At 61.2% G+C, this 52,795-nt stretch carries 48 protein-coding genes; 33 read left to right on the top strand and 15 right to left on the bottom strand.

Translation table 11 applies throughout. The features are described 5' to 3' along the window. Positions 1-238: 238 nt before the first annotated feature. On the bottom strand, positions 239-688 hold the full coding sequence (locus tag PseuLF5_RS27860) for a hypothetical protein (protein WP_340135098.1): 450 nt from the start codon (positions 686-688) through the stop codon (positions 239-241). 126 nt (positions 689-814) lie between these two features. On the opposite strand from PseuLF5_RS27860, the gene PseuLF5_RS27855 reads away from it, so the two are divergent. Then, positions 815-1,207, top strand: coding sequence for a hypothetical protein (locus PseuLF5_RS27855; RefSeq protein ID WP_340135097.1), 393 nt, complete (start codon positions 815-817; stop codon positions 1,205-1,207). Between the two features lie 331 nt (positions 1,208-1,538). Here PseuLF5_RS27855 and PseuLF5_RS27850 read toward each other — a convergent pair whose 3' ends face one another. Continuing rightward, a complete protein-coding gene (locus tag PseuLF5_RS27850) occupies positions 1,539-1,808 on the bottom strand; it encodes a hypothetical protein (protein WP_340135096.1) in 270 nt (89 codons plus the stop codon). Positions 1,809-2,091: 283 nt separating this feature from the next. Continuing rightward, the gene (locus PseuLF5_RS27845; protein WP_222833264.1) at positions 2,092-2,364 is read right to left on the bottom strand and encodes a hypothetical protein; all 273 of its coding nucleotides are present in this window, start codon (positions 2,362-2,364) and stop codon (positions 2,092-2,094) included. A gap of 288 nt (positions 2,365-2,652) precedes the next feature. Between PseuLF5_RS27845 and PseuLF5_RS27840 the strand changes: the two genes are divergently transcribed. Both PseuLF5_RS27840 and PseuLF5_RS27835 read left to right on the top strand, forming a co-directional pair. After that, positions 2,653-5,799 (top strand): DEAD/DEAH box helicase, encoded by a 3,147-nt coding sequence (locus PseuLF5_RS27840; protein WP_340135095.1) that lies wholly within the window; start codon positions 2,653-2,655, stop codon positions 5,797-5,799. 148 nt (positions 5,800-5,947) lie between these two features. Next, a complete protein-coding gene (locus PseuLF5_RS27835; protein WP_123463306.1) occupies positions 5,948-6,277 on the top strand; it encodes a hypothetical protein in 330 nt (109 codons plus the stop codon). Between the two features lie 57 nt (positions 6,278-6,334). Here the strand turns inward: PseuLF5_RS27835 and PseuLF5_RS27830 are convergent, their stop codons facing one another. The 4 genes from PseuLF5_RS27830 to PseuLF5_RS27815 all read right to left on the bottom strand — a co-directional run bounded on the left by PseuLF5_RS27830 (position 6,335) and on the right by PseuLF5_RS27815 (position 10,214). Continuing rightward, positions 6,335-6,748, bottom strand: coding sequence for a VOC family protein (locus PseuLF5_RS27830; RefSeq protein WP_186747794.1), 414 nt, complete (start codon positions 6,746-6,748; stop codon positions 6,335-6,337). A gap of 146 nt (positions 6,749-6,894) precedes the next feature. Next, a complete protein-coding gene (locus PseuLF5_RS27825) occupies positions 6,895-7,839 on the bottom strand; it encodes an alpha/beta hydrolase (RefSeq protein ID WP_340135094.1) in 945 nt (314 codons plus the stop codon). Positions 7,840-7,952: 113 nt separating this feature from the next. Next, a complete protein-coding gene (locus PseuLF5_RS27820) occupies positions 7,953-8,951 on the bottom strand; it encodes an NAD(P)H-quinone oxidoreductase (protein WP_340135093.1) in 999 nt (332 codons plus the stop codon). Between the two features lie 60 nt (positions 8,952-9,011). Further along, complete coding sequence (locus tag PseuLF5_RS27815; RefSeq protein ID WP_340135092.1) at positions 9,012-10,214, bottom strand: YbfB/YjiJ family MFS transporter; 1,203 nt, start codon at positions 10,212-10,214, stop codon at positions 9,012-9,014. Between the two features lie 112 nt (positions 10,215-10,326). On the opposite strand from PseuLF5_RS27815, the gene PseuLF5_RS27810 reads away from it, so the two are divergent. After that, complete coding sequence (locus PseuLF5_RS27810) at positions 10,327-11,202, top strand: LysR family transcriptional regulator (RefSeq protein WP_222833259.1); 876 nt, start codon at positions 10,327-10,329, stop codon at positions 11,200-11,202. 183 nt (positions 11,203-11,385) lie between these two features. Continuing rightward, the gene (locus tag PseuLF5_RS27805; RefSeq protein ID WP_225931069.1) at positions 11,386-11,955 is read left to right on the top strand and encodes a hypothetical protein; all 570 of its coding nucleotides are present in this window, start codon (positions 11,386-11,388) and stop codon (positions 11,953-11,955) included. A 48-nt stretch (positions 11,956-12,003) separates the two neighbouring features. Here the strand turns inward: PseuLF5_RS27805 and PseuLF5_RS27800 are convergent, their stop codons facing one another. Beyond that, on the bottom strand, positions 12,004-12,726 hold the full coding sequence (locus tag PseuLF5_RS27800; protein ID WP_340135091.1) for a pirin family protein: 723 nt from the start codon (positions 12,724-12,726) through the stop codon (positions 12,004-12,006). Between the two features lie 224 nt (positions 12,727-12,950). On the opposite strand from PseuLF5_RS27800, the gene PseuLF5_RS27795 reads away from it, so the two are divergent. Beyond that, complete coding sequence (locus PseuLF5_RS27795) at positions 12,951-13,901, top strand: GlxA family transcriptional regulator (protein WP_123463291.1); 951 nt, start codon at positions 12,951-12,953, stop codon at positions 13,899-13,901. Positions 13,902-13,991: 90 nt separating this feature from the next. After that, positions 13,992-15,461: an ATP-binding protein gene (locus tag PseuLF5_RS27790; protein ID WP_340135090.1), complete on the top strand. Its 1,470-nt coding sequence runs from the start codon at positions 13,992-13,994 to the stop codon at positions 15,459-15,461. On the opposite strand, the gene PseuLF5_RS27785 is transcribed toward PseuLF5_RS27790, so the two are convergent. After that, positions 15,426-18,266, bottom strand: coding sequence for an ATP-binding protein (locus tag PseuLF5_RS27785; protein WP_340135089.1), 2,841 nt, complete (start codon positions 18,264-18,266; stop codon positions 15,426-15,428). The genes PseuLF5_RS27790 and PseuLF5_RS27785 overlap by 36 nt on opposite strands. A gap of 121 nt (positions 18,267-18,387) precedes the next feature. Further along, on the bottom strand, positions 18,388-18,819 hold the full coding sequence (locus tag PseuLF5_RS27780) for an AraC family transcriptional regulator (protein WP_340135088.1): 432 nt from the start codon (positions 18,817-18,819) through the stop codon (positions 18,388-18,390). Positions 18,820-19,027: 208 nt separating this feature from the next. Between PseuLF5_RS27780 and PseuLF5_RS27775 the strand changes: the two genes are divergently transcribed. From PseuLF5_RS27775 to ycaC, 5 genes are all read left to right on the top strand, one after another. Continuing rightward, positions 19,028-19,951: a LysR family transcriptional regulator gene (locus PseuLF5_RS27775; RefSeq protein WP_340135087.1), complete on the top strand. Its 924-nt coding sequence runs from the start codon at positions 19,028-19,030 to the stop codon at positions 19,949-19,951. Between the two features lie 240 nt (positions 19,952-20,191). Further along, positions 20,192-20,608: a DoxX family protein gene (locus tag PseuLF5_RS27770; protein ID WP_123463282.1), complete on the top strand. Its 417-nt coding sequence runs from the start codon at positions 20,192-20,194 to the stop codon at positions 20,606-20,608. Further along, positions 20,601-21,227 (top strand): antibiotic biosynthesis monooxygenase, encoded by a 627-nt coding sequence (locus tag PseuLF5_RS27765; RefSeq protein WP_123463280.1) that lies wholly within the window; start codon positions 20,601-20,603, stop codon positions 21,225-21,227. Before PseuLF5_RS27770 ends, PseuLF5_RS27765 begins: the two co-directional genes overlap by 8 nt. Before the next feature lie 44 nt (positions 21,228-21,271). After that, complete coding sequence (locus tag PseuLF5_RS27760; protein ID WP_340135086.1) at positions 21,272-23,110, top strand: amidohydrolase; 1,839 nt, start codon at positions 21,272-21,274, stop codon at positions 23,108-23,110. Between the two features lie 71 nt (positions 23,111-23,181). Continuing rightward, a complete protein-coding gene (gene ycaC, locus PseuLF5_RS27755) occupies positions 23,182-23,805 on the top strand; it encodes an isochorismate family cysteine hydrolase YcaC (RefSeq protein WP_123463276.1) in 624 nt (207 codons plus the stop codon). 173 nt (positions 23,806-23,978) lie between these two features. Here ycaC and PseuLF5_RS27750 read toward each other — a convergent pair whose 3' ends face one another. Next, the gene (locus tag PseuLF5_RS27750) at positions 23,979-25,406 is read right to left on the bottom strand and encodes a mechanosensitive ion channel family protein (protein ID WP_340135085.1); all 1,428 of its coding nucleotides are present in this window, start codon (positions 25,404-25,406) and stop codon (positions 23,979-23,981) included. A 191-nt stretch (positions 25,407-25,597) separates the two neighbouring features. After that, positions 25,598-26,617: an alpha/beta hydrolase gene (locus PseuLF5_RS27745; RefSeq protein WP_222833253.1), complete on the bottom strand. Its 1,020-nt coding sequence runs from the start codon at positions 26,615-26,617 to the stop codon at positions 25,598-25,600. Between the two features lie 161 nt (positions 26,618-26,778). Here PseuLF5_RS27745 and PseuLF5_RS27740 point away from each other — a divergent pair, with 161 nt between their 5' ends. Next, positions 26,779-27,678, top strand: coding sequence for a LysR family transcriptional regulator (locus tag PseuLF5_RS27740; protein WP_222833252.1), 900 nt, complete (start codon positions 26,779-26,781; stop codon positions 27,676-27,678). Between the two features lie 146 nt (positions 27,679-27,824). On the opposite strand, the gene PseuLF5_RS27735 is transcribed toward PseuLF5_RS27740, so the two are convergent. From PseuLF5_RS27735 to gspG, 3 genes are all read right to left on the bottom strand, one after another. Then, positions 27,825-28,322, bottom strand: coding sequence for a hypothetical protein (locus tag PseuLF5_RS27735; RefSeq protein WP_340135084.1), 498 nt, complete (start codon positions 28,320-28,322; stop codon positions 27,825-27,827). Between the two features lie 75 nt (positions 28,323-28,397). Next, complete coding sequence (locus PseuLF5_RS27730) at positions 28,398-29,585, bottom strand: type II secretion system F family protein (RefSeq protein WP_083368624.1); 1,188 nt, start codon at positions 29,583-29,585, stop codon at positions 28,398-28,400. A 14-nt stretch (positions 29,586-29,599) separates the two neighbouring features. Further along, a complete protein-coding gene (gene gspG / locus PseuLF5_RS27725; RefSeq protein WP_123463262.1) occupies positions 29,600-30,028 on the bottom strand; it encodes a type II secretion system major pseudopilin GspG in 429 nt (142 codons plus the stop codon). Between the two features lie 206 nt (positions 30,029-30,234). On the opposite strand from gspG, the gene PseuLF5_RS27720 reads away from it, so the two are divergent. The 20 genes from PseuLF5_RS27720 to PseuLF5_RS27625 all read left to right on the top strand — a co-directional run bounded on the left by PseuLF5_RS27720 (position 30,235) and on the right by PseuLF5_RS27625 (position 52,471). Continuing rightward, on the top strand, positions 30,235-30,843 hold the full coding sequence (locus PseuLF5_RS27720; protein WP_340135083.1) for a lytic transglycosylase domain-containing protein: 609 nt from the start codon (positions 30,235-30,237) through the stop codon (positions 30,841-30,843). 200 nt (positions 30,844-31,043) lie between these two features. Beyond that, positions 31,044-36,878, top strand: coding sequence for a manganese-oxidizing multicopper oxidase MnxG (gene mnxG / locus PseuLF5_RS27715; protein ID WP_340135082.1), 5,835 nt, complete (start codon positions 31,044-31,046; stop codon positions 36,876-36,878). Positions 36,879-37,092: 214 nt separating this feature from the next. Then, positions 37,093-39,015: a YncE family protein gene (locus PseuLF5_RS27710; RefSeq protein WP_340135081.1), complete on the top strand. Its 1,923-nt coding sequence runs from the start codon at positions 37,093-37,095 to the stop codon at positions 39,013-39,015. A gap of 14 nt (positions 39,016-39,029) precedes the next feature. After that, on the top strand, positions 39,030-39,680 hold the full coding sequence (locus PseuLF5_RS27705) for an SCO family protein (RefSeq protein ID WP_123463255.1): 651 nt from the start codon (positions 39,030-39,032) through the stop codon (positions 39,678-39,680). Continuing rightward, positions 39,677-40,297: an SCO family protein gene (locus PseuLF5_RS27700; RefSeq protein WP_123463253.1), complete on the top strand. Its 621-nt coding sequence runs from the start codon at positions 39,677-39,679 to the stop codon at positions 40,295-40,297. Before PseuLF5_RS27705 ends, PseuLF5_RS27700 begins: the two co-directional genes overlap by 4 nt. 9 nt (positions 40,298-40,306) lie before the next feature. After that, positions 40,307-41,857, top strand: a complete 1,551-nt coding sequence (locus tag PseuLF5_RS27695) for an ABC transporter substrate-binding protein (RefSeq protein WP_340135079.1) — start codon at positions 40,307-40,309, stop codon at positions 41,855-41,857. A gap of 15 nt (positions 41,858-41,872) precedes the next feature. Continuing rightward, on the top strand, positions 41,873-42,634 hold the full coding sequence (locus PseuLF5_RS27690) for a peptidylprolyl isomerase (RefSeq protein ID WP_128616011.1): 762 nt from the start codon (positions 41,873-41,875) through the stop codon (positions 42,632-42,634). Between the two features lie 219 nt (positions 42,635-42,853). Then, on the top strand, positions 42,854-43,384 hold the full coding sequence (locus tag PseuLF5_RS27685; RefSeq protein WP_128616012.1) for a response regulator: 531 nt from the start codon (positions 42,854-42,856) through the stop codon (positions 43,382-43,384). A gap of 81 nt (positions 43,385-43,465) precedes the next feature. Then, on the top strand, positions 43,466-45,172 hold the full coding sequence (locus PseuLF5_RS27680) for a GspE/PulE family protein (protein ID WP_123463244.1): 1,707 nt from the start codon (positions 43,466-43,468) through the stop codon (positions 45,170-45,172). After that, positions 45,153-45,956 (top strand): hypothetical protein, encoded by an 804-nt coding sequence (locus PseuLF5_RS27675; protein WP_123463242.1) that lies wholly within the window; start codon positions 45,153-45,155, stop codon positions 45,954-45,956. Before PseuLF5_RS27680 ends, PseuLF5_RS27675 begins: the two co-directional genes overlap by 20 nt. A gap of 1 nt (position 45,957) precedes the next feature. Continuing rightward, complete coding sequence (locus PseuLF5_RS27670) at positions 45,958-46,503, top strand: PilN domain-containing protein (protein WP_340135078.1); 546 nt, start codon at positions 45,958-45,960, stop codon at positions 46,501-46,503. Beyond that, positions 46,490-47,038 carry a GspMb/PilO family protein gene (locus PseuLF5_RS27665; RefSeq protein WP_123463238.1) on the top strand — a complete coding sequence of 183 codons (549 nt, stop codon included), beginning with the start codon at positions 46,490-46,492 and terminating at the stop codon, positions 47,036-47,038. Before PseuLF5_RS27670 ends, PseuLF5_RS27665 begins: the two co-directional genes overlap by 14 nt. Next, the gene (locus tag PseuLF5_RS27660; protein ID WP_186747837.1) at positions 47,038-47,550 is read left to right on the top strand and encodes a hypothetical protein; all 513 of its coding nucleotides are present in this window, start codon (positions 47,038-47,040) and stop codon (positions 47,548-47,550) included. The genes PseuLF5_RS27665 and PseuLF5_RS27660 overlap by 1 nt, the downstream gene beginning before the upstream one ends. Further along, positions 47,547-49,394 carry a secretin N-terminal domain-containing protein gene (locus PseuLF5_RS27655; protein WP_267803130.1) on the top strand — a complete coding sequence of 616 codons (1,848 nt, stop codon included), beginning with the start codon at positions 47,547-47,549 and terminating at the stop codon, positions 49,392-49,394. The genes PseuLF5_RS27660 and PseuLF5_RS27655 overlap by 4 nt, the downstream gene beginning before the upstream one ends. Positions 49,395-49,396: 2 nt before the next feature. Continuing rightward, a complete protein-coding gene (locus tag PseuLF5_RS27650) occupies positions 49,397-49,870 on the top strand; it encodes a type II secretion system protein (RefSeq protein ID WP_123463232.1) in 474 nt (157 codons plus the stop codon). Between the two features lie 5 nt (positions 49,871-49,875). Further along, positions 49,876-50,250: a type II secretion system protein gene (locus tag PseuLF5_RS27645; protein ID WP_064588154.1), complete on the top strand. Its 375-nt coding sequence runs from the start codon at positions 49,876-49,878 to the stop codon at positions 50,248-50,250. Then, positions 50,225-50,764: a type II secretion system protein gene (locus tag PseuLF5_RS27640; RefSeq protein WP_340135076.1), complete on the top strand. Its 540-nt coding sequence runs from the start codon at positions 50,225-50,227 to the stop codon at positions 50,762-50,764. The genes PseuLF5_RS27645 and PseuLF5_RS27640 overlap by 26 nt, the downstream gene beginning before the upstream one ends. Beyond that, positions 50,761-51,153, top strand: coding sequence for a curli production assembly/transport protein CsgE (gene csgE / locus PseuLF5_RS27635; RefSeq protein ID WP_340135075.1), 393 nt, complete (start codon positions 50,761-50,763; stop codon positions 51,151-51,153). The genes PseuLF5_RS27640 and csgE overlap by 4 nt, the downstream gene beginning before the upstream one ends. Then, positions 51,150-51,581 (top strand): curli assembly protein CsgF, encoded by a 432-nt coding sequence (locus tag PseuLF5_RS27630; protein WP_340135074.1) that lies wholly within the window; start codon positions 51,150-51,152, stop codon positions 51,579-51,581. Before csgE ends, PseuLF5_RS27630 begins: the two co-directional genes overlap by 4 nt. Positions 51,582-51,610: 29 nt before the next feature. Then, positions 51,611-52,471 carry a CsgG/HfaB family protein gene (locus PseuLF5_RS27625; protein ID WP_340135072.1) on the top strand — a complete coding sequence of 287 codons (861 nt, stop codon included), beginning with the start codon at positions 51,611-51,613 and terminating at the stop codon, positions 52,469-52,471. Positions 52,472-52,795 lie beyond the last annotated feature (324 nt).

Raw genomic sequence — 52,795 nt, 5'->3', positions numbered from 1 at the left:
TATCAGCCATTTTTTGATGCACCGGTACAACTGGATTCGACCGCACCAATTTAATGGTGGGCTGCCACCGGCTCAGGCCGAGAAAAAACTTAACGTCGTGTCCGGGATTAGTTGACCACTACAGTCCCGACCATATTATTCAATGACTTAGGCCAATGTTCACAGCATTGGCCTTTTTCATGTGCGTGAGATTTGCGTGACTCCTCGATTTTTCACGCCTGTTTCCTCTTCAAGATCGTCAGTAGCCGTATGCCTCGCCGGCGCGAATGAAGCGCGGCCGGATTGGCCCGACCCGAGCCGCGCTTCGATTTGCCCATGAGGTATTGCTCCATGCCGCGCGTGGCGGCAGAAGGTGGTTATAGATTGCGAAGTTCTTTACGCTGTTCTGGCGACTGAGCGCGATAGCCGAAGTAGAAGCGGCGCTTTCCGGTGTAGCCGCACTCACTGCATCCCGACGATGGGCCGCAACCGCACCAACCTCGTCATATGCGCGCTCGCCGAGCATTTCGATGATGTCGCCGGCATCGACGTAGACGGCGATCTTCACCGGACACTTTTCACCCTTCCACACGATGTCGCCAACGGCCAAATTGTCGTTCTCGTTAAGCAGTTCGTTCAGGCTGTCGCAGTTGAACATCTCGTCATTGGCTGACCAGGTGTCTTCATGGAAATTACTTTCTTCAGACATGACTTCGTCCTTGCCGCGATAGCGGCTGAATTTGAATGGGGAGGGAGTAGCGCGATTTAGGAACGGCTTACTCTGGCCGATACCTGTCTACGCCAAGTTAAAAGTTCATTGATTGGAGAAAGCGTTTTGAATTCGCAAAACGGAACTATGAAGTTTTTGAGGCGCTATCAGCTTTTGTTACTGCTGTTGATGTCGACGGCCTCGCTTATAAACGCATTTGCTCGATTCGCAGGAGACTGGAAGAGTTTTTGGACAGTGCTTATTTTGCAGGTGTTCTTCGGTCAGGCAGTGTTTGCATACATTCGGGGGACGACGATCCACGTTGCACCTGGCGGACGTCTCTCCAAAGACGCGGATCCCCTTGGGCGTGCAGGCGTTGCGGCGTTGTCACTGGTTATCTATTTTTTAGCCTTCTGTTACGAAACGCCAAAGCCAGAACCATCAATCTACGAAAAAAGAGCCTCTGACTGGACGATGCCTACACGTGAGGAGATTGGCAGAGCTTCCGATCAGAAATGATTGATGCAGCCACCTGCTGCTGTTCCTGCCGCAGCGCTTCCTGAACTGCCTCGACATATCAGGGTGATGGAGGCGGCAAGGCAGTTCGTACCGCCCCATGTCGTCTTTGCAGTAGTCGCAACCACGGTGTTTGCGGAGAAGGGCGGAGGCTTCGGCCCGGCACGCTGCGCGCAGCGTGAACCATCGACGCCCGCCACCACGGAGCAGGGGAATCACGGGGATCGAGTCGAGAAGTCAACACGATATTCGTTAACGCAAAGGAGGGTTGGCGTGAGGGCGCTAATCAGACTTCGGGCCCCATGAATGTAAGGACCCGAAGTTTATTACAGTGTTAGATTTTTTGGATGTGAGTGATGTGAGGCTTACCGGTGATAGGCGCGTAAATCTCTACGATCGACTGCCAGCTGTCTTGTGAGCCTGGGAGCGTAGCTTTTGTCTGGTAACGGTAGTTGGTGCCATTTACGACCTGAGTAGAAACTTCTTCAGGCGTGTAGCTAACACCTACGAAGCCCTCCAAAGCTGCTTTGAAGATCTCCTGATCCTTTGGTGTCAGTTTGTGATAAGGGGTCCATCCACCTACAAGATGTTCTTGAGCTGTCATGAATTAAATCTCCCTATTTAAAATTCCTACTCATTTGGCTTTTCGGAGTACGCCCCGTTTATTCGATGGTTTCCGGAATCCATTCCTAAAGTTTTCCACGAGCCTTATATCTGTGAGACGAGGCCCAGGAAAACACCGTTACGAGCTACTGCCGGTGCGAGAGAGTGTAGATCGACGCCAAGAAGGATCAAGTTCGAGGCGAACAAAAAATCCCCGCATTTGGCCGGGCTATTTTTTGCCTGAGAAGGCTGCAGATCACGTCAAGCTGCGAGATCCAGCAACGTTAGGGTTTAGGCGCTTTCTTGGTGTCCTGGGAATCACTCGAAGTCGCTGCATCTTTCTCTGTTTCATGGTTCTCCGCCCCTGAGTTGGAGCCAGATGACTCCTCTCCCTTCTTGTCCGCCTTGTCCGTATTGGATTCAGAGCCACCTTGGTTGATACCGGGAATACCGGAAGGCGGGGCGGCTGATCCAGCACTTTTGTCTGCGGAGAAGGCCAGTAGCGGGCAAGTAGAAAGCAGACCTGCCAAGCCGAGCGCTACGATTGTCTTGTTCATGATGATGCTCCCAGCACGAGGAATGTACTGGTTTGATGGGGGATCTCTGGTGAAGGTGCAGCGTGGCTGACGAGTGGCATTAAAGAGCGGTGTGGGGGGGCATGGTTCGAACACACAGTCTTCATGCTGCAACGCTGAGTGTGAAAAGCGGCGGCGCCGCACTTGCGTGCTGTACGGTTACTGATACCTTGTTCGCCATCTTATCGGGCTGACCTGCTTTTATCCTCGTGTGGTAACTGCGGTCGCTGTGTCTTCAGGTTGGAATTTGTAAGGGATTTTTTATTCATCATGACGATGGCCGACCACGAACGCGTGCTTGATTTTTGGCACAGCGTTGAGTTTTTCAATGCCTATGACTTGGACAAGGTCCTCGAAAAATCCAGGGCTTCACGCAGCGTCGAACGGGTCAGTGAACGGTCCCTGACAGACGGCGTGTGGGAGCAGTACCTTGATCGTCGTCGCGTTCTCTACCTGCTGCCGTTCGATGTATCCCATGCCACGCGGCTGATAGAGGAATACGTCGACGGCCCTCTGACCAGTGAAATAAATCGTGTACGGGACGGCGAAATGGCGCCGGTCGGTCTGACGTGTTACACCAGGCTGACGCTTGATCCGAACGGTAAACCCGACTTCGAAGGCCTCAGTGTTTCTGCGCTGCCCTGGGCTCTTGGCCGGTTGTGCAAGCAGGATATCGGTGCCCTGTGTGCAGTGAGTTTTGACGACAGTGTGCGAACGCTCAAACGTACGCTTGCCGATGACTGGTCGCGTCATAAAGGAGAGCTGCCGGGAGCGCAATGGGTGACGGAAGTTGCCCAGCGCGTGGTTGAATGGGCTGACTTCACCTCGCCAGAGGCGGAGCTGGCTTATCTGGATATCTGGCCGCTACCCAAGCCTGGCGATACGCCAACCGAAACCTCAACATCGGAGGCAGACGCTGACAGTACGCCGGAAGTGGCGTCAGTTGATGATTTGGCGATCCTCAACAGCTTCTATGTGCATGATCTTGCTCAGGCAAAACATTTGCTGAAAAGTGATCAGCCGCCACGGGCCTTGCAGGCTTATCTGTCGATGGTCGACCAGCAGAAAACTGATCTGGATACCGCGATTGGCCAGCAGACGATTCAAGCGACACTGCACCCGAAAAAAGGCATCACCGGCCGCTGGCCAGCGCAAAGCAGGCACATCCAATCGTTGATGCAGCAGTTTGCGCTGAACAGCATGCGCGAAATGGCCACGGGCGCAGTACTGGCAGTCAATGGACCACCGGGCACCGGCAAGACGACATTGCTACGGGACCTGATCGCACATCTGGTGGTCGAGCGGGCGGATGCCTTGGCTCGATTGGAGAAGGCTGAAGATGGTGTCAGTAAAACGTGCGTGAATGCGGTGTTCGGCAATAAGAGTTTTTCGATTCCGCTCTTGTCTGAAGCGTTGACCGGTTTTGAAATGGTGGTCGCGTCCACGAACAATGGTGCGGTGGAGAACCTGTCCCTGGAGTTGCCGCAACTCAAAGGCGTCGATGGTGCCAAGCTTGCCGACTGGGGTTACTTCAAGGAAGTGGCGACCCGCTATGCGGGTACTCGAAACAGTAAACCGTGGGTCACGCCCGAACCTGTCTGGGGTTTGGTGTCGGCGGCACTGGGCAAGAAAAGCAATCGTCGACGATTCCGCGATATTTTTGTCAACCGTGCCGCCACGCCAGCGGACAAGCCCGGCGAGCAGTTTCTGAATAAGGATAAGGTTGACTTTGCCAGTTGGGATGACGTCGGTGCGATGACCTATTGGCGCTATCGTTCCGGTAAAGGCCGAGCGGATTTCAAAAGTGCCAAGGCAAGCTACCTCAAGGCGCGCGAGGTACACGATAAGCAGCGTGATCGTTTGCTGGTGCTTGCCGAATTGTATGAGCGGTTGCAAAAGGCGTTTCCTGCCATCAAGGCGACGTGGCCGTCGGCACCGGACCTGTGCCCGCAGAATCTGACTGTACTGATTGAAGGGGTTGCGCGTCAGATCGAACGCCTGAAAAGTCAGCAGCAGGCGATCGAGCGAAAGCTGGGGCCGTCGTTCTTTCGCTGGCTGGCACAGTGGTTTCGCAAAGGGCTCTATAAACAATGGTTGGACGCCTGCACGAAACTTGATTCAGTACGGGAGTTCGAGCGTGAGTTGCTGGACCTGCCCCGATTGATCGCGGAGTGTGACGTTCATCTGTGGGACGGCACACCGCTGGACAGCAAGGCCAACCAGACTCATGCGTTCTGGCAGGGCAGCCGGTTCAACGAAGCCCGCAGCGATTTGTTTGTTGCGGCGATGACGTTGCACGAAGCATTTTTTCTGGAAGTGGCGAGCCCTAGCCTGATTTTCGCGCTGACCGCCATGCTCGAGCGCCAGCCTTTGACGCCTGCTCGCCGTGCCCTGTGGCAATGGTTCTTCATGCTGACACCCGTGGTGTCGAGCACGTTCGCCTCGATTCGCGCACAGTTTGCCGGACTGGGTGCGGAAGACCTCGGGTGGTTGATCATTGATGAAGCCGGTCAGGCTCCGCCACAAGCCGCCGTGGGAGCAATCATGCGGGCCAGGCACGTGGTGGTGGTCGGCGACCCGTTGCAGATTGAACCGGTTGTGACGCAGTCCACCCGGCTGCTGGAGCAATTGGGGACATTCTGGCTCGGCGATTCGCGCTCACGCTACGCCATTGACAGTCATTCGGTACAAACCTTTGCTGATCGGGGCTACGGGCAGGGCGTCACGCACCCGCTGGATCCCGAGAAGTACATTGGCATTCCACTGGTCATGCATCGCCGGTGTGACAATCCCATGTTCGAGATCTCCAACCGCATTGCCTACGCCAAGCGTATGCAACATGCCAAGGACTCGACCATTACCGCCCACCCGATACTGGGGGTCAGTGCCTGGTGGAATGTAAGCGGCGAATCGCAGGACGGCACCAAGTACATCCAGGCTCAGGGGCAACGGTTGCTGGCTGAGTTGATCAGACTCTACTTGTCCGTTACCAGTGAACGCGCAACCGAACTGCCGCCGGTGTTCATTATCACCCCGTTCCGCGAGGTCAAGGCCGGCCTGGTCAGTCTGCTGCAGGATAAGCAGGTATGGAGGGCGGCATTGCCGGCGGATGTGCAGGTCCCGACCAATCTCGTTTCGTGGGTCAGTACCTGTATTGGCACGGTGCACACGTTCCAGGGCAAGGAAGCCGATATCGTGTTCTTTGTGCTGGGCTGCGATTCCCGTCGTTTGGGGGCGATTGACTGGGCTGCTTCAAGTCCGAACTTGCTGAACGTCGCTGTGACGCGGGCCAAAAAACACCTGTACATCGTGGGGGATCAGGCACTTTGGGGCGATCGCCCCTATTTTGACGTCGCCCGTCAGCTGCTGGCCAGTGCTAAGGCCAGCGTACAGACGCGGGAAGCGCAGCTGTCCTGAGGCTTTTGCAGACGCGCAGTTTCGAGGATCTCTTCCAGGGATCCTTGGGCTGCGGAGCGACAGTCGTCAGCGAGGCGGCAATTTGCTGGCCCCCGAGTTGCTCGGCTCTCGTCAAACTCGCCTTTTTTCAAAAGGTTAGGTTGGCTATATGCGGACGATTGTCATAACCGTTGCAACGCTTTCCCTGGCTGTCCTCGCCTCGGGAGTCCAGGCGAAGGAATTAAGCAAGAGTCACCGTTTCGCCTGCACCTGGGGTTCTGAAATTGCCGCAGGAGCGCAGCAGTCCAAGTTGTCAGGTATTTCGTTGTATGGCGCGCGCAAGCAACTGCAGGTGCGCAAATTCCAGCAGCCGTGGATGCGCATGACCGCGATGGGGATTACCGAACAGACGTACAACAGCACTTCGAAGCTCAAGCCTGCGGCGGTCAAACAGACCTATTACGAACAATGCGTGCGGCATGAATTGGCGCAGCGCTAAACCCGAAAGCCCAACCTGAACCGGTTGGGCTTTTTTATGCCTGAAGGACCGTGGGCGTTATTTTTCGCTTTCGCAATTGACCATCCACGGCACACCAAAGCGATCGACCAACATGCCAAAGCGCACAGCCCAGAAGGTGGCTTCCAGCGGCATGTCGACGCGACCATCGCTGGCCAGTGCGTTGAACACGCGTTCGGCCTCGGCAATGCTGTCGACGTTCAGCGAGATCGAGCAACCACTCATGCCCTGGGTCGGGCGATCGGGTGTGGTGTCGGAGGCCATGATCATCTGGTCGCCAACCTTCAGGCACGTATGGATGATCAGGTGGTGGTGTTCTTTGGGGACATGCTCGGCGGCAGGGGTTTCGCCGAAGGTCATCATTGCCTCGAGTTTTCCTTGCAAGGCTTGTTCGTAGAACGTGAAGGCGGCGCGGCAGTCGCCGTTGAAGATCAGGTACGGGTTGATTCTCATGATGGGCTCCCGAATAGGCAGTAGGGCGAAGCGCGGCCGGGTGTGCCGAAGCTTGCGCCATGGAGTGACTCCATCCAGCAAAGCCCTGGAGCGCTGAATTGCCAGCCGATGCTGCAATTTTTTTGATTCAAGCGACTGATGGCAGGTCAGGAGTCGCGGGAGCCTTTCACCAGCGCCGGGCCTGCCACACGCGGTAAAGGCCGGGACTGCATCAGCGCATTGATGGCCTTGCGATAATTTTGCCCACCCAACGCCATGCTGTTGTTATGCGTGGCTCCCGGTACCAGCAACAGCCGTTTCGGTTGTTGCGCGGCGTTGAAGAGTTGCTCACTGAAGCGCGACGGCACGAACGCGTCGGCCAGGCCATGCACTACCAGCAGCGGCATATGAATGTCGGCGATCTTGTCGATGGAGTCGAACTTCTGCGACAGCAGCCAGCGCACGGGCAATGAGGTGTTGGCCACGGCGGCTGCGACATCTGCCAGCGAGGTGAAGGTGGATTCGATCACCAGTCCGCGCACTGGCAGGGGCTTTTGATGACGCGCGGCGTCCTGGCCAAGTTCGGCCGCCAGGTCGATGGCCACGGCGCCACCCAGGGAGTGGCCGTAGATCAGGCGTTTCTCCGGATCCGGTTGCAACAGTTTGAAGCGTTCCCACGCCACGCGTGCATCTTCGTAAACGCTGGTTTCCGATGGGAGGTCGCCCTTGCTCTGGCCGAAGCCACGGTAGTCGATGGCCAGCACCGAATAGCCTGCTGCGCGCAATTGCTCGATGCGAAACAGCTGGCCCGTCAGGTTCCAGCGTACGCCGTGCAAATAGAGAATGGCCGGCGCATTGGCTTTTTCCGCCGGCCACCACCAGGCATGGATGTTCTGCCCGGCCTTGAAGCGCTTGGGTTGCAGGTCCAGCTCCTGCACGCTATCGGGTAACCCGTGATACCAGCCAGCGGTGCCCGGTTCTATGCGAAACAGCAGTTTGCGCTCGGTATGTTCCAGTACGGCACAACTCGTCGGCACGCCGATAACCAACGCGGCCATGCGGGCGAACGCCAAACGGCGGCGACGCAGACGAGTCATGAACGAGAGCCACATTAAACGTTTCACCCGGGTGCAGACAAAGAACGCTTTTTACCAGATGCCTCGGCCCGTGCGGGATATTTTTCGACCACTGTCCACGGGCAACGATTACAAAATGCTGCGACGGCTCAGGTCACCCGCAGGACGATTTTGCCGATATGGTCGCCGGCTTCCATGTGTGCATGGGCCTGAGCCGCTTCGCTCAGCCAATAGACCTTGTCGATGATTGGCAAGCAGCGCCCGGCAGACAACGCCGGCCATACGTGTTCGCGCAGTTGCGCGGCAATCGCGGCTTTTTCCGCCGTGGTCCGCGGGCGCAACAGCGAGCCGGTCACCACCGCGCGTTTGCCGAGGATCGCCAGTAGATCGACGTCATTGGCCCGGGCGCCGCCGAGGAAACCGAGCATCACCAAATGGCCGTCCATCGCCAGCGCGCTGACATTATCGTTGAGGTACGAGCCGCCCATGATATCCAGAATGACATTCACCCCCTGACCTGCGGTTTTCTCGGCAATGACCGTGGCGAAATGCTCTTCGCGGTAGTTGATCGGCTGGCCGCCGAGCTCGCGGATCGCTGCGCATTTATCAGGGCTGCCAGCGGTGGCGAAGGCTTCGATGCCGAATTCGCGGCACAGCATCAATGCGGTGGTGCCGATGCCGCTGGTGCCCCCGTGAATCAGCGCGCGTTGCCCACGGCTGGCGCCGCCGAGGCCAAACAGGTTGGCCCACACAGTAAAGAAGGTTTCCGGGATCGCGGCGGCCTGGATCCAGTCGAGTCCGTCGGGGATGGGCAGCGTCTGGCCGGCCGCAACCGTGCAGTATTCGGCGTAACCGCCACCATTGGTCAGCGCACAGACTCGGTCACCCACGGCGAACGCGGTCACGCCGACTCCGAGTGCGACCACTTCACCGGCCACTTCCAGGCCGGGGATCGGGTTCATGCCCGGTCGCATCGGATATTTGCCGGCACGCTGCAGGGCATCCGGACGATTGATGCCGGCGGCATGCACGCGGATCAGCACCTCGCCCTCGGCGGCCACCGGCAACGGTACACGTTTGGGTTGCAGAACGTCGGGACCACCGGGTTCGGTGATTTCGATGCGCGTCATTTCATTGGGTAAAGACATGGTGAGACCTCTTCGCAAAGGGTGTGTAGATGGGAGGCGCCAGGGCAGCAAAGATTCCCGTCAGTCGCAGCAGGCGTGTGCCAGCGGGTGTGTGCGGCGCCCGATATGGGTCGCGAACTCCAGCAATATCGCGACGACAATCGCGCCGCCAGCGATCAGGAACAGCAATGCGTGATGACCACCGGTGGCATTGAACAGCGCCGAATAGGCAAAACCGGCCAGCGCCTGAAAGGTGGCAAACGAGACCGTGGCGCGACTCCAGGCGACCTGCTGGCGGTGATGTTCCGGCACCAGTTCATGCACCCGCGCCAGCGCCAGTGGCACGATGCCTGGCGGGAATGAGCCGATGATCACCGCCAACAACGCCAACCCCAGGAAGGACTGGGCAACGGCCAGCAATCCAAGGGCAATCGCTTGCACCACCAGCACCGCTCGAATACTCGCGCGCGCGCCAAACCGGTCGGCGAGAAAGCCGTAACTCACCGGCCCGACAATCGCGCCCAGGCCATACATCACCCACACCAGCGCACCGACATGCGCTCCGGCGCCGAGCCCACGCGCCACGTAATCAACCAGAAAGACCATCGCCGGAACCAGGCCTGCGGCCATGAATGCATATTGCGCGAACAAGACGTAAACGGCGGGAGGTGTCGACTGAGGCTCGACAACGGCGTGTGAAGCAGCCGCGTGCACAGGATTGTCAGGCCAGCCGAACCAGCTCAGCGCCGTCAGCATCAGCGCCAACGCACCCAGCCCCAGCCAGGTGTCCTGCAAACCCAGGCTCAACAGCGGCGGTACAAGGGTGCCGGAGCCGGCAATGCCCAGCCCGATACCGAGAAAGATCGCGCCGCTGGCCAGTCCCTTGCGTGACGCCGGCACATGCGGCAACACCGTGGCGGCGACCAGCACCATGATCGCGCCCCCGGCAATGCCCGACAGCAGCCGCCAGCCAAAGAACCAGCTCACGGACAGCGGAAACGCACAGGCAAAAAACGCCGCAGTCACGGCCAGCATCATAAACCGCAGCGCGGATGTGTTGCCCACATGCCGCGCCAGCGGCCGGCCGAGCAGGGCGCCCACCAGGTAGCCGACCAGATTGGCTGCGCCGAGGTACACCACGTCGTTGGCGGAAAACCAGCGAGCCTGAATCAGCTCGGGTATCAGCGGTGTGTAAGCAAAGCGTGCCAGGCCAATGCCGACGAGGCTGGCACAGAGTCCGGCGAAGATCGGCAGCCAGAAACCGGTGGGTGATGATGTACGCATGATAGCGATTCCAAGGAAGGTGTATGGCGCTCAGCATATCGGCTATCGTTGCTGCGTTAACGCAGCGATTTGGCGGCGCAATGATGCAAATATGCATCGCAAGGAGACAGCTATGAATTGGGATGACGCACGGGTGTTTCTGGCTGTTTGCCGCGAATCGACGTTGCGCGGCGCCGCACGCGTCCTGGGCGTGGATCAGGCAACAGTGGGGCGGCGCATCACCGCCCTGGAGAAGTCCCTGAGCGCGACATTGTTCCTGCGCACCCCGGACGGTTATGCCTTGACGGCAGTCGGTGAGGCGGCACTCAAAAGTGTGGAAAAAATGGAGCATTCGGCGCTTGAACTGGAGCGCCGGATCCAGGGCCTGGACGATCGTCTGACCGGCAACGTGCGCGTCAGCACCACGGATTCGCTGGCCATCGACTTCCTTATTCCCGCCATTGCCCGATTGCACGAACGGCATCCGGATGTGCGCGTGCAACTGGATGCCTCGACGCAGATTCTCAGCCTGGCCAAGCGCGAAGCCGATATCGCAGTGCGCAACACGCGGCCTGACAACCCCGACCTGATTGCCCGACGAATCGCTCGATGGCCGGTGGGCCTGTTCGCTTCACAGGCGTATATCGACGCCAACGGGGTTCCTCGGCAGGGCTCGGCGTTCGAGGGACATGATCTGGTGGTTTACCATCCGTATCTGCAAGGCAACAAGGACATGACGCTGGTCTCCGAGCCGCTGCATCGCGGGCGCATCGTTGCCAGCCTGAGTTCCAGCCTGCTGGTGCGCCGATCAATTGCCGCCGGCCTGGGGGTAGGCGAAATGCCCGTCTACATGGGCGAGCGCGACGGTCTTGTCAGGTTATGGCCGGAGCGCACGCGACCACTGCCGTATGAAGTCTGGCTGGTGACCCATGCGGATTTGCGCCACACCGCGCGGGTGCGGGCGGTGATCGAGCAGATTGTCGATGTGTTTGCGTTGGAGAATGAGTAGCTGCAGTGGCGGTATTGCCCCGGCTACATCACCTGACGAAACGGCCTACGCTCGAGTCAGAATGTGCCGGCTTGTAGGCTGTGGGAAGGAGTTCTATTGTTTCCGCAGTTCGGTGAGAGACGTCGGGCTCGCACTGAGGCAATGGGCCAGGGAAGGTCTCGGTAACCCCAAAAAGGTGTCGAATTGAAAGCCAGGGAATTCAGTCAATATCCAGTCAGTGATCCATCCAGCAAAGGTCAGAACGCTCAAGCCATGAATGCCGTAAGCCGTGACGAGTTCAACGCCAGGATCGAGACCATCGAAACAAGGATGGATGCTCGGGTCGAGGGGATACGGGCAGACTTTCGAGAGTTTCTGGCGGTTCAGGCCGAACGGGACAAGAGGCGTGATCAGGTACAAGCCGAGCGAGACAACACGCGTGATCAGGTACAGGCTGAGCGAGACCACACGCAAACCGAGCGAGAAAAAACACAAACCGAGCGAGACAAGCGTTACGACATGATTTCGCAGGAGATGCGAGAAATTGCCAAGAGGGTTGAGGACGCTGCCAGGCAGGGATCGACCGTCAAGGCCAATGTCTGGGCGGCCACCGCGGTCCAGTTACTTGGGATCGTCGCCATCGTCGTCGGCGGCTATTACGCGAATCAGGCCAATATGTATGTCGCGATGCAAACAACGCTGGCCGCCGTTCAAGCGGGCAGGGACATCAGCGTACCGACACCCTCGGCATTTCCCTCACTGACGCCGCCATAAAAACGGCCTCCATCGGGAGGCCGTTTTTTTGGGCATCAAAGCACCGCGTCATGGCATTTGCGGCAGCTCCTGCGGCCGTAAGTCAAACACCAGCACTTCGGCATCCACGCCGTTGCTCAAGGTCAACGCCTGCTCTTCGCGAATCCGCACGCCGTCACCTTCCTGCAACTGCAGGCCGTTGAGCTCAACGCTGCCGCGCGCCACATGTGCGTAAGCGTAGCGATTGGCCGGCAATTGCAGAGTGGCGCTTTCCTTGCCATCGAACAGCCCGGCGAAGACTCGTGCATCCTGACGCACTTTCAACGAGCCATCACTGCCGTCCGGCGAAATGATCAATTGCAGGCGACCGCGTTTTTTCTGTGCAGCGAAGTGCTCCTGCTGATAGCGCGGTTTGGCGCCAGCCACGTCCGGCACGATCCAGATCTGCAAGAAATGCACGGGCTTGGTGGCTGAATGGTTGTACTCGCTGTGGGCAACGCCGTTACCCGCGCTCATCAATTGCACATCGCCGGGGCGGATCACGGAACCGGTGCCCAAGGTATCTTTGTGTTCCAGCGCACCCTCAAGCACGTAGGAAAAAATTTCCATGTCGCGATGCGGGTGCTGACCAAAACCTTTGCCGGCAGCGACGCGGTCATCATTGATCACCAGCAGGTCAGAGAACCCCTGTTCACGCGGGTTGCGGTAGCTGGCGAAGGAAAAGGTGTGGAACGACTTCAACCAGCCATGATTGGCGAGGCCACGATCGGAGGCTTTGCGAAGGGTCAGCATGATGAAATCTCCTGTCAGGACGTGAATTCGTCCGAGTGAGAAGAAGGTTAATGGTTATTCTGTTGATCAATAAGTAGCTGAAAATTGTAAGACTGTCCTTTTCAAGTTGACAGTTTTTGTGATGCGGGCGCCATATTCTTTTCCAACGGTTGTCATGTATTTGGCCATAATGCACAGCCTGACCCAGGCATTTATTTCTCTTCGATTCTTGTGATGTCATCCCCATGAAAACCGTGGCAATGGTGCTGTTCCCCGACTTTCTTCTGCTCGACATGGCCGGGCCGCTGGAAGTGTTTTCAGTGGCCAACCGTTATCTGCAACCACAATCCCACTACCAGTTGACCACCCTTGGGACCGAGCACGGGCCGTTACGCGCGTCCAATGGCGTGCTGGTGCACGCTGACCGAACTATCGCGGATGCCGCCCAACACTATGACTTGCTGCTGGTACCCGGCGGGCCGGGCGCTTACAACCAGAGGTTTCCGGCTTTGTTTGCCTGGCTACCGGGAGCGGTGCAGCGCGCCGAACGCTACGGCTCCATCTGTACCGGCGCGTTTGTGCTGGGACATGCCGGATTGCTTGACGGCTATCGCGTGACCACTCACTGGAACTACGTCGAGCGTCTGGTCAAAGGTTTCCCCAAGGCTGACGTGACGACCGATCAGATCTACGTCGAAGACCGCAATCTGATTACCTCGGGCGGCGTTACGGCGGGGATTGACCTGGCCCTGGCCGTGGTCGCCCGGGATCATGGCAAGAAGCTCGCCCAGGACGTGGCCAAGGTCTTGCTGGTGGTGATGAAACGTCAGGGCGGCCAGGCCCAGTTCAGTCCATTGATGGCGGCGGTCGCTCCGCATGAAACGCCGATCACCCGCGTGCAGAATTACGTACTTGAACACATTGATGAAGCCTTCACGGTCGAGCGCATGGCAGGGCTGGCCAACATGAGCGCGAGGCATTTCGCCCGGTTGTTTGCCCGCGACGTCAACATGACACCGATGGAGTTTCTGCAAAGTGCGCGCATTGATTGTGCACGCAACTTGCTGGAAACCAGCGAACTGCCACTGAAAACCGTAGCTTACAAAAGCGGTTTTGGCAGTGTGCGGCACATGCGGTTTCTGTTCGCCGAAAGGCTCGGGCTGACCCCGGCGCAGTACCGCGAACAGTTCAGCTAGAGCCGTTCTGTCCGTCTAGGGCACCCCGATGTCCGTGTTGCGCCCCGTATCGTGCTTGTGCCGTCACGTGACGCTGCCAAGATAACTGGCATGGACAATCACAACGATTCGAACTCGGCGTCGGTGCTGCGTTTCGGCCCGTATGCGTTTCATTTGCGGCAACGTCTGATCCTTGAAGGTGATCGGCAGTTGCGCATGGGCGGGCGCGCCATGGACATTTTGCAGGTGCTGCTCGAGCGCGCCGGGCGCGTGGTCAAAAAAGAACAGTTGATTGCCATGGTCTGGCCGACTTCGGTCGTCGAAGAGATCAATCTGCGCGTGCACATCGCTGCCCTGAGACGGGCGCTGGGTGATGGTCAGAACGGCCAGCGCTACATCGTCAACGTGCCGCAATGCGGTTACAGCTTTATTGCCCCGGTGCTTTACGACAGTGTCACGCAAGTGGTCTTCGAAACCCTGCACGCGCCCCAGCACAATCTTCCCGCACGGCTGACCCCGGTCACCGGGCGTGATTCGCTGGTCGGCGGTCTGGTACGACAGCTGCCCCTGTGTCGGCTGCTGACGGTGACCGGCGCACCGGGGATCGGCAAATCCACCGTAGCGCTGCGTGTCGCCGAACTGCTGCTGCAACATTATCGCGATGGCGTGTGGCAGGTTGACCTGGCCTTGGTCGACACTGATACGGCGCTGCTTGCCTATCTGTTGCAGACCCTCGATTGCGACTTTTCCACGCTCTGTCGTCGCCATGCGCTGCTGTTGCTGGATAACTGCGACCACGTGCGCGAAGCCTGTGCCGGGCTGGTGGAAAACCTGCAGAACGCCGCGCCGCAACTGTCCATTCTCGTGACCAGTCGCGAACCCTTGCAAGTCGTTCTGGAAACCGTCCAGCACATCCCGCCGCTGGCCATTCCCAAGCGTGCGGCAGGCGAAACGGCGGACCAGTTCATGGGGTACTCGGCGGTGCAATTACTCGTCAGTCGGGCGCGGGTTCGCCAGCATGATTTCCGGTTGCGCGAGCAGGATTTGAAAACCGTGCGCGAGATATGTCTCCAGCTCGACGGCTTGCCGTTGGCCATCGAGTTGGCCGCGGCGCAGATCGACGCGCTGGCGCTGGTGGGCTTGCAGGCGCAAGTCGATAACGGGCTGCAACTGCTCAGCCTCGGCAGACGCACGGCGGTGGCGCGCCACCAGTCGATGGCGGCCGCGCTCGACTGGAGCTACCAACGCTTGAGCGAGCAGGAGCAACGGGTGCTGCAGCAGTTATCGGTGTTCAAGATCGCATTCACCCTGGAGGCCGCGCTGGCGGTAATCATGCGCCCGGCGTTGAGCAGCTCCATGCTGATCACCGTTATCGAAGGCTTGGTCCGCAAGTCGCTGCTGATGGTGGAGCGGAGCAACGGTGCGCTGCTTTATCGAATGCTCAACACCACGCGGCGATACGCCCGTGAGCAGCTTGAAGGCAGTGGTGAAAGGCTCGACGTCGAGCGGCGACACACGCGGTACATCAGGCGTATGCGCAAAGAATCAAGCGCACAACTGGCCGCGCAACTCGTTGAGTAGCAGGCGGACCTTGCGCAAGTCCGGCGTCGCATAGCCTTCCGTGAAGCGTTGGTAGACCGGATTCAGCAGATCCAGCGCGTCGTGGCAGCGGTTCTGGCGCTGCCATAACTGCGCCAGCGAGGTGGCGCTGCGCAATTCCCAGGCCAGGGCGCCTTGGGCCCGGGCGACGGACAGGGCCTGGTGCAGGATTTTTTCTGCTTCGGCGGTATTGTCGGTGTTTGCCTGTACGCCTGCGCGAGCAGGCTCGCCAGGGTGATCGACCGGACAGCACTGCTCGTCAAGCAACCGCTGCGCCCGTACCCGCAAGATCTCCGCCGTGCTCCACCCGGCATCACCGCTGCGGGCCCGTTCCAGCAGCGCGTCGTCAACGAACCGGCCGTCCAGCGTCACCATGATTTCCTTGATCAAGCCGCTGTCATCCGCCGGCAGTGGCGTCGCGCTGTCCGGTTCGATCACCTGCGCGTAGTGCCGTGCCCAGGTATGAAACAACAGCACCGAATGTTTCTGTGACTGTTCAAGCAACATCTGCAACAGCGCCTGCGCGTTCTGCCGGTCGCCGTTGTAATGGGCGATCAGGCAACTGGCCAGCGCCAGGGTGTAGCAAATCGAAGTGCCGTGATCGATTTGTACGGCGATGTTCAGGGCCTGCCGCGCCGTGTGCCAGGCCTGCACGGGGAAGCCCTGCATCCACAGGACCCGCGCGAGCACTGTCAGCGAGGCGACGCTTTGATCGTATTGCACACCAAAACCGTGGGTAAACCGATTGAGGTGACCGCTTTGCGTCATGCTCTGGATCACCTGTTCGGCATGGATGCGTGCTTGCGGCTGATCGCCGGCGTAATGCAACGCCAGCACACGCAATCGGTGCGCACTCAGTGACAACAGAGGGTCACCGTGCGGGCCCAGACGGTCGAACTGTTCGCTTTGCGCCAGAGCCGCCCGGTACTGCCCGCAACTGAGGTTGACTGCCATGTGCCCGGATACGGCGCGCAGTTGTCCGGCGACATCGCCGTGTTGCTGCGCCAGTGCGTGGGCGCTGGCAAAGGCCTCGATGGTTTCCGGGGTGCCGCCCCAGGTGTGATAACAGGCGCTGCCGAGCGCCAGTTTCAGGGCGATCTGCAGGCGCGGGCAGGGCTTGTCGGCCTGTTCCAGCAACGCCAGGGCCTGACGCACGTAGCCGCCGTACTCCTTGAGCAACGACAATTCCTGCCATATCGGTGCGGAGATCGCCGCCAGTTCAATTGCCAGAAGCGCCGGGCCGGCTCCATTCAGGCTCCAGTCCAGCGCCGCGCGCAAATCTTCCAGACCCCGGGCATAGCGTTCGATCCACACCAGCGTCGGGGTGTGTTCCCACGCGCTCTGCGCTTGTTGCATCAACACCAGACACCGTTCGGCGTGACGCTGGCGGGTTTCGTCGAGTTCTGCGACGTGATCGAGTTTTTCCAGGGCATAGCGCCGGGTCGTATCGAGCAAGCGGTAGAACACCTCTTCATCGCCGACTTCGACATTGAGCAGTGATTTGGCCACCAGTTGCGTAATCGAGCCAAATACCTCACCGGGCAAAATGTGTTGACCGCCAATCACCGCCGCAGCGGATTCCAGGGTGAAGCCGCCGCGAAATACGCTCAACCGGCGCAGGCAGGTCTGCTCGCACTGGCTGAGCAGATTGAAACTCCAGTCCAGGGTGGCACGGAGCGTTACATGGCGTTCCGGATGACCCGGCAGCAGAGGCGGTAACCGCCCCTGTAGCTGACTCAGCAAACCCCTCAGGTCCGTGCCGTCGATTTGCGCGGCGGCCAGCTCCAGTGCCAGTGGAATGCCATCAAGCCGCTGGCAGATTTCGATGGCCTGCGTCAGGTTGGCATCATTGAGTTCAAAGTGTTCATGGGCAGCCATGGCGCGCTCGGCGAACAATTGCAGCGCGGCAAAAGCCAGCGCTTGCGCATGGTCCGTCACGGCCGACAGCGGCGGACAATCGAGGGTTTCCAGGCGCTGCACATATTCGCCCTCGGCCCGCAGGCTCTCGCGGCTGGTGGCCAGGATGTGCACCTGCGGTGCGCCGCGCAAAAGGCTTTCGCTGAGCTGGGCCACGGCGTCGATCAAGTGTTCGCAGTTATCGATCACCAGCAACATCTGCCGTTCGCGCAAGCCATTGATCAGGCTGGTCAGCGGATCGTTGTCGTGCAGCAGGATGTCGAGCAGGGCGGCGAGGTGCGAATAGATCATGCGCGGGTCGCTCAACGGCGCCAGATCGAGCAAGCGGATACCGTCGCGATAGCGCCCGATCAACTGCTCGGCCACCCGCAGGGCCACAGTGGTCTTGCCGATCCCGCCGGGGCCGACGAGGGTGATGCAACGCTGGCGCGGCAACTGCTTCATCAGGCTGTCGACCAGCGTCTGGCGGCCGATCATGCGTGTGCGCCGTAGCGGCAAGTTGTGGCGGCCGACGGCGTCGCCGGCAGGGCGTTGCCGAATGGGTTCGAGCAGGATCGGCGCGACAAAACTGTAGCCGCGGTGCGCCACGGTGACGATATAGCGCTGCCCGTTCTGGCCGTCACCGAGTGCCTTGCGCAAGGCCGCCATGTGCACGCGCAGATTGATCTCTTCGACAACGTTGTCCGGCCAGACGCCGGCCATCAATTGTTGCTTGCTGACCACCTCGCCGGCCTGGGCCAGCAGGATCAGCAGAATATCCATCGCCCGCCGCCCCAGCCGCAATGGCTGGTCGCCCTCGAGCACCAGCCGTTGTTCTGGATAAATCCGATAGGGGCCGAAACCGAAGGCCTGATTCGGGGAACGATTCAACAGCTGACTCCTGCGGGGTTGCGGCGGACGGTCGGGACAGCAGCGCACAGGCTTCTATTCCGGGGTGTCCGGGCATAATCCTCAGGTTTGAGCGATCGCGCAACGGTGGGTGTTGCAACGCTCAAAATCGACCGGGTTTTGTTCGGCCGTTTTGCACGTCCCGCATCACCTGACAGCGCCATGCAAACGGATTGATCCCTTCGCTGCGGGTGAACATGTGACAGAAGTGTGCCTGGTCGCAGAAGCCGCATTCCAGGCTGATTTGCGTCAGGCTCAGATCGGTGTGCTGGATCAGCAGCTTGGCCCGGGCCAGGCGCTGGCTACGGATCCAGTCTTGTGGCGAAAACCCCGTGCTGCATTTGAAGGCGCGGGAGAAGTGGCTGCGCGACAGCGCACAAGCACGGGCCAGTTCGGCGACTTCCAGGCTTTCGCCCAGACGTTCGAGAATCAGTTGTTTGACGTGTCGTTCACGTTGCGGGCTGAGTCCGCCAATCCCGCTTTTGCGCGATTGACTGGCAGGGGCGAGGGCGACGGTAGGTTGCGAGTGAGCCATGGCCAGTGTCCGTGTCGGTGGGGAAGGCACGACGGCGTTCCCTCAAGTCAAAAAACAACGCTGCGCAGAGGCATTCATTGTTGGGCCGAGCCTTGGGGCTGACGAGTTAATCGTTGTTAATTTGCTGAACAACTTCGGGCTCAAACCACCGTTGATCGCGTAAAGTGCGCTGCACTTGCGTCTGATTGGCCATAGAAGGAAAGCGCCCATGAACCGTAATGATCTGCGCCGCGTCGACATGAACCTGTTGGTGATTTTCGAAGCGTTGATGTTCGAAAAGAACCTGACCCGCGTCGCCGAAAAACTGTTCATGGGCCAGCCCGCCGTGAGCGCGGCGCTGGGCCGCTTGCGCGATCTGTTCGATGATCCGTTGCTGTTGCGCAACGGCCGCGCGATGGAGCCGACCGCCCGCGCACTGGCGATTCTCAAGGAGTTGCAACCGGCGATGGACGTGATCTCCGGCGCGGTCAGCCGGGCCAAGGAGTTCGACCCGGCGAGCAGTTGCGACGTGTTTCGCATCGGCCTGTCGGACGACGCCGAGTTCGGTCTGTTTCCGCCCTTGCTGCGCCAGTTGCAGGAAGATGCACCGGGTATCGTCGTGGTGGTGCGCCGTGCCAATTACCTGTTGATGCCGGCGTTATTGGCCTCCGGGGAAATTTCCGTTGGCGTCAGTTACACCACCGATCTGCCGGCCAACGCCAAACGCAAAAAGCTGCGCGACATTCCCTGCAAGGTGCTGCGTGGCGATAACCGGCCCGGGCCACTGACGCTGGACGAATACTGCGAGCGGCCGCATGCGATGGTGTCGTTTTCCGGCGACCTGAGCGGCAATATCGATCTGGATCTGGCCAAACTCGGCCGCACCCGCCGGGTGGTCCTTGGTGTGCCGCAATTCAGCGGCTTGCGGGCGTTGCTCGCCGGCACCGAAATGATCGCCACCGTGCCGGATTACGCGGCGTGCGCGTTGGTTGAGGGCTGTGCCTTGCGCGCTGAAGACCCACCGTTCCCGATTGATGCCGCGCAATTGTCGATGGCCTGGAGCGGGGTGCATGACAACGATCCGGCAGAGCGTTGGTTGCGCTCGCGGATCAGCCAGTTCATGGCCGCGCCGTTGAATATTCCAGCGATTTAAATCCCCGCGCAGATCTCACTGCCACACAGCCCTCTGTGGGAGTGAGCCTGCCCCGCGAAGGCGTCAGGTCAGTCGATATTTCTGTTGAATGACACTCCGCTATCGCTGGCAAGCCAGCGCCCACAGAGTTCTTCGGCGTTGTCGGCAACCAGGTTGATCGCAGAAGAGAGCACACCTATCCAATTTCCCCCCGACCATCATTGGCATGATTCCAGCCAATGACATTTCAAGGGTCGGGTCATGAACGTTTCACAACGCGATGAACGGGCGCAGGACGTCGGTTTGCTGTTTCTGCGGGTCAGTGGCGGGTTGTTTCTGCTGTGGGTGCACGGTTTGCCCAAGCTGCTGGACTTCACGGCACAACTGCAACTGATCGAAGACCCGTTCCACCTCGGCGCCCACCTCACCCTGATGCTGGCGATCTTCGCCGAAGTGCTCTGTCCGCTACTGATCGTCGCCGGGGTGCTGGCGCGTTTGGCCTGCTTGCCTATTCTGTTTGTGCTACTGGTGGCGCTGTTGCTCGTGCACCCGCAATGGAGTGTGGCCGAGGGGCAGTTCGGCTGGTTGCTGTTGATCCTGTTTGCCACTGTGTTTATCGCCGGGCCGGGACGGCTGGCGCTCAATGTTCGCTTGCCCGGAGTACTGCGTTATGCCTGAAGTCCTTAGTCAAAAAGCACCGGGGGCAGACGAAACGGTCACCTTGATCATCAAGCATCAGGTCAAGGCCGGTTTCGAGTCGGCCTATGAAGCCTGGCTGCGCAATATCGTGCGCGTGGCGGGGCAGCGTGAAGGCCATCTGGGCGTGGACGTGGTGCGTGGCAAGCGCGGCCGTCTCGACTTCTACACCTGCGTGCTGCGTTTCAGATCCACCGAAGCGATGCAAGGGTGGCTGGAGTCGCCGCAGCGTCAGGCACTGGTGGCCGAAGCCGCGCCGATGCTCGCCGATGGCGACCAGACCGAAGTCGCGCCGATCAACGAATTCTGGTTCGCGCCACTGGCCGACGCCGCCTCGCCACCGCCGCGCTGGAAGCAGGCAGTGATCACGCTGCTGGTGATTCTGCCGCACACCTTGCTGGTGCCGCTGATCTGGGGGCCGTTGCTGGCGCTGCATCCCATTCTTTCCAACTACGTGGTCGCCACGTTCCTGATCACCCTGACCATCGTGCTGTCGGTGGTGTACGTATTCATGCCTCGCGTCACGCGATTGTTTGCGCCTTGGCTCGAAGCGAGTCAGGCCCATGAGCACCTTGATTCTCAAAAACCTCAGGCGCGCTGAAACGCCGAGGTTTCGCTCCCTTTCACTTTGTCTGAGGAACTGCGATGAACGCCGATCTGATTCTGTTCAATGGCCAATTTCATACCGTAGACCGTACCAAACCACTGGCCAGCGCCGTGGCGATCAAGGACGGCCGTTTTGTTGTCGTCGGCAACGACGCCCAGGCCATGGCCCTGCGCGGTTCGGCCACGCAAGTGATCGACATGCACGGCCGCTGCGTCATTCCCGGCCTCAATGACTCGCACCTGCACCTGATCCGTGGCGGTCTGAACTACAACCTCGAACTGCGCTGGGAAGGCGTGCCGTCGCTGGCCGATGCACTGCGCATGCTCAAGGAACAGGCCGACCGCACGCCGACCCCGCAATGGGTGCGTGTGGTCGGTGGCTGGAACGAGTTCCAGTTCGCCGAAAAACGCATGCCGACCCTCGAAGAACTCAATCAGGCGGCGCCGGACACCCCGGTGTTCGTGCTGCACCTGTACGACCGCGCGCTGCTTAACCGTGCCGCACTGCGGGTGGCCGGTTACACCCGTGACACGCCGAACCCGCCAGGTGGCGAGATCGTCCGGGATGCCAACGGCAACCCGACCGGCATGCTGGTCGCACGGCCGAACGCGATGATCCTGTACTCGACGCTGGCCAAGGGGCCGAAGCTGCCGCTGGAGTATCAGGTCAACTCGACCCGTCAGTTCATGCGCGAACTCAATCGCCTTGGTCTGACCAGCGCGATTGATGCCGGCGGAGGTTTCCAGAACTATCCGGACGACTATCAGGTGATCGAGCAACTGGCCAAGGAGGACCAGTTGACCGTACGCATCGCCTACAACCTGTTTACCCAGAAACCCAAAGAAGAACTGAGCGATTTCCAGAACTGGACCGGCAGCGTCACCCTGCATCAGGGTGATGATTACCTGCGTCACAACGGTGCCGGTGAAATGCTGGTGTTCTCGGCGGCGGACTTCGAGGACTTCCTCGAACCGCGCCCGGATTTGCCGCAGACCATGGAACAGGAACTGGAGCCGGTGGTGCGCCACCTGGTCGAACAGCGCTGGCCGTTCCGTCTGCACGCCACTTACAACGAATCGATCAGCCGCATGCTCGACGTGTTCGAGAAGGTCAATCGCGACATTCCGTTCAACGGTCTGCCGTGGTTCTTCGACCACGCCGAAACCATCACCCCGCAAAACATCGAGCGGGTGAGGGCGCTGGGCGGCGGCATTGCGATTCAGGATCGCATGGCGTTCCAGGGCGAATACTTCGTCGATCGTTACGGTAAACAGGCAGCCGAGGCCACGCCGCCGATCAAGCGCATGCTCGCCGAAGGCGTGCCGGTGGGCGCTGGCACCGATGCCACGCGGGTGTCCAGCTACAACCCGTGGACCTCGCTGTACTGGATGGTCAGCGGTCGTACCGTCGGTGGTCTGGCGCTGTACGAAGAAGGTTTGCCACGCACCACCGCGCTGGAACTGTTCACCCACGGCAGCGCCTGGTTCTCGTCCGAGCAAGGCAAGAAGGGCCAGATCAAGGTCGGGCAACTGGCGGATCTCGCGGTACTGAGCGCGGATTTCTTCCACGTCGAAGAAGAGGCGATCAAGTGGATCGAGTCGGTACTGACCGTGGTCGGCGGCAAGATCGTCTATGCCGCCGGTGACTTCGAAGACCTCGGCCCACGCTCGATTCCGGTTCTGCCGGACTGGTCGCCAGTGGTGAAAGTCCCGGGCCACTGGCGGCCGAATTCGCCGCTGCAGGCGCAAGTGCATCAGTGCGTTGGCGCCTGTGCGGTGCACTCGCACAGCCATGAAAAGGCGCGGCTGTCGAACGCGCCGGTCAGCGACTTTGCCGGTTTCTGGGGCGCCTTCGGCTGTTCCTGTTTCGCCTTTTGATCCCGACAACAAAAGCGCCGGCCACGCGGTACGGCGCTTTACGCAATATCCACCCACCCAGGAGTTTTCCCATGAGCGTTCCTTACACACGTCTGAACAAAGATGATGCGGTTGTGCTGTTGGTCGATCACCAGACCGGTCTGATCTCGCTGGTGCAGGATTTCTCGCCGAACGAATTCAAGAACAACGTCTTGGCGCTGGGCGATATCGCCAAGTTCTTCAAGCTGCCGACCATCCTCACCACCAGTTTCGATGCCGGTCCGAACGGCCCGCTCGTACCGGAATTGCGCGAGCAGTTCCCGGACGCGCCGTTCATTCAGCGTCCTGGCCAGATCAATGCCTGGGACAACGAAGATTTCGTCAAGGCGATCAAGGCCACCGGCCGCAAGCAACTGATCATCGCCGGTGTAGTGACTGACGTCTGCGTAGCGTTCCCGACCCTGTCGGCCATCGCTGAAGGTTATGAAGTGTTCGTGGTCACCGACTCGTCCGGCACCTTCAACACCACCGTACAACAAGCGGCCTGGGCGCGGATGTCGGCCGCCGGTGCCCACCTGCTGAACTGGTTCTCGGTGGCGTGCGAGCTGCAGGGCGACTGGCGCAACGACATGGAAGGCCTGGCGCATCTGCTGTCGGAACGCCTGCCGAACTACCGCAACCTGATCAACAGCTACACCAAGTTCACTGCCAAGTAAAAGCCCCTGGCCCTCTCCCAAAGGGAGAGGGCCGTGTTCGAGCTACGCCGACCTGCAATACCGAGCCGAACTCCGGTCTTGAAATGCCCGGAGATCGGCTCCCTTTCCCCCACGTCCCCTTGGGGGAGAGGGTTGGGGTGATGGGGGAGACTTTTGATCTTAAAATCCCCGCATCAGCGCTTCTGCAACCATCCCAAAAACCCACCTTTCCTCACCGCTACCGGTTTGGCCATCAACGCGAGGCGACTGTTCTGCTGCCGCACCGCCTGCAATTTATTCAAGGCCCGACTCACCTCTGTGCGCTGTTCCATGCACTGACGGGTGAGGTTCTTGTCGAGGCGATAGATGATGCTCGACGTCAACGCCGTGAACGTGGCTTGCGAAGGCGTATCGGCGAGGATGCTCTGTTCGCCCATGACCTCGCTCGGCCCCATGCGTCCGGCTTCGGTCTGGCCGGCGCCATCGGGCACGGTCGCACTGACCACGCCGGTGGCGATGACAAACAGACTGTCGGGCACTTCATCCAGCCCCAGCACCACCTGACCGGCTGCGTACTGTTGCGCGACCATCGACTCGGCGAGGCGATCGCGTTCCTCATGGCTCAACGAGCGGAAGACTTTCACTTCATCGAGCAGTGCCCGGGCGCGGGTCGAGGGCTCGATCACGCCATCGGGGTGCCGGGAAATACCTGCGGCTTCGAGATGACGGTGGGCGAGGTCGAACAGTTGATTGCGTACCTCGCTTTTCTTGCCCAACTCACTGATGAAACCGCTGGCGACGTATTCCGACATCTCTTCACCGGCTTCTTTCAACACGGCTTTGGGCGGTGGATTCAACAGCAGGCTGCTGCTGCCTTGCAGGGTGCGGTCGAGGGCGTCGAGCACGCGCCGGGGGCGAATATGGTTCGGCACCTTGATGCTGATCGAGACACCGTGCAGGTTGGTCGGGCGACTGAGATTGACGATCTTCGCCTTGGCCGCCACCGAGTTCGGCACCACGGCCAGGGTGCCGGTGCTGGTCAGCAGGTGCGTGGCGCGCCAGTCGATGTCGAGCACCTTGCCCTCGACGCCGTCGATCACCACGAAATCGTCCACCTGATAGGGTTTGGTGGTGTTGAGCACGATCCCCGAGAACACGTCGCTCAAGGTGCTTTGCAGCGCCAGGCCGACGACGATCGCCACCACCCCGGAGGTCGCCAGCAAACCTTTGACTGGCAACTCCAGCACATAACCGGCGGCCGCGACGATCGCCGCCAGGAACACCAGTGCGCCGATCACGTCCTGCAACAGCCGACCGCTGTGGCCGATGCGCCGCATCAGCACCAGACCGATCACTTCGGTCAGCACTCGCGCAGCGTACAGCCACCAGACAATCCCCAGCGCCGTCGCGCCCAGTTGCGCCACGCGATCATCGGCCAACAGCGGTGCCTGCAACGGACTCACGCCGGCGTTGATCACCAGCGCGGTAAACGTCAGAAACAGCACCAGCCGCACACCGACTCTCGGGGCGCGATGAGTGAAGGGCGAGAAGTGCCAGAGCAGCGCGTCGAGCACCAGCAGGAGGGCACTCAGAGACAGCAGGTGAGTGAGGAGGAAGGACATGGCAATCTCCGGAGCTGCACGAATTCAGTGAAGATTTTTTGGGTGTTGAAGAGGTTCTTGTGGCGAGGGGATTTATCCCCGATGGGTTGCGAAGCGACCCCGCTCTTATCCAGAAGAAGCAGGGGACTGCTGCGCAGTCCATCGGGGATAAATCCCCTCGCCACAGTTTTGGGTGTGGCGAGAGATCGGGTTCAGTTCAAATGAGTCTTCAGCTCAGCCGCCGCCTGCCGCACGGCCGCCTTCACTTCCGGAATCTGACTCAGCGGGTTGAGCAAGCCAAAGTCATGAATCATCCCGTTGTAGCGCACCGAGGTCACCGGTACACCGGCCGCATCCAGGTGCCGTGCATAGCCTTCGCCTTCATCGCGCAACACGTCGAACTCGGCGGTCTGCACCAGCGCGGCGGGCAGGCCTTTGAGTTGTTCGGCGCTGGCGTTCAGCGGCGAGGCGTGGATCTGCGCACGCTCGGCCGGGTTGGTGGTGTAGTTGTCCCAGAACCACTGCATCATGCCTTTGGTGAGGAAGTGGCCTTCGGCGAACTGCTGGTACGAGCCGTCGTCGAACTGTGCGTTGGTCACCGGCCACATCAGCAACTGGAAGCGCAACGCCGGGGTTTTCTGTTCCTTGGCCATCAAGGCCACGACCGCCGCCATGTTGCCGCCGACGCTGTTGCCGGCCACTGCCAGGCGCTTGCCGTCGACACCGATGTCCTTGCCATGCTCGGCGACCCATTTCGTCGCGGCGTAAGCCTGGTTGATCGCAGTCGGGTACTGCGCTTCCGGCGACGGCGTGTAATCGACATACACCGCCACGGCACCAGAACCCACCACCAGATCACGGATCAGGCGCTGGTGGGTCGGGAAATCGCCCAGTACCCAGCCGCCACCGTGGAAGAACATGAACACCGGCAGCTCGCCTTTGACCTTGGCCGGGCGTACCACTTTCAGGTTGATGGTCTGGCCATCGACCTTGATCGCCTTGTCGCTGACCTCAACCCCGGAGAGGTCCACCTTCACCGAAGCCTGGGCACCGGTCAGCACCGCACGGGCGTCTTTCGGGCTCAGTTGCTCCAGCGGTTTGCCACCGCCGGCGGCGAGGGCGTTGAGGAACGCTTGGGTGTTGTGTTCGACACCGCTGCTTTCGGCGGCGAATGCGTTGCCGATGGACAGGGCGAGGAGGGAAGCGGTCAGGGTTTTCTTGACGATGTTCATGCTGGAAATCCTTTTGACTATGTTTTGAGTTGTTTGCCTGGGTTGCGGGCTGCTGTGGCGCTGGGGTTCAGGCCTCAGCAACACCGTGAGCACAGATTAATGAGCTGTCGAAAAGTGAAAAAGCGGCTATAAAGCGTTTAACTGTCCACCAGGAAGTGACAATGAACCCGTTCGAAGACATGCGTATTTTTTGCCAGGTCATGGACTCCGGCAGCTTCACCGCAGCAGCCGATCAGTTGGGGCTGTCCAAGCAGTTCGTCAGCCGCCGCTTGATGCAACTGGAAGAGCGCCTCGGGGTGCGGCTGTTGAACCGCTCGACCCGGCGCCTGGACGTGACGCCACTGGGCCAGAGCTATTACGAATCGGCGCTACGGCTGTTGAGCGAAGTTGAACAAGTGGAGCAGGGCATTGCCGGGCAGACCGCCGAGCCGCGCGGAACGATTCGCCTGAGTGCGCCGCTGTCGTTTGCCGTGGCGCATTTGGGGTGCCTGCTGCCGATGTTTCTGCAACGCTATCGCGAGGTCACGGTGGAGGTGGATCTGAGCGATCGGCCAGTGGACCTGCTCGGCGAAGGCTATGACCTGGCGCTGCGCATCGGCGTGCTGGAAGACTCGACGCTGATCGCCCGCCGCATCGCCTCCATCGAGCGCGTGTATTGCGCCAGCCCGGCCTACCTTGCAGAACGCGGCACGCCGCTCAAGCCGGAAGAGCTGCACAGCCACGACTGCCTGCCTTATGGCCACGGTCGTTCGGTGCAGTGGCGCTTCAACGCAGGGCAGGGCAAACCGTTGCTGGTGAATGTCACCGGGCGTATGCGCGTGAACAACGGCGAGTTGCTGCGTGATGCGGCGGTGCAGGGGTTGGGCATTACCTATCTGCCGACGTTCATCGTGGGTGCGGCGCTGAAGGATGGCCGGTTGGTGCCGGTGCTGGATGACTTGCGCCCGGAGCCGCTGACGTTATCGGCGGTGTACCCGCAGCATCGTCAGGCTTCGCGGCCGGTGCAGGCGTTGGTCGAGTTTTTGCGTGAACGGTTGAACGAGAGCCACGTCGCCCTCTGAGCCCTGCAGTGGATTTTTCAAACACTGCAAAATCCTGTGGGAGCTGGCTTGCCAGCGATGGCGGTGTGTCAGGCAATACAGCTTTGTCTGATCGGGCCTCATCGCTGGCAAGCCAGCTCCCACAGGTTTTGTGGTGTTTCTAAAAATCAGTTGGCGCGCTTGTCATCGCCCGGCTCGCCGCCGACATGTACGCCACGATCATCGCCGACTTCGCCCGCAGCATGCACGCCACGATCATCACCGACTTCACCGGCGCGGTGGACGCCATGATCATCCCCCGCTTCGGCGTGAGTGCCGCTGCGGCCGGAAGAGGCGCTGCTGCCCGAGTGTCCTGAGCCGTGGTCGCTGCCGCTATGGCCACTGTTGCCGCCGCCACCGCTGCCGCTGTTGCCACCGCCGTGACTGCCACCGCCGCCATTGCCACCGCCGCCGCTTCCACCACCGCTACCGCCGCCGTTGCCGCCATGACCACCACCTCCACCTCCACCACTTCCGCCACCGCCGCCACTACCTCCACCACCACCGCCACCCCCATCCTTGGCATGAGCCGTGGAAACTCCCGACAAACCCTCCGGAATCAGCACCGTAGACGCTGACAGAACTGCGCCGATGGCCATTGCGAGCACGAGCTTTTTAATGTGCATATCGTTCTCCGTCTTTGTGGTCTTGTTTGGGAACGTGGTAGTGCGTGGGTACAGAGATCCGACCCGTTCCCGGAGTCAGTGAATACTCGAAGCCAGTTCGAAAATCGGGATGTACATCAGGATCACGATGACCCCGATCAGCAGGCCGATGAAGGTCATCAGCAGCGGTTCGAACAACTTCACGAACCACTCCAGCCAGCGGCTGATTTCCTCGTCGTAGAAATCGGCGCTGCGCTCCATCATCTGCCCGAGGTTGCCGGACTGTTCGCCAGCGCGCAGCAGGCGCAGGGACACCGGTGTCACCAGGTGATTGAGTTCCAGCGCGGTGGACAGCGATTGCCCCTCGCGCACCCGTTCGCAGGCCTGATCCAGGCGCACCCGCGACGCCACGGTGAGCAAACCGCGCACCATGCTCATGGCGGTCACCAGTGGAATCCCGCCCTGCAGCAGAATCCCCAGCGAACGATAAAAACGCGCCAGTTCATACATGAAAATCCGTTGATGCACGGCCGGCAGTTTCTCCACCAGCCGGTCCAGCCCGCGGCGAAACGCCGGTTGTTTTTGCAGCACGGCAAGGGCGATGACCAGCGCCGCCAGCCCGCCGAAGAACTCGGCCTGATGCGCATGCAGAAACATGCCGCTGCTCATCAGCACCTGCGACAGCCACGGCAGGTTATTCCCCAGCCCTTCAAACACCAGACTGAAACGCGGCACTACATAACCCATCAAGAACAGCACCACGCCACCGCCGACTATCAGCAACAACATCGGGTAGATCGAGGCGCTGATGATCTTCTGGCGCACCTCGTCCATGCGCTGGCGGTAACTGACGTAACGACCCAGCGCATCGCCGACCGCGCCGGTTTTCTCGCTGGACTGTACCAGCGCCACGTACAGCGGCGGGAACACCGCCGACAACTGGCCCAACGCCTGCGAGAAGGACTTGCCCTCGTACAGCAGGCGCACCAGCTCACTCAAGGTTTTGCGGGCGGCGGGGGCGGTTTCTTTTTCGGCGAGGCTTTCCAGCGCATCGATCAGCGGTAGGCCAGCATTGAGCAGGGTGGTCAGCTCCTGGCTGAACAGCACCAGGTTGAAGGTCTCGCGCTGACGCAGTTTCAGCGAGCGCCAATGCTTGTCGGCGTGCGAGCTGAGCACACGCAAACCCTGGTCCTCGGCGATCCGCCGCGCCTCGCTGTCACCCGGCGCTTCGACGCTCAACGACACCACACCCGCCTTGCCAACCGCTTTCAGATGAAATCGCATGGGCCGCGCTCCGTTCACTGCCAATTGGTCACTTCGGCGTTTTCACCTTCGCCGCCGGGCTGGCCGTCCTTGCCCATCGAGAGCAGGTCGTACTCGCTGTTTTCGCCGGGATAGCGGTAGGTGTAATTACGTCCCCACGGGTCCTGCGGCAGTTTTTTCTGCAAATACGGGCCGGTCCATTTCGCCTCGTCACTCGGTGCTGTGACCAAGGCCTGCAAGCCCTGTTCGGTGGACGGGTAGTGACCGACCTCCAGTCGATAGATATCCAGCGCTTTGCTCAGCCCTTCGATCTGCGCCTTGGCCACTTTCACTTCCGAGCGACCGAGTTGGGCGAAGTATTTCGGCGCGACGATCCCGGCCAACAGGCCGAGCACCACCAGCACCACGAGCAATTCGAGCAGGGTAAAACCGCGTTGGCCACGCGGACGATATTGCAGCTTCATGATGACCTCCCGTGAGTGGCAGCCGTGTCGCCTGAGCGGCTTATGCAATTGCCATGCTCAGCCCCCACTGAAAACCACCTGATTGGCTGAAACCCTTGTAAACCGGGCATTTAAAGAGTCGGCACAGTGCTTGCGTATGGCTCAAACGTGATCGGCCATTGGGGCATTTCCCCCAATTTATCGGGGTCGATCCGGGGAGGCCCGACATGAAATTTCTTGCCAGCGGATTGCTCGGCTGTGTGCTGCTCAGCGGCGCCGCGCAAGCCGATGTGTTCATCTCGGTGGACGCCAAGGGCAGCTACGTGCTGTCCAACGTTCACCGGCCCGGACGCACCTACGAACGGGTGATCCGCGAGGCTGACGCCGCAGTGGCCAGCCTTGATCAGCAGCCGCAAATGATCGCCAACCAGCCTTACGCGGAACTGGTGTCGGCGGCGGCCAAGGTCAATCAATTACCCGAAGCGCTGTTGCACGCGGTGATCAACGCCGAGTCTCGCTACAACCCCGGCGCCACCTCACCTAAAGGCGCCGGCGGGCTGATGCAGTTGATGCCCGACACCGCGCGGGAAATGGGCGTGACCGACGTCTACGACCCCAAGGCCAACATCCAGGGCGGGGCCAAATACCTCAAGCGTCTGATGACCCTGTTCGACAACGACATCGCCCTTGCCGTGGCGGCTTACAACGCCGGGCCGGACGCGGTGCTCAGCCGTGGCCGGGTGATTCCGCCGTTTGCCGAAACTCAGCGTTATGTGCCGAACGTATTGCGCCAGTACCGGCGTTTGCAGGGCCTGGCCATGGATGCGCCGTTGTGAGCCCAACCCGGTTTTCCCCACTTTCGGGGCAAACCGGATAGACCCGAAAAGTGGGGGAAAGCGGTGGGGAATATCCCCCGGACTCTCAAGTGGTCGCGGTAACTGATTGAACGGTAATGAGATTTTTTGTGGCACGCGGATTGCTCCAGGGCATTTGTCGAGAAGTGTTCGCGAGAGCACCCACTACGAGGTTACTGATCATGGCTGGCATTCATCACACTCCGTCTCTGTTCAACTGGCTGCTGATCCTGGCTTCGATGCTCAGCGTCGAACTGGCCGGCGCAGCCGTGCGTTGCGAGCGCAATCTGGTGGCCAACGTCGTCGCCTTCGATCAACCGCTGATGTTCAACCGCCTCGGTGCGCAGAACATCAACGGCATGATGTTCGCCCTGCGCCGCGATGTGGTCGATGAACATGAGCAGTCACTGGCTTACGGTGGCGCTGCGGTGCCGGGCAAAGTTTCGCTACGCCCGGACAAGCGTCCGCGGCCGTTGGTGCTGCGCGTGGCCGCCGGCGATTGCCTGACGATCAATCTGCAGAACCTGCTCGACTATCAGGCCAACCCGAACAAGCACTTTGAAAACGAGGGCGAAGCAGAGGGCGTCGAAAACGCTAACGGCGCCGAAGACTTCAAAGTCGACGAGCAGGTCGCCGATCGTCACGTCGGTTTCCAGGTCAACGGCCTGCAAGCGGTGAACAGCATCGATGACATTTCTTCGTTCACCGGGCGTAACGCCAACAGCCTGGTGCCACCGGGCGCGAGCCGCAGTTACACCTTGTTCGCCGAACGTGAAGGCGCGTTTGCCGTCAGCAGCCGTGGCGCGACGTTTGGCGGCGAGGGCGCGGCCGGCAACGTTGCCAACGGTCTGTTCGGCCAGGTCGTCGTGCTGCCCAAGGGCGGTCGCACTTATCGCAATACCCTCACCGAAGAAGAAATGCGCCTGGCCACGACTGGCCGCGCACCCACCGGCCAACCCATTGTCGATTACCAGGCGCGCTACCCGCAGCGCGAACCTTGGTTACGCGAAGGCAAGGCCGGCACGCCGATCATCGGCATGGTCGACGGCAATGAAATCATTTCCAGCGAAAGCGATGCGATTGTCATGGGCAGCAACGCCGATGGCAGTTTCCCGTCCAGCACCTATCCGCTGGAAACGATGGGCAAACGCAACCCGGCGATCCCCAACCGCTTGGAACCGTTCCGCGATTTTGCCTCGCAGTTCCAGGACGAAACCGCCGCGACTCAAGCGTTCCCTGCATATTGGGCCGATCCGGTGATGGCCCATGTGCTGGAGCCGACCCGCGACTCGTTCATGATCAACTACGGCTCCGGCGGCATGGGCGCCGAAGTGGTTGCCAACCGCTTGGGCGTGGGGCCGATGCACGACTGCCTGTCGTGCGCCTATGAAGAATTCTTCCTCAGCTCGCACACGGTTGGCGATGTGGCGATGCTGGTGGACGTGCCGGCCAACACCGGGCTGGAGAACATCGCCCCGGGCCAGACACCGCGCGCCGATCAGATCGGTGTGAAAGCGACCATGGCCCTGTATCCGTCGGAGCCGTCGAACGTCAACCACAGCTACATCGGTGACTTCGTCAAATTCCGCAACACCCACAATGGCCACGAGCAGCACATCTTCCACCTGCACGGCCATCAGTGGCTGTTCAACCCCAACGACGACAACTCCGATTACGTCGACGCCCAAGGCATCGGTCCGGGCGCCGGCTACACCTATGAAATCGCCAACGGTGGTTCGGGCAACCGCAACCGCGTGGCCGGCGACGCAATCTATCACTGCCATTTCTATCCGCACTTCGCCCAAGGCATGTGGGCCATGTGGCGGGTGCACGATGTGTTCGAAGAGGGCACTCGACTTGATGTTTCGCAGCAGGGCGCCGACGGCTACCACAGCGAACCGTTTGCCTTGCGCAGCGGCAAACCGGCGGCCGGCGCACGGGCTTTGCCCGATGGTGAAATCGTCGCCGGTACGCCGATTCCGGCCATTGTGCCGCTACCCGGCAAAGCCATGGCGCCGATGCCTGGCAAAGTCGTGGTGGTGCCGAAAATCGGTGAAACCCTGGTCGCCGGCCATGATGACGAGGATGACGAAGATGAGGGCGATGATGACGGTGAACACCATGGCGGCAACGCGGGTGGTCAGGCCATCGGCTCACTGGCGCTGGTCGATCGCAGCGAAGCCAACCGCAATGCCGACGGCAGCCTGAAAAACCCTGGCTACCCGTTCTGGATCGGCGGCATGGAAAGCTCGGTCGGCCAACGTCCGCCAACCCCGCCGCTGGACATGCTCGACGCCGCCACCGCGCAATCGCTCAAGGCCAGCGGCAAGGCGCTGTGGGCCAACCTCGACCCAGCGCAGTCCGGTGGTTGGGATGGCGGTTTGCAGCGGCACGCACTCGATGGCGTCGCGGCCGGTGGCGAGGCACACACCGTGACCACTTCGCTGGACTTCTCTAAGGAAGTCACCCGCGCCAAACCGATTTACCTGCCCGAAGAAGGCACCGAAGTCGAACAGGCGGCGATGGCCTTCCACGCGAAAAAAGATCACCCAAGCTACGCCCTGCTGCCCGGCAATCAAGTGGTGGCCAAGGCGTTCCGCACCAACGGTGCCTTGCCGATGGCCGGCGCGCCGTACTACGAACCGTGCATGGACGATCGGCAAAAACGCCTGACCAGCAATGCCGGCAGCGGCGAGTTCGCCAGCGGTGAGCGCATCGACGGCATGTCCTTTGTAGGCGCCTCGACCTTCACCGCCGATCGCCCACGGATCTACAAAGCCGCCAACATCCAGTTTGATGCGGTGTACAACAAAGTCGGTTATCACTTTCCGCAGGCGCGCATTCTGGCGCTGTGGGAAGACGCTTGGCCGGTGATCACCAAGCAGCGTCCGCCAGAGCCGCTGGTGATGCGCATGAACACCTTCGATTGCGTGCAATACCAGCAAACCAACCTGGTGCCGGCCACTTACGAGATGGACGATTATCAGGTGCGCACGCCGACCGACGTGATCGGCCAGCATATTCACCTGCCGAAGTGGGATTTGACCTCGGCGGACGGCTCTTCCAACGGCTGGAATTACGAGGACGGCGTGCTCTCGCCCGGCGCTGTGCAGGAGCGCATTCACGCGATCCGCGAGTTCAACCAGTGCGCCGGTACTGATCCGCGTGACGGCACTCAGGCCTGCCCGAAAGCCAGGAACCATCCGTTCTTCGGCCAGTACGGCCGCGCCGACTGGCTGGGTGCGCGCACGGCGATGCAGCGCTGGTTCGTCGATCCGGTGGTCAACGCCAAAGGCGTGGACCGCGGCCTCGGCACGATCTTCACCCACGACCACTTAGGCCCATCGACGCACCAGCAGATCGGTCTGTACGCCACCGTTCTTGCAGAGCCGGCCGGTTCGACCTGGTTCCACGCCGAAACCGGCGAGCCTCTCTATAGCGGCGCGCGGCAGGACGGCGGGCCGACGTCGTGGCAAGCGGTGATCAACACCGGCGACCTCGACGGCGATGGCAAGAACGACAGCTTCCGCGAGTTCTTCCTCGAATACAGCGACTTCCAGCACGCCTATGAGGCCGGCGTCTATGTGGGCGCCGGTCCCAACGGCGTGCCGAATGCGCAGGCGTTCCCGGCCACCGCCGACAGCTTCCGCTACGCGATCAATCCGCCAGTGCGCAACAACGCCAGCAACTTGCTTGAAGGGGTGCTGGAGGTGCAGGGCGGTCAGGTCCCGGGCTGCCCGAGCCGGCCATGCCCGCAGGCGATTTCGGTGGATGACCCGGGCATGTTCGTCGTCAACTATCGCAACGAACCGCTGGCCCTGCGCGTGTACGACCCGAACAAGGTCGGCCCGGACGGCAAGCGCGGCATGCAGGCCGACGGCCTTGGCGGTGATCTGGCGTTCGCCATGCAAAGCCGTACCGACCGGGCGATTCCGGCGATGAACCTGGCGCCGAATCTGCTCACCTCGGCGACCGGCCCCACCGGTGGCACCACGCTTTTTCCGCCGCACATCAACAAGGGCGGCGCCGAGCCGGGCGATCCGTTCACGCCAATGCTGCGTACTTACACCGGCGACAACGTGCGGCTGCGGGTGCATGCCGGTGGCCATGAGGAAGAGCACAACGTCACCTTGCACGGGGTGAAATGGCTGCAGAGCGGTTCCGGGTTCGGCAACAGCTCCAACTCCGGCTGGCGTGCGTCGCAGATGATCGGCATCTCCGAGCAGATGGGCTTCATTGCGCCGGTGTCGATGCTGTCCAGTTCGGCGGCGACCACGGGCGACTATCTGTACTCGATGGACGCTTCGATCGAAGGCTACTGGAGCGGTATCTGGGGCGTGATGCGCAACTACACCGCCAAACGCAGCGACTTGTTCGCCATCCCCAACAACCCGAATCCGGCAGGCATGCGTAACACCGTCGCGTTCGAGGGCAGTTGCCCGCGCTATGGCGCCAACCCTAACGGTATTGGCACCCGGCCAACGGTGCAGCGCAACTATGAGGTGGTCGCGGCGCTGGCCAATGACATCCTCGGCAATACGCTGGGCCTGACCATCGGCGATCCCGAAGGGCTCGGCCAGCATGTCGGCGGGCCGCTCAATCCCGCGGGCGGCACCCTGGTGCTGAACTCGCGCACGGTGAGCATTCCACAAGTTACCGTGACCGATCCCGAGGATGGCGAAACCATCACCATCGGCGGACAGAGCGGGCCGCTGCATGATCCGACCGCGATTCTGTACGTGCGCAAATCCGATCTGGATCCGGTGAGCGGCAAGCTCAAACCCGGCATCCCGGTCGAACCGCTGGTGCTGCGCGCAGCGGCGGGGGATTGCATCAACATCACCCTGGAAAACCGTCTGCCGAGCGTGATGCCCGACCTGACCCAGACTGCGGTGATGCAAGGCATGGTCAAGCGTGATCGCAACAGTGGTCTGGGCTCGACCACCTTCAGCAACAACCTGATGCGGCCGTCCAGCCACGTCGGTCTGCACGCGCAGTTGCTGGCCTACGACATCACCAAATCCGACGGCGCCAACGTCGGCGCCAATCCGATCCAGACCGTGCCACCGCGTGTCGGCAACAGCGGCGCGTACCCGACCCGGACCTATCAGTACTACGCCGGGCATCTGGAGCGTGAAGGCAAACCGGTGACGCAACTGGGCCGCAGCGTCGACAACATCAACGCCACAGCGGTGGAGTTCGGTGGCTTGAACATCACCCCGGCGGACGTGATCAAGCAGCCGCAAAAAGGCCTTGGTGGAGCGATGAGTATCCTGCCGATTGGCGCAACCTGGGTCGACGATGCGCGCAAGGTCAACGCCACGGTCACGGCGCCTGGGCAAACCAGCTACCGCGATTTTGCGATGGTCTGGCACAAGGCGTTGAACACCCGTTGGGCCAATGGCCGGCCGGTGGAAGGGATTGCCGCTGAGGGCTTCGGCGTGCCGACCGATCCGCAGGACAACTCGAGCATGGCGATCAACTACAAGACCGAGCCGCTGTGGTATCGCTTCGGCCTCGCTCCGGACGCACCGTTCGGGCATGCCGATGGCGCGGGTTACGGCGACATGAGCAATGCGCACATGGCTTACAGCAATGCGCTGATCGGTGGCGATCCGCAGACGCCGGTGCTGTATGCCAAACCCGGACAGCCATTCCGTACGCACATTCTGATGCCAAGCGGTGGCAGTCGCGGCACCACGTTCCAGCTCGACGGGCATGTCTGGTCGGTGAACCCGTTCCTGGCCGAGAAGAGCGACACCGGGGGGTATCCGATGGGCTCGCCGGGCGTGGGCTCGGTGCGCTTCGGCTACAACCCGATGTCGATGTACATCGGCGCCCACGAGAGCATCCTGCCGGCCGCGCACTTCAGCTTCATGATTCCGAGCGCTGGTGGCAGCAATGCGATACCGGGGGATTACCTGTTCCGCGACTACGCCGCTTACGGCAACACCTCCGGGTTGTGGGGCTTGCTGCGGGTGACCAACGAACCGGAACCGGCGCCGCAGGGGCAGTAGAAGCAGGTGCAACGACAACATGCCTGTGGATGCAAATCCTTGTGGGCAGTGGTGGCAGTGAGGAAGCGGGATGACTGCAAATCCCTTGTGGGAGCGAGCTTGCTCGCGAATGGGAGCAACCCGGATTCAAGGGTGCAGCGGAAGACGCCTTCGCGAGCAAGCTCGCTCCCACAGGTACCGCGTCGTTTGGACTGAATGTGTAGGGGAGTGCTGGATGAACAGGATCATCAACATCATCGGTATTTGCACGCTGGCCATGGCCGGGGCGTTGCTGACGCTGAGTGAGATCGCGCTGGCGCAAACCGGGGCGGGTCAGACGCTGAACCGTGACGGCGTGGCGGTGGATTTCAACCTCAAGCCACTGGCCGCCGACGGCAAGCTGCGCGAAGGCGAATTCGCCGATGTGCAGTTCCGCGTCACCGACAGCGCTTCCGGCCAGCCGTTGTCCGGGGTAGCGCCGGGCGCCTGGGTCGATCCGCAAACCCTCGCCGCCGATCAAGCCCAGGGCCGCGACCAGAGCTGCAAAGCCCGGGTCGGGGTGTTTCTCAAATCCAACATCGGTGCGCGGCCGTTGCTCGACCTCAACAGCTATTTCCTGCTGGTGATGAACCGCGACGCCAGCATCGCTGTGGTCGATCCGTCGGTGTCGGTCGGCGGCATCACCAGCACCCTGGCGCGGATCGAACTCAAGCAACCGCCGATGGACTGGGTCACCCCCAAAGACAACAAACGCGTATTCGTCTCGATGCCGATGGCCGGCGAAGTGGCCGTCATCGACAGCGAGCAATTCAAAGTCCTCGACTCAATCGCCGCTGGCAGCCAACCGGTACGCGTGGCACTGCAACCGGATGAACGCCTGCTGTGGGTCGGCAACAACGCGAGCAAAGCCGAAGGCTCCGGCGTCACGGTGATCGACAGCCAAAGCCTCAAACCCCTCAAACACTTGCAGACCGGGCGCGGCCACCACGAAATCAGCTTCAGCAAGGACAGCCGTTTCGCCTTCGTCAGTAACCGCGACGACGGCACCGTCAGCGTGGTCGACATCGCCAGCCTGAACATCGTCCAGCAGATCAAAACCGGCTCGCATCCGCTGTCAGTCTCCTATTCAGCGCTGTCCGGCGCGGTGTATGTGGCCGACGGCGAGGACGGCACCGTGACTGTGATCGACGCCAGCACCCACGCCATCCGCCGGGTGATCAACTTGCAACAAGGCCTCGGCCCCATGGGCTTCAGCGCTGACGGCCGCTTCGGCATGGTGCTCAACACCGTGGAAAACCGCGCCACGGTCATCGACGCCGCGACCAACAGCGCCATCCATGATCTGGACGTTTCCGCCGAGCCCTACCAAGTGGTGTTCACCCAGGCCTACGCCTACATCCGCGGGCTCGCTTCACCGAAAGTCACCATGATCAACCTGTCTTCTTTAGGCGAAGGCCGCCAGCCAATCAGCCAGGGTTTTGAAGCCGGCCCGCAACCACCGCGTATGGCCGGGGATTTGCCGCTGGCCTCGAGCCTGGCGGTGTCACGCGACGACAACGCGGTGTTCGTGGTCAACCCGGTCGACAACACCACCTACTTTTACGCCGAAGGCATGAACGCGCCGATGTCCGGTTACCCCAACCGTGGCCAGATCGCCCGAGCCGCCATGGTCATCGACCGCAGCCTGCGCGAAGTCTCGCCGGGGCTCTACAGCGCGCGGGTGAAATTGCCGGCGGCAGGGCGCTTCGATGTGGCATTCCTGCTCAACCAGCCGAACATCATTCACTGTTTCACCGCGCAGATCGACGCCGATGGCAACGCAAAAAAACACCTCGGCCAGCCGAAAGTCGAGTTCCTCCTCGACAAGACTGCCGTGGCGCTCAACGACCCCTACGTCGTGCGTTTCCGCATCGTTCAGGGCAAAGACAAGACCCAGCGCAGCGGTGTGAAAGACGTGCAACTGCGCTACTACCTCGCACCCACCTCGCACCCGCGTGAAGTGACGGCGCTGGAAGTCGCCGACGGCGTGTACGAAGCGCCAATCACCCTCGACCGCAGCGGCGCCTGGTACCTGCATGTGCGTGCGGAGTCGCTGGGCGCCGGTTTCGATGACAAGACCTTTGCCAGTGTTCGGGTAGCTCCCGGCCTGGCCCGTTGAAGAGGAGTTTCGACATGAACCGATTTGCATCCAGTGGCCTGCTGACCCTGTGTCTGTTGAGCCTCGGCCTCCAACAAGCCCAAGCCCATTCGGCGGACGAACACGCCGGGCACAAGGCCCCGGCCAGCAATACTCAGGAACACGCGCAGGTGAAGTTCGCCAACGTGCCGCTGCTCGACCAGAACGGCAAAACCGTGCGCCTTGAACAAGACCTGGTGCAGGGCAAAATCGTCGTCATGAGCTTCATCTACACCAGTTGCACCACGGTGTGCCCGGTGGTCTCGTCGATCATGGGCAAGGTGCAGAAACAACTCGGTGCGCGGGTCGGCGAAGAAGTGCAACTGGTGTCGATCAGCATCGACCCGCAGCGCGACGACCCGAAACGCCTGCAGGATTATGCGCGCACATTCCAGCGCGGGCCGGGCTGGAGCTGGCTGACCGGCTCGCCGCAGTCGATCAATGAAACCCTCAAGGGCCTCGGCAGTTTCAGCGGCGACCTGAAGAGCCATCAACCGCTGATCCTCGTCGGCGACGGCAACAGCCGCCACTGGATGCGCTACTACGGCTTCACCGATCCGGCGCTGCTGGCCAAGGAAGTGGAAAAACTCAGCGGCTTGCGCACCCACGCCAAACACACCGCCATCGCCATGGAGCAACAGCCATGAGACTGCTCGACTGGATCTCCCTGACCGTGTGCTTCTGGATCTTCAGCACCGTGGCGTTTGCCCACGAAGGCCATGCCCCTGAGGCACCAGCGGCGGTTGCCGCCGCGCCGGCGACAGGCACCCACGACGCGAAAACCTGGTTCACCGACACGCCTTTACAGGATCAGAACGGCGAGACCCTGCGCTTCTATAGCGATGCGCTGCAAAACCGCATCGTCCTGCTTAACGTGATCTTCACCAGTTGCAATGACGCGTGTCCGCTGATCACCCAAAAGCTCAAGGAAGTCCGCGAGCTGCTGGGCGACAAGGCCTCGGACATCACCTTCATTTCCCTTACCAGTGACCCGCTGCGCGACACGCCGGCGGTGCTCAAGGCTTACACCTTGAAGCAGGGTTCCGATGACCCTCATTGGCTTTTTCTTACCGGCGACAAAGCGCAGATGGACCTGGTATTGAGCCGCATCGGCCAGATCGTGCCGACGCCCGAGCAACACTCTACGCAGCTGATCGTCGGCGATGTCGCCAATAAACGCTGGAGCAAAATCCGTCCCGACGCCCCGGCCGCCGCCATTGCCCAGCGCTTGCAGTTGCTGACAATGCCCGTGGCTGGCCGCTGAGTCCGCGCCATGAACCTGAGCCGCGTCCTCGCCCTCATCCTGCTCGCTGGCCTCAGCCTTGGCGCGAGCGCTGCGCCGTTGACACCGGAAGAGGCGGCGGGCAAGCGTCTTTATCGCCAAGGCCTGTCGGCCAGTGGCGAAGCGATCATGGCACGGGTTGGCGCGGCGGATGTGCTGCTGCCGGCGACCAGCCTGCCGTGCGCCAATTGCCACGGTGCCGATGGTCTTGGTCGGCCTGAAGGCGGCGTGCGTCCCCCCGAGTTGAACTGGGCGCGACTGACCAGCACGTATGGCCAGCAACAGGTCAACGGCCGCAGTTATCCGGCCTACAGCGAGAGCAGTCTTGCCACGGCTATCGAGCAGGGCCGCGACCCCGGCCACAATCGTCTCGACCCGAGCATGCCGCGCTTTCTGCTGTCGATGAAGGATCAGCGCAACCTCACCGCCTATCTCAAACGCCTCGCCGATGAGCGCGATCCCGGCCTCGATGCCGAGACCTTGCATCTGGGCACCTTGCTGCCCAGCCAAGGGCCGCTGGCCGAGGAGGGCGCGACGGTGGCGGCGGTACTCAACGGCAGTGTGGCGCAGATCAATCAAGCCGGCGGCATACATGGGCGGCAACTGCGCCTGACGGTGATCGATCCCGGTCCGGACCGCGCCAGTGCCGAGCAGGCTCTGCAACAGTTGATCGAGCAGGAACAGGTGTTCGCGTTGATCGCGCCGCTGGCGCCGGCCCTCGACAGTGACTTGGGGCTGCGCCTGGAACAGGCCGGCGTGCCGCTGATCGGGCCGATGTCGATCCTCGGCACCCTGCAGGCCAGTCCGCAGATTTTCGAACCCTTGCCGGGATTGCCTGAACAGTTGATCGCGCTGGCCGATTACGCCACGGCAAGCCTGCGTGTGCTGCAAGGGCCGACGCTGATTGCTTATCCCGATGACCCTGCACAAACGCTGGCCGCGCAAAACCTTGGCCAGTATTTGCAGGATCACGGCTGGCAAAAAGTCCGTCTGCAAGCCTACGACCATGCTGCAGATGCGCTACCGCTGGGGTCGCGCTCGGTGTTCTATCTGGGCAACGGCGGCGGTTTCAGTCGTCTGGCGACGCGGCTGCAAAGCGCCGGGCAAGTGCCTTATCTGTTTGCCGCCTCCAGCCAGGTGGCCGGCGATCTGCTGCAAGTTCCCGACGGCTTCACCCGACGGGTGTTCCTCGCCTATCCGTTCGTGCCCAGCGACTGGACCGAGGCCGGGCGCATGGCCCTGACGTTACTGCGTGAAGGCCAGGGCCTCGGCGCCCAGCACGCGGTGCTGCAAGTCGGCGCTTACACCTCGATGCTGCTGCTCAGCGAAGGCATGAAGCAGGCCGGCCGCGACGCCAGCCGGGAAAAACTGGTGGCGGCGCTGGAAGGCCTGCACGACTTCGACACCGGCCTGACCCCGCGCCTGAGCTTCGGCCCCGGTCGACGCCTGGGCTTGAGTGGCGCGCATGTGGTCACTGTGGATTTGCCCGATCAGCGTTTCTATCTGGTCGCGCCCTATAAACCGATTGTTGCCAGCCCCTGAACGGAGGCCCCGATCATGAAACTCTCAACGCTGATCTTGTTGCTGACTTGCTGGCTGCCGCTGGCGTGGGCGAATAACGAGCCGGCCGTGGCGCGGGTCAATGGCGAGGAAATATCCGGGTTTCGCTTCGAGCGCTTCTTCGCTGAATACCTGGAAGATCAGGGCCGTGCGGTGACGAGCATTCGCAGTCCCAAGGCCTACAAGGAACTGCGTCAGGCGGCGTTGCAAATGCTGATCGACAAAGAATTGCTGTGGCAGGAATCGCAGAAACGCGGGCGGCAGATCGACGAGCAAGCGGTGCGTCAGCAGATCGAGCAAACCCGCATCGCCATCGGCGGCGCGGATAAATTTGTCCGGCGCTTGCAGGATGCCGGTTTCGATGAGGCGTCCTTCACCGAGTACACCCGCCGCGAACTGGCGGCGCAGCAGATGTTCGCCGAACTGATCCGCGCCAATACCTTGCAACCCCGCCACCTGCTGATCCGCGTGCCCGCGCAAGCGGATGCAGCCACAGTCGCCGCAGCGCGTCTACGCTTGATGCAAATGCGCGCGCCGATTGCCGAGGCCGCGACGTTTGCCAGCCAACCGCTGCGTTCACCGTTCGGCTGGCATGTGATTTATTTGCAGAACCACTTGGAGGCCGCCGATGTCCCAGATTTACAGGGGCTGGATACAGTCAGGGCAGAGCTCGCCCGACAGCAACAGACCCAGGCTCGTCGTCAGGTGCTCGCGCAATTACGGGTGCAGAACAGGATCGAACGAATTGACGACGACTGAAGGTTCCCCCCCAATAGTGGGGAATGGCTTCGATGCCCATTCAGGTGCTTCCCCGTTTCTGGGGAACGGGGTACCGGGACGAGCGGGCATTGTCATTAAATTCAAGGACATGAAGAGATAAAATTACCGGAACTCAGCCTGGCATGAAGTGTGCGTTACCCCTGGTAAGGCGCACTCTCAGGGCGGGGTCATCGGACCTGCTGTTTCAAGGAGTCGACCTTGGTTAACAAAGTACTGGTTGTCGAAGACGAACAGCTGCTTGCACAAAACCTTCAGGATTATCTGTCGGCGCAAGGGCTGGAAGTCGCGATTGCACATGACGGAGCGACGGCTATCGGTTTGGCCGAAACCTTTGCCCCCGACGTGCTGGTGTTCGATTACCGCTTGCCCGATATGGAAGGCTTTGAGGTGCTCGACGCGGTCCGCCAGAACAGGACGTGCCATTTTGTGCTGATAACGGGTCACCCGACCGCCGAAGTCTGTGAGCGGGCGCGGCAACTGGGGGTCAGCCACATCCTGTTCAAACCGTTTCCCTTGGCGGAACTGGCGCGGGCGGTCTGCGACCTTCTGGGCATCAAGCGCGAAGCGAAACCCGGTGCGAGCCCCTCCGAGGGCTTTGTCGAACGACGCCAGAGCAGGACCGAGAGCTTCCCGTTGCAGTTGTACGATGGCAGTTGGGTGTTGGCGGATCGGCGACGACAGTCGCGCGCCATGGCACCCGACGAAGATCAAATGCTCACCGGGGAGTAATGGCGCGATCAGACGTTCCGGCACTTGCCGCCAAGGTTTGCCGCGCCGACAGGGCTCTAAGCCCCGGTTGGAGAGCAAGCCATGGAACGTCTGTCCGTTGTCGTCGAACCGCTGCCGGCCGCAAGCGCCCCCGAGCGCTTTTCCAGTGAGCAGCTGGCCCAGGCCCGGGCGCGGGCCGCCACCTCTGGCGAACGCGTGCTTGAAGCCCTCGGCGTGCTCTGTGAACTGGCGCCGATGCCGTTCATTCACACCCTCGGCGCCACCCTGCATTACCCGGTGCTCGACACCGACAGCCTGTTTCAAGCGACGCCGGTATTCGACCGGGTCACCCTCGCACAATGCCTGAAACGTGAATTCATCCTGCTGCGCCACAATGACGAAGTCATCGGTGTATTCGCCGACCCCTTCGACCCGGCGCGCCTGGCCTGGATCGACGATTGCCTGCACGGCGCACCGCTGCATCTGGTCCACGCCGATGACCTCAAAGCCTATCTGGCCCGTCACGAAGAAAGCTTCCACGCCGTCGAATCGCTGAACGCTCAGGGCGACACGCATAACGAAATCGACACCTTGCAAAGCCTGTCACTGACCAGCATCAGCGAAGACGCCAGCAGCGTGGTGAAACTGGTCAACTCGACCCTCTACGACGCGCTGAAAATGCACGCCAGCGACATCCACCTCGGCACCACCGGCCACGGTCTGGTGATCAAGTACCGCATCGACGGCGTGCTCAACAACATCAGCAAAGTCCAGGGCAACGAGTTCGCCGAGCAGGTGATTTCGCGGGTCAAGGTCATGGCTGAACTGGATATCGGCGAAAAACGCGTGCCGCAGGACGGTCGCTTCAAGATCGGTATCAGCGGCCGCCAGATCGACTTTCGCGTGTCGATCATGCCGAGCATCTTTGGCGAAGACGCGGTGCTGCGGGTGCTCGACAAACAGGACCTCGCCGACAAGGTCTGCGGCGTGCAATTGCAGGCGCTGGGCTTTGAAGACGAAACCCTGCGCCAGTTACGCCGTCTCGCCGCCGAACCCTACGGCATGGTGCTGGTCACCGGCCCGACCGGCAGCGGCAAGACCACCACGCTGTACGCGATGATCACCGAGATCAACCACGGCGTGGACAAGATCATCACCATCGAAGACCCGGTCGAATATCAACTGCCGGGGGTGCTGCAGATCCCGGTCAATGAGAAAAAAGGCCTGACCTTCGCCCGCGGCCTGCGCTCGATCCTGCGCCACGACCCGGACAAGATCATGGTCGGCGAAATCCGTGACCCGGACACCGCACAGATCGCCGTGCAGTCGGCGCTCACCGGTCACCTGGTGTTCACCACCATCCACGCCAACAACGTCTTCGACGTGATCGGCCGCTTCACGCAAATGGAAATCGACCCCTACAGCCTGGTCTCGGCGCTTAACGCGATTCTTGCCCAGCGCCTGATCCGTCTGGTCTGCGCCAGTTGCAGCGCGCCGGTCAATCCGAGCGATGAAGAACTGCGCGCCTCGGGCCTCGATCCACAGAAAGTCGATCACTACCACTTCGTCCACGGCAAGGGCTGCGGCCACTGCCGGGGCAGCGGCTACCGCGGGCGCACGGCGATTGCCGAACTGCTGCACCTCGATGACGAGCTGCGCCAGATGATCGTCGAGCGCCAACCGATCACCCAGATCAAAGCCCTGGCCTGCGCTCGTGGTTTGCGCCTGCTGCGCGAATCGGCGCTGGAGCTGGTGGAACAAGGTCGCACCACGCTGGAGGAGATCAATCGTGTCACTTTTATCGCGTGAGCGTTTTATCGCCGTGCTCGGCGCCAGCGGTGTTGGCCTTGGTCAGCGGCGTGGCAGCGACACCCTGTGGCTGGGCAGCGTCGGTTACATCGACGAAGGCTTCCAGAGCTACGCGGTGGCGCTGGATACCCTCGATTGCCTGCTCGGTGAACATGCCCGTGCCGGTGCCGAATTGAGCGTGGTCATCTCCGGGCACTTCAGCCGCTTCTGCCTGGTGCCATGGAGCGCGCAGATCAGCAGCCCGGAAGAACTGCGCGGCTTCGCTCAACTGTGTTTCGAAGACCTGTTTGGCGCGCCGACGCAAGCCTGGAGTCTGGTGTTGTCCGCCGAGCCGGCCGGTTACGACCGCATCGCCAGCGCCTTGCCGCAAGACTTGCTCGAACGCCTGCGCACGCTGGTCAGCGCTCGCGGTTTGCGTCTGCGCTCGGTGCAGCCGTACCTGATGACGGCGTTCAACCGCTTCGACAAAAGCCTCGATGCCGGCGACTTCCTGTTCGTCGTCGCCGAGCCGCAACGCAGCGTGTTGTTGCTGGCGAGGGAAGGGCGCTGGGCTGGCGTGCGTTCGGTGGGCGGCAGCGACAGCGATGCCGCGTTGAATGCCCTGATCGGTCGCGAACGGCAGCTGCAAGCCTCGACCAGCGAACGCGCCTTCAACGTTTATCTGCATGCACCGGCGCGCCTCGATGCGCATCCGGATGTGGCGGGTGTGCAGTTGCGCACCCTTGAAGACGACTCGATGACTGTGCGTGACGGCTTGTACGTCATGTCCCGGGCGGTGGCCTGACATGCGCGCGCTCAATCTCGACTTCCAGCCGCGTCCACGTTCCGGCCCGTTAGGCTGGAGCCTGCTCGGCGGCGGTCTGCTGCTGGCGCTGCTGTGTTTCGCCGTGCAACAGCACCTCGACACGCACACCGAACAGCAACAAGGCCACCTGCAAACCACCCAGCGCCAGCTCACCGGTGACAGTGGTGCGAAGTCCACCCTGAGCCCGGCGGAAACCCGCGAGCAAGCGCAGAACCTTGCCGAAATGCGCAAGGTCTCGCAGCAACTGCGCCGGCCGTGGGAACGCCTGTTCGCCATGCTCGAAGCGATGCCGCGCGATGACGTCGCGCTGCTGACCCTGACCCCGGATGCGCGCAAAGGCCAGGTGCGGATCAGCGCCGAAGCACGGGATCTGCAAGCGATGCTCGACTTCCACAAACGTCTGGAAGCCAGCGACGAGCTGTCCGACGTCTCGCTGCTGAGCCACGAAATCGTCGTCAAATCGCCGGAGCAACCGGTGCAATTCAACCTGTCGGCGACCTGGGAGATAGGCGATGCGAATCCCTAGACTGATCGTCCACGAATACCTGCAAGGTCTCGGCGTTCCGGGTCTGGCCGGGCTGGTGCTGCTGCTGGTTGCCGTGGCCTGGGCACTCGGCGGCTTGCTGCCGGGCTGGCAATCGTTGCAGCACTTGAGCCAGCAGACTCAGGAAGCCAGCGAGTACCTGGCCAAGGTTGAAGACGGCAGCATCGCGCCGCCGGTGGTGCCGCAACGGCAGCTCGACGACTTCCGCAACAAACTGCCGGCACAGCCGCAAGCCACCGTCGCCATCGACCGCATCTACGCCCTCGCAGCCCAGGAACACATCACCCTGGCGCGCGGTGAATACGCCCTCGGCGTCGACCCGAAAACCCATCTGGCGCGCTATCAGATCCTGTTGCCGGTACGCGGCAGCTACCCGCAACTGCGCCGTTTCCTCCATGCCTTGCTCGGCCAGTTGCCGGCGGTGGTGGTGGAAGACCTTGAGTTGCAACGCAAGAAGATTGGCGACACCGACCTCAATGGCCGGATCCGTATGACCCTTTACCTGTCGAGGTCGTGATGAATACCAAGCGCGTGACAGGGTGGCTGGCGTTCTTCGGCGTGGCGGCGGCGCTGGCATGGTTGCCGGAATATTTCTCGCCGAGCGAAGACGCCGATTCCAACGAAGTGGCCGTCGCCACGCCGGGGAAAACCCGTGGCGCGCTGCCGGCGAGCACCGCCAAGGCCAAGGAGGCGCCGATCAAGGACCTGAGCCCGGCCGGCGACCTGTTTGCCGCCAAATCCTGGAAGGCCGCGCCAATCCTGGCCACGGTCACCGAACAAGCGATCAACCCGGCCACAGTGGTGCAAGCCCCGAGCCTGCCACCGGTGCCGTTTCAGTTCGTCGGCAGGCTGCATGACCGCAGCGACCTGCAAGTGTTTTTGCAGAACGGCGAAAAGATCTACGTCGTGCGCAACGGGGATGTGATCGACGACACCTGGAAGATCACCGGCATTTCTGATCTGGAATTGAGCCTGGTTTACCTGCCTTTGCATTTGTCGCAGACCTTGTCTGTGGGGAGTACGCAATGAACCGTTCCCGTTTGCTGATGAGCCTGGGCCTGTGTGCCGGGCTGGCCGCGTGCAGCTCTGCGCAGGTGGCCAACAAGGAAGCCGCCGACCTGATTGATCAGGGCCAGTACGAGGCGGGGCTGGCCCGGATCGAGGAAGGTCTGCGCGAGAACCCTCGCGACACCGAATTGCACCTGCTGCTTAACAGCGGCCGCGCCAAAGCGATCACTGCATTGCTGACCGCCGGCGACACCGACCGCTCGCGCCGCGACTTTGCTTCGGCGCGCACCGCTTACATGCGCGTGCTGACCATCGAACCGAACAACCGCCGCGCTCAGGATGCCCTCAAGCAGCTGGAATACTTGCGCACCATGGACGAGAAACTCGAGCTGGCCCGTGGCGACCTGCGTCGCGGCGACATCTACGGCGCTGATCGTCAGGTCAAACAGATCCTCGAACTCGACCCGGCCAACGCAGGCGCGCTGGAGCTGCAAGGCAACATTCGCCTGGTGCAGAGCCGCAACGTGATTGCCTACCCGCAACTGCGCACCAGGCTCGATCGGCCGGTTACCCTGGAATTTCGCGACGCCAACCTCAAGACCATTTTCGAGGTGCTGTCGCAAGTCGCCGGGCTGAATTTCATCTTCGACAAAGATCTGCGCCCAGACATGAAAGCGACGATTTTCGTGCGTGACGTGCGCATCGAAGACGCCGTGACCTTGCTGCTGCAACAGAACCAGTTGCACCAGAAAGTGGTGAACGAAAACACCTTGCTGATCTACCCGGATTCGCCACAGAAAGTGAAGGATTACCAGGAACTGGTGATGCGCACCTTCTACCTGACCAGCATCGACGCCAACACCGCGCTGAACATGGTGAAAACCATGCTCAAGACCCGCGACGTGTTCGTCGACGAACGCCTCAACACCCTGACCATGCGCGACACCGAAGACGCGATCCGCATGGCGGAAAAGCTCCTGCAATCGCAAGACCAGTCCAACCCCGAAGTGGTGCTCGAAGTCGAGGTCATGGAAGTGGCCACTCAGCGCATTCTCGACCTCGGCCTGCAATGGCCGAGCACCTTCGGTGTGGTCAACAGCGATGGTTCGCCGGTCACGCTGCTCGGACAACTCAAGGGCATCAACTCCGACCGCATCTCCATCGGCCCATCGCCGCAGGCCAAGATCAACGCGCAGGACAACGACATCAACACCCTCGCCAGTCCGGTGATTCGCGTCAGCAACCGTGAGCAGGCGCGCATCCACATCGGCCAGCGCGTGCCGATCATCAGCGCGACCTCGGTGCCGTCGACACAGGGGCCGGTGATCACTGAAAGCGTGACCTACCTGGATGTCGGTCTGAAGCTCGAAGTGACGCCCACCGTGCACCTGAACAACGAAGTGGCGATCAAGATTGCTCTCGAAGTGAGTAACGCGACGCCGCTGGAACCGACCCGCCAGGGCACGATCCCGGTGCAGGTCGACACCCGCAATGCGCAAACCTCGCTGCGTCTGCACGACGGCGAAACGCAGATCCTTGCCGGGCTGGTGCGCAACGACCACGGCGCCACCGGCAACAAGATTCCCGGCCTCGGCGATATTCCCGGGCTGGGCCGCTTGTTCGGCAGCAACAAAGACACCATCGGCAAATCGGAACTGGTGCTGTCGATCACCCCACGGATCGTGCGCAACCTGCCGTACCAGAGCCCGTCGGACATGGAGTTCTCCACCGGCACCGAAACCAGCATGCACATTCAGGCACCGGATCGTTCACAGAGCTACGTGATGCCATCGCCTGCCGCGCAGCCGCGTGCCGTCGGTGAATCGGCCGTGGCCACCACCCGCGTCACTGTCGAGAAGCCTTGATCATGAACGCCTCCCAGCGCGGTTTTACCTTGATCGAAGTCGTGGTGACGCTGGCCCTGATCGGCCTGTTGGCGAGCATGGCCGCGCCCCTGACCGAGACCCTGGTGCGGCGTGGCAAGGAGCAGGAATTGCGCAACGCGCTGTACCAGATTCGCGATGGTATCGACGCCTACAAGCGTGCCTTCGATGCCGGCTACATCGAGAAGTCGCTGAACAGCAGCGGCTACCCGCCGAACCTGAAAGTGCTGGTCGAGGGCGTGCGCGATGTGCGCAGCGCCAAAGGCGCCAAGTTCTACTTTTTACGCCGCATCCCGCGCGATCCGCTGGTGCCGGCCAAACGTGATGACGAAGGGGGTTGGGGCATACGTGCCTACAACAGTTCGGCTCAGAACCCGCGCGATGGCGAAGACGTGTTCGACGTCTACTCCCACGCCCGGGGCAAGGGCCTCAACGGTGTCGCTTACCGCGAGTGGTGAACCTCATGCGCCGGGAAAAAGGTTTTACCTTGCTGGAGTTGATGGTGGTGATGGCGATCATCGCCACGCTGATGACCATCGCGCTGCCGCGCTACTTCAACAGCCTCGAAGCGTCGAAGGAAACCACCCTGCGCCAAAGTCTGTCGGCGATGCGTGAGGCGCTGGATCACTTCTACGGCGACACCGGCCGCTACCCGGATTCCATCGAGCAACTGATCGAACAACGTTACCTGCGCAGCGCGCCCCTTGATCCGATCACCGAACGCAAAGACCAGTGGGTGCTGATCGCGCCACCGGACGGCGTTGCGGGCGGCGTGGCCGATATCAAAAGCGGTGCTACCGGGAGGGCGCGTGATGGCAGCCAGTATGCCGAGTGGTAACAGCGCGCAGCAGGGTGGCTTCACTTACCTGGGCGTGCTGTTCCTGATTGTCGTGATGGGCATGGGCCTGGCCAGTGCCGGCGAATTGTGGTCGACCGCTTCGCGCCGCGATCGCGAGAAGCAATTGCTCTGGGTCGGCACCCAATACGCTCAGGCGCTGCGCAGCTACTACCGCAGTTCGCCGGGGCTGGCGCAGTACCCGAAAGAGCTTGCTGACCTGCTCGACGATCAGCGTTTTCCCGAGGCCAGGCATCATCTGCGTCAGCTCTATCCGGACCCGATCGGTCAGGGTGAATGGGCGCTGCAACGCGGCTTCGACGGACGCATCACCGGCCTCAACAGCCCGTCGACGGAGTTGCCGTTGAAGCAGGCGGATTTCCCGACGCAGTGGTCGGACTTCGAAGGCATGCAGCGTTATTCGGACTGGCAGTTTGTTGCCGAAAAAGCCTTCCTTGAGGGCACCAATGGCCCGGCCAAAGGCCAGTCGAACTTGCCGCAGGCGTTGCAGCCATGACTCGCCAATGGTGGTGCGCGCTGATCATCACCGCTGTGGCGTGCTGCGCCCACGCCGGTGAAGAAGACGAAATGATGGGCTTCATCGTCGACGACACGATCTCGCACATCGGCCACGACTTTTACTACTCGTTCAGTGAACGCCTGCGTGACACCAGCCCGATGGATTTCAACCTGGTGGTGCGCGAGCGCCCCGACGCGCGCTGGGGCAGCCTGGTGACCGTGGAATATCAGCAACGCCTGGTGTATCGGCGCTTCCTGCCGCCGAACACCGTGGAACTGAAGGACGAGGCCTACGCGGCCGCCGACTGGGTTCGACGCCAGGTAGTCCAGCGCAAGCTGGAGGCTCTGTTGCAGGACACCACCGACCTTGAGAAGGACGAACTATGAACAGCACAACGTTCTCATGGCGCAGCGGATTCTGGACCTCGGGGTTGTTGATCGGGCTCGCCAGCGCCGCGGCTGTCCAGGCTACCGAACTGGTCTACACGCCGGTCAATCCATCGTTCGGCGGCAACCCGCTGAACGGCACCTGGCTGCTCAACAACGCCCAGGCGCAAAACGATTACGACGACCCGGACCTCAAGAGCCGTTCGAGCGTGGCCGGCACCTCGGCGCTGGAGCGCTTCACCAGTCAATTGCAATCGCGGCTGCTAGGGCAGTTGCTGGACAACATCTCCACTGGCAACACGGGGAGCCTGTCCACTGACTCTTTTATCGTCAACGTCATCGACGACTCCGGGGCACTGAGCATTGAAGTGACCGATCGAGCGACCGGTGAGGTTTCGGAAATTCAGGTGAACGGCCTCAACCCATGACGGGCTGACGGTTCCGGGGAGTGATGGACATGAAAAGAATAATCGCGCTAGGGCTGATGTTGGCGACATTACAAGGGTGCAGTCTGCGTGAGCCGATGCCGGCCGAGCAGGACACCGAAACCCCGACCCTGACTCCAAGGGCCTCGACTTATTACGACTTGCTGAAGATGCCGCGGCCCAAGGGGCGGTTGATGGCGGTGGTGTACGGCTTCCGTGATCAGACCGGGCAGTACAAGCCGACGCCTGCGAGTTCGTTTTCCACCAGCGTGACCCAAGGCGCAGCGTCGATGTTGATGGACGCGATGCAGGCCAGTGGCTGGTTTGTGGTACTGGAGCGGGAAGGGCTGCAGAACCTGTTGACCGAGCGCAAGATCATTCGCGCGTCGCAGAAGAAGCCGAATACGCCGGTGAATATTCAGGGTGAGCTGCCACCGTTGCAGGCGGCGAACATGATGCTCGAGGGCGGGATCATTGCCTATGACACTAACGTGCGTAGCGGTGGGGAAGGGGCGCGGTATCTGGGGATCGATTTGCAGCGTGAGTATCGGGTGGATCAGGTGACCGTGAATTTGCGCGCGGTGGATGTGCGTAGCGGGCAGGTGTTGGCGAATGTGATGACCAGCAAGACGATTTATTCGGTGGCGCGCAGTGCGGGGATTTTCAAGTTTATCGAGTTCAAGAAGTTGCTTGAGGCTGAGGTCGGGTATACGACTAACGAACCGGCGCAGTTGTGTGTGTTGTCGGCGATCGAGGCGGCGGTGGGGCATATGGTGGCGCAGGGGATTGAGCGGCGGTTGTGGCAGGTGGCGGGGGACGCTTCTGTGCCTTCGCAGGATGATGTTTTGAATCGGTATTTGAGCCAGAACAAGGTTGATCCGGATGCCGAGTGAACTTTTTTTGATCTTTGAGCTTGGCGGCCTGATAGCCGACCAGGCTCTGGCTGGTGTACGCAGTTCCAATTGTGGGAGCGAGCTTGCTCGCGAAGGCTTTCTGTCAGACGGTAGGGTTCTTTCTGATTGAGTACATATCCATTCCTGCGGTAACGGCCACTTAGGGTTTCGCCCTTACGGCGACTCACTTTTTTTACAAACCCCTCCGTGTCAGGCTACCTGTCGCCCTTATTGATTGACTCAAATAATCAAGAGGGCGAAGGTGAATAACCATGTCCAAAATGGGCAAACGCTACGACAACGACTTCAAAGACTGGGTCGTTC

This window comes from Pseudomonas sp. LF-5 (assembly GCF_037626295.1).
GTDB lineage: Bacteria > Pseudomonadota > Gammaproteobacteria > Pseudomonadales > Pseudomonadaceae > Aquipseudomonas > Aquipseudomonas monsensis.
The sequence above is the reverse complement of the archived record's forward strand: the minus strand, read 5'-3'. Positions and strand labels throughout refer to the sequence as shown.

Excerpts from the sequence above, each read along its gene's own strand:
- PseuLF5_RS27860 (WP_340135098.1), bottom strand. The coding sequence starts at position 688 with ATGTCTGAAGAAAGTAATTTCCATGAAGACACCTGGTCAGCCAATGAC.
- PseuLF5_RS27850 (WP_340135096.1), bottom strand. The coding sequence starts at position 1,808 with ATGACAGCTCAAGAACATCTTGTAGGTGGATGGACCCCTTATCACAAA.
- PseuLF5_RS27845 (WP_222833264.1), bottom strand. The coding sequence starts at position 2,364 with ATGAACAAGACAATCGTAGCGCTCGGCTTGGCAGGTCTGCTTTCTACT.
- PseuLF5_RS27840 (WP_340135095.1), top strand. The coding sequence starts at position 2,653 with ATGACGATGGCCGACCACGAACGCGTGCTTGATTTTTGGCACAGCGTT.
- PseuLF5_RS27835 (WP_123463306.1), top strand. The coding sequence starts at position 5,948 with ATGCGGACGATTGTCATAACCGTTGCAACGCTTTCCCTGGCTGTCCTC.
- PseuLF5_RS27830 (WP_186747794.1), bottom strand. The coding sequence starts at position 6,748 with ATGAGAATCAACCCGTACCTGATCTTCAACGGCGACTGCCGCGCCGCC.
- PseuLF5_RS27825 (WP_340135094.1), bottom strand. The coding sequence starts at position 7,839 with ATGTGGCTCTCGTTCATGACTCGTCTGCGTCGCCGCCGTTTGGCGTTC.
- PseuLF5_RS27820 (WP_340135093.1), bottom strand. The coding sequence starts at position 8,951 with ATGTCTTTACCCAATGAAATGACGCGCATCGAAATCACCGAACCCGGT.
- PseuLF5_RS27815 (WP_340135092.1), bottom strand. The coding sequence starts at position 10,214 with ATGCGTACATCATCACCCACCGGTTTCTGGCTGCCGATCTTCGCCGGA.
- PseuLF5_RS27810 (WP_222833259.1), top strand. The coding sequence starts at position 10,327 with ATGAATTGGGATGACGCACGGGTGTTTCTGGCTGTTTGCCGCGAATCG.
- PseuLF5_RS27800 (WP_340135091.1), bottom strand. The coding sequence starts at position 12,726 with ATGCTGACCCTTCGCAAAGCCTCCGATCGTGGCCTCGCCAATCATGGC.
- PseuLF5_RS27795 (WP_123463291.1), top strand. The coding sequence starts at position 12,951 with ATGAAAACCGTGGCAATGGTGCTGTTCCCCGACTTTCTTCTGCTCGAC.
- PseuLF5_RS27790 (WP_340135090.1), top strand. The coding sequence starts at position 13,992 with ATGGACAATCACAACGATTCGAACTCGGCGTCGGTGCTGCGTTTCGGC.
- PseuLF5_RS27780 (WP_340135088.1), bottom strand. The coding sequence starts at position 18,819 with ATGGCTCACTCGCAACCTACCGTCGCCCTCGCCCCTGCCAGTCAATCG.
- PseuLF5_RS27775 (WP_340135087.1), top strand. The coding sequence starts at position 19,028 with ATGAACCGTAATGATCTGCGCCGCGTCGACATGAACCTGTTGGTGATT.
- PseuLF5_RS27770 (WP_123463282.1), top strand. The coding sequence starts at position 20,192 with ATGAACGTTTCACAACGCGATGAACGGGCGCAGGACGTCGGTTTGCTG.
- PseuLF5_RS27765 (WP_123463280.1), top strand. The coding sequence starts at position 20,601 with ATGCCTGAAGTCCTTAGTCAAAAAGCACCGGGGGCAGACGAAACGGTC.
- PseuLF5_RS27760 (WP_340135086.1), top strand. The coding sequence starts at position 21,272 with ATGAACGCCGATCTGATTCTGTTCAATGGCCAATTTCATACCGTAGAC.
- ycaC (WP_123463276.1), top strand. The coding sequence starts at position 23,182 with ATGAGCGTTCCTTACACACGTCTGAACAAAGATGATGCGGTTGTGCTG.
- PseuLF5_RS27750 (WP_340135085.1), bottom strand. The coding sequence starts at position 25,406 with ATGTCCTTCCTCCTCACTCACCTGCTGTCTCTGAGTGCCCTCCTGCTG.
- PseuLF5_RS27745 (WP_222833253.1), bottom strand. The coding sequence starts at position 26,617 with ATGAACATCGTCAAGAAAACCCTGACCGCTTCCCTCCTCGCCCTGTCC.
- PseuLF5_RS27740 (WP_222833252.1), top strand. The coding sequence starts at position 26,779 with ATGAACCCGTTCGAAGACATGCGTATTTTTTGCCAGGTCATGGACTCC.
- PseuLF5_RS27735 (WP_340135084.1), bottom strand. The coding sequence starts at position 28,322 with ATGCACATTAAAAAGCTCGTGCTCGCAATGGCCATCGGCGCAGTTCTG.
- PseuLF5_RS27730 (WP_083368624.1), bottom strand. The coding sequence starts at position 29,585 with ATGCGATTTCATCTGAAAGCGGTTGGCAAGGCGGGTGTGGTGTCGTTG.
- gspG (WP_123463262.1), bottom strand. The coding sequence starts at position 30,028 with ATGAAGCTGCAATATCGTCCGCGTGGCCAACGCGGTTTTACCCTGCTC.
- PseuLF5_RS27720 (WP_340135083.1), top strand. The coding sequence starts at position 30,235 with ATGAAATTTCTTGCCAGCGGATTGCTCGGCTGTGTGCTGCTCAGCGGC.
- mnxG (WP_340135082.1), top strand. The coding sequence starts at position 31,044 with ATGGCTGGCATTCATCACACTCCGTCTCTGTTCAACTGGCTGCTGATC.
- PseuLF5_RS27710 (WP_340135081.1), top strand. The coding sequence starts at position 37,093 with ATGAACAGGATCATCAACATCATCGGTATTTGCACGCTGGCCATGGCC.
- PseuLF5_RS27705 (WP_123463255.1), top strand. The coding sequence starts at position 39,030 with ATGAACCGATTTGCATCCAGTGGCCTGCTGACCCTGTGTCTGTTGAGC.
- PseuLF5_RS27700 (WP_123463253.1), top strand. The coding sequence starts at position 39,677 with ATGAGACTGCTCGACTGGATCTCCCTGACCGTGTGCTTCTGGATCTTC.
- PseuLF5_RS27695 (WP_340135079.1), top strand. The coding sequence starts at position 40,307 with ATGAACCTGAGCCGCGTCCTCGCCCTCATCCTGCTCGCTGGCCTCAGC.
- PseuLF5_RS27690 (WP_128616011.1), top strand. The coding sequence starts at position 41,873 with ATGAAACTCTCAACGCTGATCTTGTTGCTGACTTGCTGGCTGCCGCTG.
- PseuLF5_RS27680 (WP_123463244.1), top strand. The coding sequence starts at position 43,466 with ATGGAACGTCTGTCCGTTGTCGTCGAACCGCTGCCGGCCGCAAGCGCC.
- PseuLF5_RS27670 (WP_340135078.1), top strand. The coding sequence starts at position 45,958 with ATGCGCGCGCTCAATCTCGACTTCCAGCCGCGTCCACGTTCCGGCCCG.
- PseuLF5_RS27665 (WP_123463238.1), top strand. The coding sequence starts at position 46,490 with ATGCGAATCCCTAGACTGATCGTCCACGAATACCTGCAAGGTCTCGGC.
- PseuLF5_RS27660 (WP_186747837.1), top strand. The coding sequence starts at position 47,038 with ATGAATACCAAGCGCGTGACAGGGTGGCTGGCGTTCTTCGGCGTGGCG.
- PseuLF5_RS27655 (WP_267803130.1), top strand. The coding sequence starts at position 47,547 with ATGAACCGTTCCCGTTTGCTGATGAGCCTGGGCCTGTGTGCCGGGCTG.
- PseuLF5_RS27650 (WP_123463232.1), top strand. The coding sequence starts at position 49,397 with ATGAACGCCTCCCAGCGCGGTTTTACCTTGATCGAAGTCGTGGTGACG.
- PseuLF5_RS27645 (WP_064588154.1), top strand. The coding sequence starts at position 49,876 with ATGCGCCGGGAAAAAGGTTTTACCTTGCTGGAGTTGATGGTGGTGATG.
- PseuLF5_RS27640 (WP_340135076.1), top strand. The coding sequence starts at position 50,225 with ATGGCAGCCAGTATGCCGAGTGGTAACAGCGCGCAGCAGGGTGGCTTC.
- csgE (WP_340135075.1), top strand. The coding sequence starts at position 50,761 with ATGACTCGCCAATGGTGGTGCGCGCTGATCATCACCGCTGTGGCGTGC.
- PseuLF5_RS27630 (WP_340135074.1), top strand. The coding sequence starts at position 51,150 with ATGAACAGCACAACGTTCTCATGGCGCAGCGGATTCTGGACCTCGGGG.
- PseuLF5_RS27625 (WP_340135072.1), top strand. The coding sequence starts at position 51,611 with ATGAAAAGAATAATCGCGCTAGGGCTGATGTTGGCGACATTACAAGGG.